Source organism: Verrucomicrobium sp. GAS474, assembly GCF_900105685.1.
Taxonomy (GTDB): Bacteria; Verrucomicrobiota; Verrucomicrobiia; order Methylacidiphilales; family GAS474; genus GAS474.
In genome coordinates this window covers 2917060-2973736 of sequence record NZ_LT629781.1, presented here as the reverse complement: position 1 = coordinate 2973736, position 56677 = coordinate 2917060, and the positions used below count along the sequence as shown (strand labels likewise).

General features: G+C 62.3%; 51 protein-coding genes (2 of these 51 running past the window's edge). 25 read left to right on the top strand and 26 right to left on the bottom strand.

Annotated elements, in window-relative coordinates; genetic code table 11:
• The 3 genes from dnaK to groL all read left to right on the top strand — a co-directional run.
• A protein-coding gene (dnaK, locus tag BLU04_RS12510) for a molecular chaperone DnaK (protein ID WP_093286621.1) crosses the window boundary here: on the top strand, positions 1-85 show its end. 1862 nt of this gene lie to the left of the window's left edge; only the last 85 of its 1947 coding nucleotides appear in the window; the start codon falls outside the window, past its left edge; it ends in the stop codon at positions 83-85.
• Between the two features lie 96 nt (positions 86-181).
• Positions 182-475, top strand: coding sequence for a co-chaperone GroES (groES, locus tag BLU04_RS12505; protein ID WP_093286618.1), 294 nt, complete (start codon positions 182-184; stop codon positions 473-475).
• A gap of 40 nt (positions 476-515) precedes the next feature.
• A complete protein-coding gene (gene groL / locus BLU04_RS12500; protein ID WP_093286616.1) occupies positions 516-2168 on the top strand; it encodes a chaperonin GroEL in 1653 nt (550 codons plus the stop codon).
• 70 nt (positions 2169-2238) lie between these two features.
• Here groL and BLU04_RS12495 read toward each other — a convergent pair whose 3' ends face one another.
• The 3 genes from BLU04_RS12495 to BLU04_RS12485 form a co-directional block, all read right to left on the bottom strand.
• Complete coding sequence (locus BLU04_RS12495) at positions 2239-3228, bottom strand: cyclic nucleotide-binding domain-containing protein (protein WP_093286613.1); 990 nt, start codon at positions 3226-3228, stop codon at positions 2239-2241.
• A 77-nt stretch (positions 3229-3305) separates the two neighbouring features.
• A complete protein-coding gene (locus BLU04_RS12490) occupies positions 3306-3884 on the bottom strand; it encodes a TIGR00645 family protein (protein WP_093286610.1) in 579 nt (192 codons plus the stop codon).
• Between the two features lie 16 nt (positions 3885-3900).
• A complete protein-coding gene (locus BLU04_RS12485) occupies positions 3901-4533 on the bottom strand; it encodes an exopolysaccharide biosynthesis protein (RefSeq protein ID WP_157895336.1) in 633 nt (210 codons plus the stop codon).
• 103 nt (positions 4534-4636) lie between these two features.
• Between BLU04_RS12485 and uvrB the strand changes: the two genes are divergently transcribed.
• Positions 4637-6724: an excinuclease ABC subunit UvrB gene (gene uvrB, locus BLU04_RS12480; RefSeq protein WP_093286605.1), complete on the top strand. Its 2088-nt coding sequence runs from the start codon at positions 4637-4639 to the stop codon at positions 6722-6724.
• Positions 6725-7011: 287 nt separating this feature from the next.
• Here uvrB and BLU04_RS12475 read toward each other — a convergent pair whose 3' ends face one another.
• Positions 7012-10005 (bottom strand): ATP-binding protein, encoded by a 2994-nt coding sequence (locus BLU04_RS12475; protein ID WP_157895335.1) that lies wholly within the window; start codon positions 10003-10005, stop codon positions 7012-7014.
• A gap of 217 nt (positions 10006-10222) precedes the next feature.
• Here BLU04_RS12475 and BLU04_RS12470 point away from each other — a divergent pair, with 217 nt between their 5' ends.
• The 8 genes from BLU04_RS12470 to BLU04_RS12435 all read left to right on the top strand — a co-directional run bounded on the left by BLU04_RS12470 (position 10223) and on the right by BLU04_RS12435 (position 18188).
• Positions 10223-12052 carry a GreA/GreB family elongation factor gene (locus tag BLU04_RS12470; protein WP_093286600.1) on the top strand — a complete coding sequence of 610 codons (1830 nt, stop codon included), beginning with the start codon at positions 10223-10225 and terminating at the stop codon, positions 12050-12052.
• A 143-nt stretch (positions 12053-12195) separates the two neighbouring features.
• On the top strand, positions 12196-13479 hold the full coding sequence (eno, locus tag BLU04_RS12465; RefSeq protein WP_093286597.1) for a phosphopyruvate hydratase: 1284 nt from the start codon (positions 12196-12198) through the stop codon (positions 13477-13479).
• A gap of 78 nt (positions 13480-13557) precedes the next feature.
• The gene (locus BLU04_RS12460; RefSeq protein WP_093286594.1) at positions 13558-14022 is read left to right on the top strand and encodes a septum formation initiator family protein; all 465 of its coding nucleotides are present in this window, start codon (positions 13558-13560) and stop codon (positions 14020-14022) included.
• A gap of 62 nt (positions 14023-14084) precedes the next feature.
• The gene (locus tag BLU04_RS12455) at positions 14085-14924 is read left to right on the top strand and encodes a hypothetical protein (RefSeq protein ID WP_093286591.1); all 840 of its coding nucleotides are present in this window, start codon (positions 14085-14087) and stop codon (positions 14922-14924) included.
• Positions 14921-15541: a hypothetical protein gene (locus BLU04_RS12450; protein ID WP_093286588.1), complete on the top strand. Its 621-nt coding sequence runs from the start codon at positions 14921-14923 to the stop codon at positions 15539-15541. Before BLU04_RS12455 ends, BLU04_RS12450 begins: the two co-directional genes overlap by 4 nt.
• Positions 15542-15571: 30 nt before the next feature.
• On the top strand, positions 15572-16180 hold the full coding sequence (locus BLU04_RS12445; protein WP_093286585.1) for a hypothetical protein: 609 nt from the start codon (positions 15572-15574) through the stop codon (positions 16178-16180).
• Between the two features lies 1 nt (position 16181).
• Positions 16182-17504, top strand: coding sequence for an MFS transporter (locus tag BLU04_RS12440; RefSeq protein ID WP_093286582.1), 1323 nt, complete (start codon positions 16182-16184; stop codon positions 17502-17504).
• A complete protein-coding gene (locus tag BLU04_RS12435; RefSeq protein ID WP_157895334.1) occupies positions 17505-18188 on the top strand; it encodes a YkgJ family cysteine cluster protein in 684 nt (227 codons plus the stop codon).
• Here BLU04_RS12435 and BLU04_RS12430 read toward each other — a convergent pair.
• The 11 genes from BLU04_RS12430 to BLU04_RS12380 form a co-directional block, all read right to left on the bottom strand.
• Positions 18185-19093, bottom strand: coding sequence for a 5'-methylthioadenosine/S-adenosylhomocysteine nucleosidase (locus BLU04_RS12430; protein ID WP_093286579.1), 909 nt, complete (start codon positions 19091-19093; stop codon positions 18185-18187). The genes BLU04_RS12435 and BLU04_RS12430 overlap by 4 nt on opposite strands.
• Positions 19094-19119: 26 nt before the next feature.
• Positions 19120-19638 (bottom strand): pantetheine-phosphate adenylyltransferase, encoded by a 519-nt coding sequence (coaD, locus tag BLU04_RS12425; protein ID WP_093286576.1) that lies wholly within the window; start codon positions 19636-19638, stop codon positions 19120-19122.
• Positions 19639-19653: 15 nt separating this feature from the next.
• Positions 19654-20916, bottom strand: coding sequence for a UDP-N-acetylglucosamine 1-carboxyvinyltransferase (murA, locus tag BLU04_RS12420; RefSeq protein WP_093286574.1), 1263 nt, complete (start codon positions 20914-20916; stop codon positions 19654-19656).
• A 280-nt stretch (positions 20917-21196) separates the two neighbouring features.
• A complete protein-coding gene (prmC, locus tag BLU04_RS12415) occupies positions 21197-22048 on the bottom strand; it encodes a peptide chain release factor N(5)-glutamine methyltransferase (RefSeq protein ID WP_093286571.1) in 852 nt (283 codons plus the stop codon).
• A gap of 25 nt (positions 22049-22073) precedes the next feature.
• Positions 22074-23180 carry a peptide chain release factor 1 gene (gene prfA / locus BLU04_RS12410; protein ID WP_093286568.1) on the bottom strand — a complete coding sequence of 369 codons (1107 nt, stop codon included), beginning with the start codon at positions 23178-23180 and terminating at the stop codon, positions 22074-22076.
• 121 nt (positions 23181-23301) lie between these two features.
• A complete protein-coding gene (gene rpmE, locus BLU04_RS12405; protein ID WP_093286565.1) occupies positions 23302-23514 on the bottom strand; it encodes a 50S ribosomal protein L31 in 213 nt (70 codons plus the stop codon).
• A 51-nt stretch (positions 23515-23565) separates the two neighbouring features.
• Positions 23566-24813: a beta-ketoacyl-ACP synthase II gene (fabF, locus tag BLU04_RS12400; protein ID WP_093286562.1), complete on the bottom strand. Its 1248-nt coding sequence runs from the start codon at positions 24811-24813 to the stop codon at positions 23566-23568.
• Between the two features lie 144 nt (positions 24814-24957).
• Positions 24958-25203: an acyl carrier protein gene (locus tag BLU04_RS12395; RefSeq protein ID WP_093286559.1), complete on the bottom strand. Its 246-nt coding sequence runs from the start codon at positions 25201-25203 to the stop codon at positions 24958-24960.
• A gap of 75 nt (positions 25204-25278) precedes the next feature.
• Entirely contained in the window at positions 25279-26019 is a 741-nt protein-coding gene (fabG, locus tag BLU04_RS12390) for a 3-oxoacyl-[acyl-carrier-protein] reductase (RefSeq protein ID WP_093286556.1), read from the bottom strand.
• A complete protein-coding gene (fabD, locus tag BLU04_RS12385) occupies positions 26003-26932 on the bottom strand; it encodes an ACP S-malonyltransferase (protein WP_093286553.1) in 930 nt (309 codons plus the stop codon). Before fabD ends, fabG begins: the two co-directional genes overlap by 17 nt.
• Positions 26933-26987: 55 nt before the next feature.
• The gene (locus tag BLU04_RS12380; protein ID WP_093286550.1) at positions 26988-28676 is read right to left on the bottom strand and encodes an FAD-dependent monooxygenase; all 1689 of its coding nucleotides are present in this window, start codon (positions 28674-28676) and stop codon (positions 26988-26990) included.
• Between the two features lie 291 nt (positions 28677-28967).
• On the opposite strand from BLU04_RS12380, the gene BLU04_RS12375 reads away from it, so the two are divergent.
• Positions 28968-31445 carry a glycosyl hydrolase gene (locus BLU04_RS12375; protein WP_093286547.1) on the top strand — a complete coding sequence of 826 codons (2478 nt, stop codon included), beginning with the start codon at positions 28968-28970 and terminating at the stop codon, positions 31443-31445.
• Between the two features lie 586 nt (positions 31446-32031).
• Here the strand turns inward: BLU04_RS12375 and BLU04_RS12370 are convergent.
• Positions 32032-32349 (bottom strand): hypothetical protein, encoded by a 318-nt coding sequence (locus BLU04_RS12370; protein ID WP_157895333.1) that lies wholly within the window; start codon positions 32347-32349, stop codon positions 32032-32034.
• A gap of 111 nt (positions 32350-32460) precedes the next feature.
• Between BLU04_RS12370 and BLU04_RS16605 the strand changes: the two genes are divergently transcribed.
• On the top strand, positions 32461-32730 hold the full coding sequence (locus BLU04_RS16605) for a hypothetical protein (RefSeq protein WP_157895332.1): 270 nt from the start codon (positions 32461-32463) through the stop codon (positions 32728-32730).
• A gap of 40 nt (positions 32731-32770) precedes the next feature.
• On the opposite strand, the gene cls is transcribed toward BLU04_RS16605, so the two are convergent.
• Positions 32771-34156, bottom strand: coding sequence for a cardiolipin synthase (gene cls / locus BLU04_RS12360; protein ID WP_197672958.1), 1386 nt, complete (start codon positions 34154-34156; stop codon positions 32771-32773).
• Between the two features lie 341 nt (positions 34157-34497).
• Here cls and BLU04_RS12355 point away from each other — a divergent pair, with 341 nt between their 5' ends.
• The 11 genes from BLU04_RS12355 to BLU04_RS12305 are packed head-to-tail and all read left to right on the top strand — an operon-like array spanning position 34498 to position 44788.
• Positions 34498-35697 (top strand): acetate/propionate family kinase, encoded by a 1200-nt coding sequence (locus BLU04_RS12355; RefSeq protein WP_093286540.1) that lies wholly within the window; start codon positions 34498-34500, stop codon positions 35695-35697.
• Between the two features lie 3 nt (positions 35698-35700).
• Entirely contained in the window at positions 35701-38073 is a 2373-nt protein-coding gene (locus BLU04_RS12350; protein WP_093286537.1) for a phosphoketolase family protein, read from the top strand.
• The gene (gene atpD / locus BLU04_RS12345) at positions 38070-39506 is read left to right on the top strand and encodes a F0F1 ATP synthase subunit beta (RefSeq protein ID WP_093286534.1); all 1437 of its coding nucleotides are present in this window, start codon (positions 38070-38072) and stop codon (positions 39504-39506) included. Before BLU04_RS12350 ends, atpD begins: the two co-directional genes overlap by 4 nt.
• Complete coding sequence (locus BLU04_RS12340; protein WP_093286531.1) at positions 39496-39885, top strand: F0F1 ATP synthase subunit epsilon; 390 nt, start codon at positions 39496-39498, stop codon at positions 39883-39885. The genes atpD and BLU04_RS12340 overlap by 11 nt, the downstream gene beginning before the upstream one ends.
• Entirely contained in the window at positions 39878-40213 is a 336-nt protein-coding gene (locus tag BLU04_RS12335) for an AtpZ/AtpI family protein (protein WP_093286528.1), read from the top strand. The genes BLU04_RS12340 and BLU04_RS12335 overlap by 8 nt, the downstream gene beginning before the upstream one ends.
• Entirely contained in the window at positions 40206-40529 is a 324-nt protein-coding gene (locus BLU04_RS12330) for an ATP synthase subunit I (protein ID WP_093286526.1), read from the top strand. Before BLU04_RS12335 ends, BLU04_RS12330 begins: the two co-directional genes overlap by 8 nt.
• Positions 40519-41226, top strand: a complete 708-nt coding sequence (locus tag BLU04_RS12325) for a F0F1 ATP synthase subunit A (RefSeq protein WP_093286523.1) — start codon at positions 40519-40521, stop codon at positions 41224-41226. Before BLU04_RS12330 ends, BLU04_RS12325 begins: the two co-directional genes overlap by 11 nt.
• Before the next feature lie 23 nt (positions 41227-41249).
• Complete coding sequence (locus BLU04_RS12320) at positions 41250-41531, top strand: F0F1 ATP synthase subunit C (protein ID WP_093286520.1); 282 nt, start codon at positions 41250-41252, stop codon at positions 41529-41531.
• 4 nt (positions 41532-41535) lie between these two features.
• Positions 41536-42324, top strand: coding sequence for a F0F1 ATP synthase subunit delta (locus BLU04_RS12315; protein WP_093286517.1), 789 nt, complete (start codon positions 41536-41538; stop codon positions 42322-42324).
• The gene (locus BLU04_RS12310; RefSeq protein ID WP_093286514.1) at positions 42321-43874 is read left to right on the top strand and encodes an alternate F1F0 ATPase, F1 subunit alpha; all 1554 of its coding nucleotides are present in this window, start codon (positions 42321-42323) and stop codon (positions 43872-43874) included. Before BLU04_RS12315 ends, BLU04_RS12310 begins: the two co-directional genes overlap by 4 nt.
• Complete coding sequence (locus BLU04_RS12305) at positions 43871-44788, top strand: F0F1 ATP synthase subunit gamma (RefSeq protein ID WP_093286511.1); 918 nt, start codon at positions 43871-43873, stop codon at positions 44786-44788. Before BLU04_RS12310 ends, BLU04_RS12305 begins: the two co-directional genes overlap by 4 nt.
• Before the next feature lie 18 nt (positions 44789-44806).
• Here the strand turns inward: BLU04_RS12305 and BLU04_RS12300 are convergent, their stop codons facing one another.
• From BLU04_RS12300 to glgP, 9 genes are all read right to left on the bottom strand, one after another.
• A complete protein-coding gene (locus tag BLU04_RS12300) occupies positions 44807-46927 on the bottom strand; it encodes a copper-translocating P-type ATPase (protein WP_093286509.1) in 2121 nt (706 codons plus the stop codon).
• Positions 46928-46940: 13 nt separating this feature from the next.
• The gene (locus BLU04_RS12295) at positions 46941-47927 is read right to left on the bottom strand and encodes a zinc-dependent alcohol dehydrogenase family protein (protein WP_093286506.1); all 987 of its coding nucleotides are present in this window, start codon (positions 47925-47927) and stop codon (positions 46941-46943) included.
• Positions 47928-47973: 46 nt separating this feature from the next.
• A complete protein-coding gene (locus BLU04_RS12290) occupies positions 47974-48507 on the bottom strand; it encodes an NUDIX hydrolase (protein ID WP_093286504.1) in 534 nt (177 codons plus the stop codon).
• 8 nt (positions 48508-48515) lie between these two features.
• Entirely contained in the window at positions 48516-49295 is a 780-nt protein-coding gene (locus BLU04_RS12285) for a PRC-barrel domain-containing protein (protein WP_093286501.1), read from the bottom strand.
• 161 nt (positions 49296-49456) lie between these two features.
• Positions 49457-50506 carry a class I fructose-bisphosphate aldolase gene (locus BLU04_RS12280; protein ID WP_093286498.1) on the bottom strand — a complete coding sequence of 350 codons (1050 nt, stop codon included), beginning with the start codon at positions 50504-50506 and terminating at the stop codon, positions 49457-49459.
• A gap of 1 nt (position 50507) precedes the next feature.
• Positions 50508-52142: a glucose-6-phosphate isomerase gene (gene pgi / locus BLU04_RS12275; protein WP_093286496.1), complete on the bottom strand. Its 1635-nt coding sequence runs from the start codon at positions 52140-52142 to the stop codon at positions 50508-50510.
• A gap of 110 nt (positions 52143-52252) precedes the next feature.
• Positions 52253-53761, bottom strand: a complete 1509-nt coding sequence (locus tag BLU04_RS12270) for an RNB domain-containing ribonuclease (protein WP_093286493.1) — start codon at positions 53759-53761, stop codon at positions 52253-52255.
• Positions 53758-55944, bottom strand: coding sequence for a glycogen debranching protein GlgX (gene glgX / locus BLU04_RS12265; RefSeq protein ID WP_093288654.1), 2187 nt, complete (start codon positions 55942-55944; stop codon positions 53758-53760). The genes BLU04_RS12270 and glgX overlap by 4 nt, the downstream gene beginning before the upstream one ends.
• 12 nt (positions 55945-55956) lie before the next feature.
• Positions 55957-56677: the end of an alpha-glucan family phosphorylase gene (gene glgP, locus BLU04_RS12260; RefSeq protein WP_093286489.1), read on the bottom strand. It continues 1826 nt past the right edge of the window; 721 of the gene's 2547 nt are visible here — the last part of the coding sequence; the start codon falls outside the window, past its right edge — the gene reads right to left on this strand; it ends in the stop codon at positions 55957-55959.

Genomic DNA, 56677 nt, shown 5'->3' with positions numbered 1-56677 from the left:
GGGCGAAACCCCGAAGGAAAAGCCGGCCGACGTGATCGACGCCGACTTCGAGGTCATCGACAAGGACAAGGAAAAGAAGAAGTAATTCTTCCCTTCCCTCCGCTCCCGACCCCATCCGGGCGGAAGAGGCTCATCCCTCTTCCGCCCTCACTTTAAACTCCACACCAGACAAATCACCACTATGGCCATCAACATCCGTCCCCTCGGCGACCGCGTCGTCGTCCAGCCCTTCGAAGCGAAGGACGTCAGCAAGAGCGGTATCATCATCCCCGACAGCGCCAAGGAAAAGCCCCAGGAAGCGAAGGTCGTCGCCGTCGGCGCGGGCAAGCTCGACGAGAAGGGGAACCGTTTCCCCGTCTCGGTCAAGAAGGGCGACAAGGTCCTCGTCAGCAAGTACGGCGGCACCGAGATCAAGATCGACGGCGAGACCTACCAGATCTTCCGCGAAGACGACATCCTCGCGATCCTCGCCTAATTTCGCTTCATCCATTTAAAACCCACCACTCCACATCCTCATGGCTTCCAAACAACTCCTCTTCGACGAGGCTGCCCGCCACGCGATCCTGCGCGGCGTCGAGCAGCTCAGCCGCGCCGTCAAGGCGACCCTCGGGCCCGCGGGCCGCAACGTCATCCTCGACAAGAAATTCGGCTCCCCCACGATCACCAAAGACGGCGTCAGCGTCGCCAAGGAGATCGAGCTCTCCGACCCCTACGAGAACGTCGGCGCGCAGCTCGTCCGCGAAGTCGCCTCGAAGACCAGCGACATCGCCGGTGACGGCACCACCACGGCGACCGTCCTCGCCGAGGCCATCTACAAGGAAGGCCTGAAGAACGTCACCGCCGGGGCGAACCCGACGAGCCTCAAGCGCGGCATCGACAAGGCCGTCGAGGCCATCGTTGCCGAGCTCGGCCGGATCTCCAAGAAGGTGAAGGACAAGTCGGAGATCCAGCAGGTCGCCACCGTCTCCGCCAACTGGGACACGACGATCGGCCAGATCATCGCCGACGCGCTCGACAAGGTCGGCAAGGACGGCACCGTGACCGTCGAGGAAGCGAAGAGCATCGAGACGACCCTCGAGGTTGTCGAGGGGATGCAGTTCGACAAGGGCTACCTCTCCCCCTACTTCGTCACCGACGTCGAGGCCCTGGAAGCGGTCCTCGAGAACGCCTACGTCCTCCTCTTCGAGAAGAAGATCTCGAGCCTCAAGGACCTCCTCCCCATCCTCGAAAAGGTCGCGAAGAGCAGCAAGCCCTTCGTGATCATCGCCGAGGACGTGGAGGGCGAGGCCCTCTCGGCCCTCGTCGTCAACAAGCTCCGCGGCACGCTCCAGGTCGCGGCGGTGAAGGCGCCCGGCTTCGGCGACCGTCGCAAGGCGATCATGGAAGACATCGCCATCCTCACGGGCGGCAAGCTCATCACCGAAGACCTCGGCATCAAGCTCGAGAGCATCGAGCTCACCGACCTCGGCCGCGCGAAGCGGATCGTCATCGACAAGGAGAACACCACGATCATCGAGGGCGCGGGCAAGTCGTCCGACATCGCCAGCCGCGTCGGCCAGATCCGCCGCCAGATCGAGGAAACCACCAGCGATTACGACAAGGAAAAGCTTCAGGAACGCCTCGCGAAGCTCGCGGGCGGCGTCGCCGTCATCAACATCGGCGCGGCGACCGAGACCGAGCTGAAGGAAAAGAAGGCCCGCGTCGAGGACGCCCTCCACGCCACCCGCGCGGCGGTCGAGGAAGGGATCGTCCCCGGCGGCGGCCTCGCCCTCATCCGCGCCCAGAAGGCCGTCGACAAGCTTGAGCTGCAGGACGACGAGTTCGTCGGCGCCCAGATCATCAAGCGCGCCGTCGAGGAGCCCCTCCGCACGCTCGTCGCGAACGCGGGCGGCGAAGGCAGCGTCATCGTCAACGAAGTGAAGAACCGCAAGGGCAACGAAGGCTACAACGTCGCGACCGGTCAGTATGTCGACCTTATCAAGGCCGGCGTCGTCGATCCGACGAAGGTGACCCGCTCGGCCCTCCAGAACGCGGCCTCGATCGCCGGTCTCCTCCTCACCACCGAGGCGGTCATCGTCGAGCTGCCCGAGAAGGAAGCCTCCGCTCCCGCCCACGGCGGCGGCGGCATGGGTGGAATGGGCGGCATGGGAGGCATGGGCGGTTTCTAACCCCCGGCACCGTTCCGCAAAAAAAGGCCGACCCGAAAGGGTCGGCCTTTTTCTTTGGTCGCGGGAAGGGTCAGACCTCCTCGAGCTCCGGCTCCATCGCGCAAGCCTCCGCCAGGAGCGTGTTGAAATGGACGTATTGGAGAATCCGGGGGCAGTCGAGCCTCACCTGCCCGCCGTCGACGAGGGCGAGGAACCGGTGGGTCGCGAGGGCCGAGAAGGTTTCCATCGGCGTCGCCGTCCGGCGCAGGGGGACGACGAGGGGGAGGAGCTTGTCGAGGGGGAAGACGGGGCCGAAGTCGGGGGAGACCATCAGTTCCTCCAGGAGCTCGATGACGGGGAGGAGATCGGTCTCGGTCGAGCTCAGGGTGATCACCTCCAGGGTTTCGACGTGCTTGGTGAAATCGAGGAACGACTGGAGCTTCGGGATCGAGGGATCGATCAGGCAGGGGCCGTAGCCCGGCACCTCGGCGACGGTGAGGAGCCCCGAGGTCACCAGGAGCCGGAGGAGGGCCGACCCATAGGTTTCGCTGAAGTAAAAGAGATGGTTCTGGGTGGCGGCGAGGCCCTCGGTGGGGACGCAGGTCCGCCCCTCGTGGAGGATGCCTGCCGCGCGGATGCGGAGGATCAGGAAATAGGCGAGCTGCCGGGCGTGCCTCAGGACCGTGTGCCAGACGGGCCGGGTCGAGCCGAGCTCGAGGACGGTGTCGGTGAAGCGAAGGTTGATGTCCTTCAGCCGGGAGACGACGTCTTTCAGGAGGCCGCTGATCGCCGGGTTGTTGAAGCCGAAGTTCTGGTGGACGAACTCCGCATTGAAGAACTGGAGGGAGAGGTCGGTGAGGGCGCGGACGCCCGCAGTCCGGGGTTCCCGCGTGAAGATCGTCACCGTCCCGATGAATTCCCTCGCTCCGAGGGTCGAGAGGCGGATCGTCTGCCCGCTCCGTTCACGAAAGACTTCGGCCGTACCGCTTTTGATCAGATAAAGGCCATCCCACGGATCTCCCTCGCGAAACAGAATTTCGCCCGCCTTCAATACCACCCCATCCCCTTTGCCCACTTCCATAATGTAGAAGAGGGATAATTAAGGGAGTTCTCGTCATACGGCTATCGTATTCCTCTAAGCATTTTTACTTAGCGTTTTTACTTGGCCTCGGTCGGGTCCGTGTGGCCGAGCAGCGAGGTCTGCGTCGTGATGCGGTCGGTCCAGGCGAGGAGGATCGCCGAGGCGACGAAGGTGAGGTGGACCATGATCTGCCAGAAGACCTCGTTCCCGGCGACGCCCCCGGCGGCCATGCCGCCTTCGTGGCTCCCGAGCTTGATGAAGGTCTCGAGGAGGTTGATCGACGAGATGCCGATGAGGGCGGTGGCGAGCTTCACCTTCAGGACCCCCGCGTTGACGTGGGAGAGCCATTCGGGCTGGTCGGGATGGTCTTCCAGATAGAGGCGGGAGACGAAGGTCTCGTAGCCGCCGATGATCACCATGATGAGGAGGTTCGCGATCATCACGACGTCGATCAGGCCGAGGACGATCATCATGACTTCCTTTTCGCCGAGGTGTCCCGCCCCGGTGACGAGGTGGTAGAGCTCCGCGAGGAAGCAGTAGACATAGACGCCCTGCGCCACGATGAGGCCGAGGTAGAGCGGGGCCTGGAGCCAGCGGCTGAGGAAGAGGAAGCGGCCCCAGCGGCGCTGCCGGGTGGAGGGGAGGGGGGGATTCATGAGGAAAGGGGGCGGTTTAGTTGAAGAGCGTGCTGACGCCCTTGATCGCGGTGGAGCCGCTGAAGTAGAGGATGCCGAAGAACGTGAGGGTGAGGAGGAAGAAGGTCACCCCGCCCATCGCCATGAGGCCGTCCCGTTCCAGGAGGGAGGCGGCGAGGAGGACGATGGTGACGGCGGGGAACCAGTTGGTAAAGGGGATCGGCAGGGGGAGGAGCAGGAGGAGCCCCGAGATGCAGATGAGCGCCCCGTAGATCGATCGGAGGAAGCGGGGGACGATCAGCGCGTCGAAGCGGGGCCGCAGAACCTTCTCGGCGAGCCCGACGAGGCGGCTGGCGGCGGCGAGGATCGCCGGGAGGATCTTGTTCGAGATGGGGAGGGCGAGGAGTTTCGGCGGGAGCCACGGCTTCCGTCCCAGGGCGATGCGGAAGCCGATCAGGGCGATCACGATGCCGAAGGGGGTCGAGAGGCCGGGGAGGGGGACCGGTTGGCAGAAGGGGGCGGCGAGGAGGATGACGATGCCGATGTAGGCCCGCTGCCGGAGGACGGCGATGATCTGGCCGAGGGTGACGCTTTCCGTCCCGTGGTTCAGCCGCTCCGCGAGCCCGGCAAGTTCCGCCGATAGGGGAGTCCGGGGAAAACGGCGGCGCATGGATCGACGATGCCGCAATCGGGGATGAAAGGAAAGGGGGAAGGGAAAAACGGCCCCGTCCGCTTTACATTGCCCGGGGAGGAGCCATCTTAGAGTGTCTCCCATGCCGCAAGACGTCTTCGACCTCCAATCCCCCTACGCCGCCTGCGGCGACCAGCCCGAGGCGATCCGCCAGCTGACGGCGCGGATCGGGGGCGGGGCACAGGACACGATCCTCCAGGGCGTCACCGGTTCCGGGAAGACTTTCACGACGGCGAGCGTCATCGCGAACCTGAACCGCCCGACCCTCGTCATCTGCCACAACAAGACGCTGGCGGCCCAGCTCTACAGCGAGTTCCGGCAGTTCTTCCCGAAGAACGCCGTCGAGTACTTCGTCTCCTACTTCGATTACTACCAGCCCGAGGCCTACATCCCGGCGAGCGACACCTACATCGAGAAGGATTCCTCCCTCAACGAGGAGATCGAGCGGATGCGCCTCTCCGCGACGAGCGCCCTCCTGACGCGGCGGGACGTCGTCGTCGTCGCCAGCGTCTCGTGCATCTACGGCCTCGGTTCCCCCGAGGACTACGCGATGATGATCTGCCCCGTCGACGTGGGCATGAAGCTGACCCGGGAGCAGCTCCTCACAAAGCTCGTCGAGATCCATTACGAGCGGGGCGACTTCGAGCTCGCCCGGGGGAAGTTCCGCGTCCGGGGCGACGTCGTCGAGGTCGGCCCCGCCACCGAGGAGTGGGCGCTGCGGATCGAGTTCTTCGGCGACGAGATCGAGCGCCTCACCCGGATCGATCCCCTGACCGGCGAGACGCTGGAGCGGATCGACCGGATCATCCTCTTTCCGGCCCGCCATTACGTCACCCCCTTCGAGAAGCTCCAGCGCGCCACCGTGGCGATCCGGCAGGAGATGCTCGCCCGCATCGACGAGCTGGAGAAGCAGGGGAAGCTCCTCGAATCCCAGCGGATCAAGATGCGGACGACCTACGACCTCGAGCTGATGGAGGAGATGGGTTTCTGCAACGGGATCGAGAACTACTCCCGCCACCTCGCCGGGCGTCCTGCCGGCTCCCGGCCCCACACGCTGATCGACTTCTTCCCGAAGGATTTCCTCACCGTCATCGACGAATCGCACGCCACCGTGCCGCAGATCGGCGGGATGTTCGCCGGGGACAAGGCCCGCAAGAGCGTCCTCGTCGACCACGGATTCCGCCTTCCCTCGGCGCTCGACAACCGGCCGCTGAACTTCCCCGAGTTCGAGGCGATCACCGGCCAGCGGCTCTTCGTCTCGGCGACGCCGGGCGATTACGAGCTGAACCGGACCCGCGGCGACGTCGTCGAGCAGATCATCCGGCCCACCGGCCTCCTCGATCCCGAGATCGAGGTCCGCCCGCTGAAGAGCCAGATCGACGACATGATGGAGGAGGTCCGCAAGCGGGTCGAGAAGGACGAGCGTTCCCTCGTCCTGACGCTGACGAAGCGGACCGCGGAGGACCTCACCCAATACCTCAGCGACCTCGGCATCCGGGTCCGCTACCTCCATTCCGAGGTCGACACGATCGAGCGGGTCGAGATCCTGCGCGGCCTCCGGGCGGGGGAATTCGACGTCCTCGTCGGGATCAACCTGCTGCGGGAGGGCCTCGACCTTCCCGAAGTCTCCCTCGTCGGCATCCTCGACGCCGACAAGGAGGGTTACCTCCGCTCCGAGAAATCGCTGATCCAGATGGCGGGCCGCGCCGCCCGGCACGTGAACGGGAGGGTGATCCTCTATGCCGACTCGACGACCCGCTCGATGCAGGCCCTCCTGAACATCACCTCCTATCGCCGGAAGCGGCAGATCGAATACAACACCGAGCACCACATCACTCCGAAGAGTGTCCGTCGCGCCGTTCAGGAAAGCCTCCGCCTCGTCTCCCAGGAAGGCGGGCGGCAGGGCGGCGGGGTCTCGGCCCGGATGGCGTTGAAGGAGGGGGCGGGGCAGTTCGACGCGGCCGACCTGCTCAAGGAGTTGCAGGGGGAGATGATCGAGGCGTCGTCGAAGCTGGAGTATGAGAAGGCGGCGTTGCTGCGGGATCAGATCTCCGAGCTGAAGAAGCAGTTGGGGATCGACAAGATCGAGCCGAGGAGCCGTGGGGAGAAGGTTTCCCCGGTGGTGTATAAGATTCCGAAGAAGAGCCCTGGGAAAAAGTCGAAGCCCTAGATTCGTTCCAACCGCTTCGGTTCCGTCGTCTTCCCACGGGCCATGGCTCCCCATCGAGGTTGGATTCAGCGGAGTAGAGCGAGCATATGGAAGACAGGCCTTTAGGATAACGCCTTATCTACACCACGGCCCATCAGACAGGAGGGTCCGGAGGGGCGTGCCCCTCCGTTCGTTCAAACGCGCGGGTTACATCCCCTGTACAGGGAGGCGAAGCGATTGTACCCTGCCCGAAGGGCGACCCCGGCCCGCGATCCCTTTCCCCGAGCAGCGGGGTTGGAGAGTGGCTGCTAGACCGGTTTTAGCGCTCCAGCCAATCGGGCTCGCACGTTTTCAATGAGATCGACGCTAGTGAACGGCTTGCGCAGGAAGTCGCGGTTCTCTTCGTCGCGGAAGCCGTATTCCTTCGGAAGGGTCGCGTAGCCGGTGACGTAGAGGACGGGGAGGTCGTCCTGGATGGCGCGGAGTTGCTGGGCCAGGTCGCGCCCGCTGATTCCGCCGGGGAGGACGACGTCGGCGAGGAGGAGGTCGATCCCCTGGGAGGTGGTCTCGTAGGCCTTGATCGCCTCGAGCGCGGTGGGGGCCTCGATCACCTGGTGGCCGACGTGGGTGAGGATCGACTTCATCATGCTCCGCACGGCGGCGTCGTCCTCGACGAGGAGGATCACCGCGCCGCTCTCTTTCTTCACCGATTTCAGCTTCTCCTGCTTCTCCCGGGCGGGGAGGGGGACGGCGGCGGCGACGGGGAGGTAGATGTGGAACGTCGTCCCCCGGTCGGGCTCGCTCGCGACGGTGAGGGTGCCGCCGTGCTGGCGGACGATGTTCCGCACCGTGGCGAGGCCGAGGCCGGTTCCCTTGTCGGGGTCCTTCGTCGTGAAGAAGGGGTCGAAGATCTTCAGGAGATGGGAGGAGGGGATGCCGCAGCCGGTATCGGAGACGGAGAAGCGGACGTAATCGCCCGGGGCGACCTCGCCGTCGATCGAGGCGTGGCTCCGTTCCAGCCGGGTCCGGGCGGTGCCGATGCGGATGACCCCTCCCTTCGGCATCGCGTCGCGGGCGTTCACGACGAGGTTCAGGAGTATCTGCTCGATCATCCCCTCGTCGGCGAAGATGGTGGGGAGGGTGGCGTCGGTCTCGAAGAGGATGTCGATGTCCTCGCCGACGCTCCGGCGGAGCATCTTCCCCATGTCGCCGATGACGGTGTTCAGGTTGAGGTTCTTCGGCTCGATGAATTGCTTCCGGCTGAAGGTGAGGAGCTGCCGCGTCAACCGGGTGGCCCGGTTCGTCGCCTGGAGGATCTCCTCGATCGATTCCCGCGATTCCTCGGAACAGTCGGTCTCCAGCAGGGAGGCATGGCCGTCGATGACGGTGAGGATGTTGTTCAGGTCGTGGGCGACGCCGCCGGTGAGCCGCCCGAGCGACTCGAACTTCTGCGTGTGGCGGAACTGTTCCTCCAGGTGGATCCGCTCCGTGATGTCGCTCCACGAGCCGACGAGCTTCACCGGACGCCCCTCGGCATCGCGGATGGCCCGCTGCTCGTCCCGGATCCAGACGTAGGAGCCGTCGTTGGCCTGGAACCGGAAGTCCCGCGTCACGGTGTTCCGGTCGGGCGGCGGCAGGGAGAGGCTTCCGGGGCGGTCGTGGTCGTCGGGATGGAGATGGGCGGTCCACCAGGAAGGCCGCATCGCCTCGTCGACGCTGTAGCCGAGGATGCCGTTGACGTTCTCGCTGATGTAGTCGGGGACGATCCCGCCGTTTTTCCCGGTGCCGACCTGGAGGGAGTAGAAGAGGGTCGGGTTCTTCGCAAGGGCCTCGCCGAGGCGGCTGGTCGTCTCGTGGAGGCGCTCCTCGGCCTGGCGATGGATCCGGCGTTCGTTCATCAGCGTCAGGGCATGGGAGATGTCCCCGGCGACCTCGTCGAGGAGGCGGCGGTTGTCGGCGTCGAGGACGTCCTTCCGGGCGCAGTGGACGACGAGGAGGGCGTCGACCTGGTCGTGGAGGTAGAGCGGGCAGATGGCGAGGGAGCCGGGCCGCTCCGACGGGACGAGGCGGTCCCACGGGGCGGCGTGGGGCGAGGCCTCGAGGTCGATCCGGCCGTTCTCCGAGATCGCCCGCAGGAGGGGGTGCTCCCGTGGGCCGCCGGGATGGGGGGCGATGGCGGTTTCCTCCCGCAGGGTCTCGGCCCCGAGGCCCCGGGCGGTGAAGACGAGGAAGTGGTCCCGTGCCCCCTGGGCGGGGGCCGTCCGCTCGGCCACCCAGGCGGCCTGGAATTCCCCGGTCTCGACGAGGCTGCGGCAGATGGTCTCGAAGAGGGGGGCCCGGTCGGAGAGGCGGATGATGCTTTGGTTGCATTCGCTGAGAACGGCGTAGAGCCGCTCCCGGCGGCGGAGCTTGCCGTAGGTCTGGTTCAATCCCCGGGCGCAGAACCAGACGGCGAGGCAGAAGAGCGCGGTGGAAGAAAGAGCGGTCAAGCCGAGGGCGACGGAGGGGCCGTAATAATGGGAGTCGAGGTTGTGGAGGTGGACGAGGCCGGTGCCCAACGGCAGGAGGAAGCCGATCGGGAGGAGCCAGCGGGCCATCATTCCGCCCGGGTCCTCGCTGATCACCTCCCGCAGGAGGCCCTGCTGGGGGCGGGCCGCCAGGATGCCGACGGCGGTGAGGCTGTAGAGGACGAGGAAGGGAAGGGAGAGGGAGTTGAAGAAGGGGATGCTCTGGAATTCGGCCATGTTGTACATGTAGCCGGTGAGGGAAAAGTAGGTCAGGGCGAGGCAGAAGAGCGCGAGGGTTTGGGCGGCCAGCTGGCGGCCCCGCCACAGCAGGATCAGGGCGAACGCCTGGCTCAGCAGGATCGTGCAGCCCGTGGAGCTGTTCCGCAGGATCCGGTCCGGAGAGGACGAATAGAGGTAGGGATCGAGGGGGGTGTTCCATCCGAAGAAGCTGTGGGCGGTGGTGTAGAGGGCGGCGGCGGAGAAAACCAGTGCCAGCCCGAAGCCGAACCGGGTCGCCGGGGTCCATCCGGAGCGTTTCCCGAAAAGGAGGAGGGAACACCCGATCAGGATCAGCATGATGGCGCTCAGCGGGCGCATCGCCGCCGTGCCGACGTAGAGGGTCTTGAAGAGGGTGATGTCGTAGGACCAGCCGACCAGGACGAGGATGCCGCAAATGATGGCGAGGGTCGCGACCGTCCTGCGGCATCCGGCGAAGAGGCGCAAATAAAGGAACAGCCGCTTCCGGATTTGGGAGAGAGGAAGGAGGGGGGCGACCGGCTCGGAGGATGTTTCCATAGCGACTTGTCCCCCAATCGTAGGGGTGAAACGGGCCGATCGGTGTAGGGCGATGGCGCATTGTCTTGTCAGAAAAATCCTACACGGGGGCTTTTGCGGAGAGCCCCTCCCGTTCCCGATCTTTTCGGGAAAACGGCGTCGGGGGAGGGGTCCTAAAATTCGCTGCAGCAGGGCCTTGTCTAATTCCGAAACGGGTTCTACCATTCAACCCTCTTCTATGGCCGCCTCCACCGATTCCTCCGCTTCCTCCACCGACAACACGAACGCCTTCGCCGCTCCGAACACCTACACGGCAGGCACTTACTGCTACCATCGTAGCTGGGGTTACGGACGCATCCGCGAGGTGAGCGAGGCGACCGGCCACCTCAGCATCGATTTCAAGGGGAAGCCCGGCCACTCGATGGCCCCCGATTACGCCGTCCAGTCCCTCGTCCTCCTCCCCGACAGCCACATCTACGCCCAGAAGAGCGAGAAGGCCGCCGCGCTGAAGGAAATGGCCGCCAAGGACCCCGCCGCCCTCGTCACCATCGTCATCCACAGCCTCAAGGCCCAGGCCACGGCGGAGAACATCCAGACGGCCCTCTCCCCCGAGGTGATCCCTGCGACCGAATGGAAGAAGTGGTGGGAAGGCGCCAAGCGGGCGATGAAGAAGGACGGCACCTACTACATCCCGACGAAGAAGACCGAGGCCTTCAAGGTCCTTTCCGCCCCGATCCAGGCCGGCAGCGACGCCCTCGCCCAGTTCCGCGCCGCCACCGGCGTCGAAGCCCAGCTCCTCGCCCTCGGCGCCGTCGCGAAGAACTGGACCGAGATCGCCGATCCCGCCGCCGCCGCGGAGATCGCGACGGTCGTCGAGTCGACCATTTCCAAGCTCCCGAAATCGCTCCTCGCGAAGGGCATCGAGCTGGCCCTCCTCCGCGACGAGCTCCTCGTCACCGCCGGCCAGCCCCCCGTCACCGGGCCGACCGCCCTCCTGAACCTCGTTCCGACGACGCCGAAGGGCTTCGCCGAGATCCTCGAGAAGATCACCGGCACCCGCCAGATCCGCTTCCTCACCCTCATCCAGGCGGGCCGTCCCGACGATTGGGCGGCGCTCCTCCTCCAGATCCTTCCCTTCGCCAACGGCCGCATGGGCGATTCGGTCACCACGATCTTCGCCTCCGTCGAGCGCCACCAGGAAGTCGTCGACGCCCTCCGCCGCATCCTCCGGGAGCGGGCGGTCACCAGCGACCTCCTCTTCTGGCTCTGCAAGAACCGGGACATCGTCTTCGCCTCGCTCTTCACCCCCCAGCTCGTCATGGCGATCCTCTCCGTGCTGGAGAAGGACCAGTTCGGCGACCTCAAGAAGGGGACGAAGCTGTACGACCTCGTCCACAGCGACCGCGAGCTGATGGCCACCCTCCTCAAGGGCGCCTCCTCGGAAGACGTCCGCGACATCACCCGCGCCATCATCCTCTCCCCCGTCTTCAAGGAACTCGACAAGCGTTCCCTCCTCGCGATCATCATCAAGCTCTACCCCGACATGCAGGAGCTGGTCGTCGGCGACCGGATGAGCTCCGACGACGCCACGCTGATCGTCAGCTGGGACAGCCTCCAGCGCCGCAAGGCCGAGCTCGAGGAGGTCATCACGAAGAAGATCCCCGAGAACAGCAAGGAAATCGGCATCGCCCGCTCCTACGGCGATCTCCGTGAAAATCACGAGTTCAAGGCGGCGAAGGAAATGCAGACCGTCCTGATGAAGCGGAAGGCCGAGCTCGAGTCGATGATCGTCCGGGCCCAGGGCACCGACTTCTCCGGCGTCGAGACGAACCTCGTCAACATCGGCACCATCGTCGACCTCGTCGACATCGACAAGGGCGACAAGCTGACCTACACCATCCTCGGCGCGTGGGACAGCGATCCCGCCCAGGGCGTCATCTCCTACCTCACCGCGCTGGCGCAGGCCCTGATCAAGCTCCCCGTGGGCGAGATCGTCGAGCTTCAGACCGAGGACGGCGGCAAGCGCAAGGTCCGTATCGAGGCGATCCGGAACTACAAGACGAAGTAGTCCTCCGAGTTTCGTTTTCGGAAACGAGAAAAGCGCGGCCCCGGGCGATCGGGTGCCGCGCTTTTTTTGTTGCGCGGGGAAATGACGCGTGAATGGCGGAATGGAGTTGATGTCCCGCGCGCTTTCATGCACTAATTTCGCCCATGTCATTCACCACGATTCGTACCGTCAAGGCCCGGCAGGTCCTCGATTCCCGCGGCAACCCCACTCTCGAAGCCGAAGTCATCCTCGCGGGTGGCTCGCGCGGTCGGGCCATCGTCCCCTCGGGCGCCAGCACGGGCGAGTTCGAGGCGGTCGAGCTCCGCGACGGTGACAAGTCGAAGTACGGCGGCAAGGGCGTCCTGAAGGCCGTCAAGAACGTCCAGAGCCTCATCGCTCCCGCCGTCGAGGGCCTCGACGCGGTCGAGCAGGTCGCCGTCGACAAGACGATGATCGCCCTCGACGGGACGAAGAACAAGGGGAAGCTCGGAGCGAACGCCATCCTCGCCGTCTCCATGGCCACGGCCCATGCCGCCGCCGATGCCGTCGGCCTCCCGCTCTACCGCTACCTCGGCGGCACCAACGCCCGCACGCTCCCCGTCCCCCTCGCGAACATCATCAACGGCGGCGCCCACTCCGACGCCCCGATCGATTTCCAGGAATTCATGATCGTCCCGAAGGGCGCGCCGACCTTCTCCGAGGCGATCCGCTACGGCACCGAGATCTTCCACGCCCTCAAGGGCATCCTGCATGACCGCCACCTCAGCACCGCCGTCGGCGACGAGGGCGGCTTCGCCCCCGCGCTGAAGTCGACCGAGGACGCCATCGAGGTCATCGCCGCCGCCGTCAAGAAGGCCGGCTACAAGTTCGGCAAGGACATCTTCATCGCCCTCGACGTCGCCAGCAGCGAGTTCTACGACCGCGCGAAGAAGCAGTACGTCTTCAAGAAATCGAGCGGCAAGAAGATGTCGGCCGACGACATCGTCGCCTACTACAAGGAACTCTCCAGCAAGTATCCGATCATCTCGATCGAGGACGGCACCGCCGAGAGCGACTGGGCCGGATGGAAGAAGCTGACCGACGCCATCGGCGACAAGGTCCAGCTCGTCGGCGACGATCTCTTCGTCACCAACGTCGACTTCCTCAAGAAGGGCATCGACCAGGGCGTCGGCAACTCGATCCTCGTGAAGGTGAACCAGATCGGCACCCTCACGGAGACCTTCGACGCCGTCGAGATGGCGAAGCGCGCCGGCTACACCTCGATCCTCAGCCACCGCTCCGGCGAGAGCGAGGACGCGACGATCGCCGACATCGCCGTCGCCCTCAACGTGGGCCAGATCAAGACCGGCTCGTTCTCCCGTTCCGACCGTCTCGCGAAGTACAACCAGCTCCTCCGCATTGAGGAAGAGCTCGGTTCCGGCGCCGTCTACGGCGGCACCCTCCGCTAGTCCCCTCCGGACCCCCGACCAGGCCCCGTCGCAATCCCATTGCGGCGGGGCCTTCTTGCGGGTATAAGCAGGATACGCATGGGTTCCCGACTCCTCGATCTCGACAGTGTTCCGCTGAAGCGCAAGGCGGGCGGCAACATCTGGGCGAAGCTCATCCAGATCACCCAGATCCTCCTGATCGCCGCCGTCCTCGGCGGGATCTTCGCCTGTTTCCTCCCGATCATCCGGCAGGTCCAGCGCCTGAAGGAAAAGAAGAACGCCAACAACGCCGCCATCGCCGCGGAGCAGGCGACCAACCGGCAGATGAGCCGCGAATTCGAGCTCCTGAAGTCGAACCCCGAATATGTCGAACGGGTCTCCCGGGACCGACTCAACGTCGGCAAGCCGGGCGAGATGATCTTCCGCTTCGATCCCTATGCGGACCCCAACGCGGCCAACGGGACCAATGGCGCCGGCGCTAATGGAACCCCGGCGGCCCCGAACGTCGCCCCGGGCAAAACCGCCCCTCCGGCCTCCTCGGCGTCGGCCTCTTCCGGTCGCTAATGGATCACCGATTTTTACAGCTTGCCACCCCTCCCGATACCCGCTTTCTTTCCTCTCTCCCCGTGAACGTGCCGCACCTCCTCCCACGCCCGTTTTTTGCGGTTTTATCCGTCGCCCTGCTCCTCCTCGCCGTAGGGCAGGGGAGCGTCGCCGCCCAGGAGATGACGCCTCCCGCCGCCGCGCCTGCCGACGTTCCCGCGACTCCCGCTCCCGCCGCGGCCCCGGTCGCCGAGGTTCCCCCTGTCCCAGCTCCGCCCCGGCCCAATACGCCGCCCAAGGAATACATCATTGTCAGCGGCGGCCCGGCCCTCCGTTTCTTCGAGAAGGGGAAGGAGGGCTCCCATGACAAGTTCTGGGGCAATTTCATCGTCAGCGCGAGCCTCCGCATCCTCGAGATCCAGCAGGAGCGCGGCGCCAACGACCTCGTCTCCTGGCTCGTCTACCGGCCCACCTACGAGCGGCGCGGCATGGAATCGGGGCAGGACTTCGTCGCCGCCGTCCAGAAGAAGGCCGACTCGGTCGGGGCCTCCCTTTACTGGTTCAGCGATCCGGGTGAGCTGATCAACTACGTCAACAAGGGGCGCGACCGGAAGACCGTCCCCGTCGGCGACTTCGAGTACTTCGGCCACTCGAACCGGGCCTGCTTCATGTTCGACTACAGCAACGAATACGACGCCATGTCCCGCTCCTTCCTCCACGAGCGGATGCTCTCCCAGATCGATCCCACCGTCTTCTCCCCGAAGGCCACGGCGAAGAGCTGGGGCTGCCATACGGGAGAGGAATTCAGCGACGAATGGAAGAAGAAGCTCGGCTTCGCCATGATCGGGGCGATCGGCAAGACCGATTACTCCAACGGGAAGATTCCCGTCCTCTCGAACGCGGATGGAAAGTGGTCCGAATGAAGTCGCCCCGCCTGTTGCTCCCTCCGCCTTCGCTCGCCGCCTTTGCCCTTGTCCTGGCCTTTTCGGCTTCCGCCCTCGCGCAGACTCCGGCCGACTCCGCGTCCGCCCCGGGCCCGACCCCTGTCACCGATTCCTCCGTGCCGCAGGTTCCCGGCGATCCGGCCCCCGCCGCCGTGCCCGTCCCGCCTCCGGCCCCGCCGTTGCCGAAGTTCGGCCTTCCGGCCAAGCCCGCGTCGGTGGTCGAGCAGGATTTCATCGGCCACCGTTATAACGAGCCCGAGGACACCGGCGGCTGGGGCTGGGTGAAGCTCCCCGAGGAATCGTGGAAGAAGGCCCATTGGGTCACCCTCCGGGAGACCCCCGGCATTGCCGTCGCCCCGTGGCGGACCGGCGGCAAGCGCGATAGCGACCAGGATTACGAGTATCGCCTCCACGGCTACTTCGCCCCCTACCGGGTCTATGATCCCCATACGGACGAGATGCTCGAGGTCCTCATCATCGATTCGGTCACGCCCATCGAGGGGGCTTCCCCCGCGAAGCCGCTCGACCGGACCCCCGGTCCCGACGAACGGAAGCCCCATTCCGTCCGCAGTTCCTTCCGCAGCCGGGAATTCTAAAGCGTCCCAGATCGGCAAAGAGGGGAACCCATGATTCGCACCGCACTCCTTCGTTTCGGCTGGCTCGTGGCCCTTCTGGCCCTTTTCTCCTTCTTCCTTCCCTGGGTCGTCTTCCGCCATCCGCTCGGCCTCGACCGCCATCACCCCGGCTCGACCCTCGCCCTCAGCTCGGAACTCGCCGCCGAGGCCGACCGGCCCTGGTACCAGGCCTTCCTCCTGCCCGAGCCCCAGGAGTTCCATGCCGCCCTCGCCCGCCCCCTGGAAGGGGAGAGCGCCTTCGTCATCGCGAAGGAGGCGCAGAGCGCCGCCCCCGCCGATCGCCACCGGACGGCGGCTCTCTCCAAGATCTTCTCCCTCCCCGATCCCCGGGTCGCCGGGCTCATCGTCTACGCGATCCCCGCGGCGGCGATCCTCGGTATCGTCCTCCTCTCCTTCGGCCTCGGCCGGATTCCGCTCCTGCTCCTCGGCCTTCTCTCCGGCGGAGCCTACGTCCTCATCCGGCTCCGGGTGAACGAGACCTTCCTCGACCGCGCCACCTCGGGGGTCGCCACCGGGATCGGCCTCTGGATCGCCTTGTGGGCGCTCTTCCTTTCGGCGGCGATCGTCCTCCTCTCATCCTTAGCCACGGGGAAGAAGTAACGTGGCCGGCCTCCGCCATGTCCTCCGGCAGCCCGATTTCTTCCGGCTCTGGATCGGCCAGATCATCAGTTCCATCGGGGACCGGTTCTATCAGTTCGCCCTCCTGAGCCTCGTCCTCGGCCTCAACCAGGGAACCCAGATCGGCAAGGAAGGGGCCCGGGTCATCTTCATCGGGATGTTGCCCGGCCTCCTCTTCGCCCCGTGGATCGGCCTCGCCGTCGACCGCTTTGACCGGCGGAAGATCCTCATCGCCGCCGACCTGGCCCGCGTCCTCCTCGTCCTCTCCCTCCTCTATCTCTGGTTCGTCCTGGGGAACCTCGCCCTCGTCTACGCCGTCGTCTTCCTCATGGGGGGAATGAACTCCCTCTTCATTCCCGCGCGCCAGGCGGCCCTTCCCCAGTTGGTGAGCCGGAACGACCTCATCACGGCCAATGCCCTGATCGCCCTCGTCGGCGTCATCGCCAGCCTCATCGGCACCCTCTGCGCTGGGTTGGTCGCCTCGATCTTCGGGGCCCGCTTCAGCTTCTGGATCACGGCGGCGGGCTTCACCGTCTCCGCCCTCTTCATCTCCCGCATCGGCGTCTGCCTCCGCCCCGCCCCCGGGGAGGTCCACGAATCGAAGTGGAAGGAAGTCTCCGCCGGATGGCGCGCGATCCGGGAAGCCCCGGCGATCGCCCGGATCGTGATCCTCACCATCCTCTTTGCCTTCATCAGCGGCTTCTTCATGATCTCGGTCCTCGAGTTCACGCTGGACAACCTCTCCCTCGGCATCCTTCAGGGCTGGCTCGCCTCGGTCAGCGCCTTGCTCGCCCACTTCGCCCCGAAGCCTCCCGTCTTCCAGATCAGCCTCGTCGCCATCGGCCTCCTCCTCGGCTCCCTCGGGGTCGGGATGGGCCTGGGCGTCCTCATCAGCGGTAAATCCCGGCGCTGGACCCGTCACGGGATCGTCCCCTACGCCGCCTTCTTCCTCACCGGCCTCCTCATCGCCCTCTTCTCCGAGGTGCATCGGTATGAAATCGCCCTCGGATTCTGCTTCGCCCTCGGCATCAGCAGCGCCCTCTTCACCATCCCGATCGAGGCCCGCCTCCAGACCGAGGTCGCCGATTCCCTTCGGGGCCGTGTCTTCGCCCTGCGGAACTTCGGGACGACGGTGGCCTTCCTCGTCGCCCTCGGCTGCCACCTGAGCGGGGGACTCCTGAAGAACCTCGGTCCGATTCTCCTGATCAAGCTCATGGGAGGCTTCATGATCGCGACCGTGCTCCCGCTCGCCTTCTGGAACCGGAAGGACGCCTTCCACCGCTGGGATCGGGAGAAGAAGGCCTAGGTGAGTTCTTCTGCCAGCGATCCGGCGCTCGATTTCATCCCGGCTCCGACCCCCCTGTTGGTGGCGGCGGTCGGCCGCCTCCGGGCGAGCATGTCTCCCGCCGCATTCGACGAATTGATCGGGGAGGCGGCCCGCTTATACCGGCAATATCTCGATCTGCTGCAGAGCGTCGCCCCGGGAGCCCCGAGGGGCCGCCTCCTGCACCGGCTGATGGACCAGGAAGTCGCCGAAGCCGCCCATGTGCCTGTCAGCTGTCGCAAGGGATGCGCGGGGTGCTGCCATTACGAGGTCGAAGTCACCAGCGATGAGGGCGCGTTGCTGGGAGAGATCGTCCAGAGGGGATATCCAATCGACAGGGAGCGGCTGGCCCGATTGGCCGCCCGGGAACGGAGAGACCCCGAATGGCTGAAGCTGGCGATCTCCGAAAACCGGTGCGTCTTCCTCGGCGAGGACCGGGCCTGCGGCATCTACGAAAACCGTCCCGCGAGTTGCCGCAAGCATCTCGTCACCAGTCCCGCCGCCCTCTGCACCCTCGTCGGCGAATCGGTCATCCCGGTCCCGTTGCTCTCGGCCGAAATCCTCATGACCGCCGCCCTGAACATCGAAGGCACCGGCTGCGCCTCGCTGCCGAAGATGGTGCAGGCGGCGATGCGGGACGATGAGGGAAAAGTCGAAGACCGCTAGAAGGCCTTGAGGATGCGGGCCGTGACGATGGCGGCGTTCTTGGCGGCGAGGGTGACGTAGGTCTTGATCTCGTTCGGGCCGGCCTGGCCTCCGGCGAGGTCGCTGAGGCCCCGGACGATGAGGACGGGGGTCTTGTTGACCCAGCAGACTTGGGCGACGGCGGTCGATTCCATGTCGTGGGCGTCGACTTTCCATTTCTCGTAGGCGAAGGCGCGGAACCGGGCGTTGTCGAGAAAGACGGGGCCGCTCATCGCCCGGTCCCCGAGGACGATTTTCCCGAGGCGCTGCGGCTTGCCGCCCGCGAGGGGGAGGCCCTGGATCGTCCCGGCGGCGATCTTCAGGAGGGCGGGGTCGGCGGGGAAGGCGTGCATGGGGGCCGGCTGGCTCTCCCCTTCGCGGACGACTTTCACGTCGCGGAAGAAGATCATCTCCCAATGGCCCGCGACGGTGCCGCGCGTCTCCTCGGAAACATATTTTCCGGGACGCTGGGGATCGGGGTTGAGCCAGATCGATTCGGTCTGGTGGAGCCATTCGGCGGGGATGATCACGTCGCCGGGGAGGAGGTCGGGGTTGACGCCCCCGGCAATGCCTGTGAAGAAGACGGCGTCGACGTGGAAGCGGTCGAGGACGAGCTGGGTGTTCATCGCCGCGTTGACCATGCTGACGCCGGAAAGGAGGAAGACGTAGTGTTTCCCGCCGAGGTCGGCCTCGTCGAAGCGGGTGCCGTTGATCGAGGTGGTGACGAGGGGCGTTCCGGCGGGGAGAAGCTCTTTCTTGATGGCGTCGATCTCTTCCTGGAACGCGCCGATGACGGCGATCCGCTTGAGGGAGGCCGATTCGGCCGCTTCCAGGGGGAGGGTCAGAGCCAGGCTGAGGAGGAGGGAAAGGAAGGAAAGATGACGCATGGGAAGGCCCGGCGCGTGGGGACCGCCTATTTCCGGGCAGACCGGTCGCGGTCCTGGAACTTCTCCCGCAGCGCCTTCTCGACGCCGGGGGGGACGTAGGCGCTGACGGGGCCGCCGAGGGAGCAGACTTCGCGGACGAGGGAGGAACTGAGGTAGGAGTAGGTTTCCTTCGGCATGAGGAAGAGGGTCTCGATCTCGGGGGCGAGGCTCCGGTTCATGAGGGCGAGCTGGAATTCGTACTCGAAGTCGGAGATGGCGCGGAGGCCCCGGATGAGGGCGCAGGCGCCTTCCTGCTTCGCGAACTCGACGAGGAGCCCGGTGAAGGTGACGACGCGGATCGGCTTCTCCAGCGTGGCGGCGACGTCGCGGATCTGCTGGCACCGCTCCTCGATGGAGAAGAGGGCGTTCTTCGACGGATTGGCGGCGACGGCGACGATCAATTCGTCGAAGAGGCCCTGGGCCCGCCGGATGACGTCGATATGCCCATGGGTGATGGGATCGAAGCTGCCCGGATAGATCGCCCGGCGGGGGTGGCCGTCGCTCATAAAGGGAAGGGGAGATTACGAGCCGGGGCGGCGCTGGATGTCGGCACCGACGGCGCGGAGTTTCTCGTCGATCTTCTCGTAGCCGCGGTCGATGTGGTAGACGCGGTTGACCTCGGTGCTCCCCTTCGCGGCGAGGCCGGCGATGACGAGGGCGGCGGAGGCGCGGAGGTCGGAGGCCATGACGGGGGCGGCGCTGAGGTGGGAGACGCCGCGCAGGATGGCGGTGCTTCCCTCGAGGTCGATGTTCGCGCCCATCCGCTTCAACTCGGGAAGGTGCATGTAGCGGTTGGGGAAGATCTTCTCGGTGATGACGCTGTTCCCGGGGACAACGCTGAGAAGGGCGCAGAACTGGGCCTGCATGTCGGTGGGGAAGCCGGGATAGACCTCGGTGACGAGGTCGAGCGGCCGGAGAGGGCCGTTGGTCCGGACGCGGAGGGAGTTCTCCCCCTTGTCGAGGACGGCCCCGGCGTGCTTCAGGTGGAAGAGGACGTTGGCGAGGTGGGTGTTGTTGGTCCCTTCGAGGGTGACGTCGCCGCCGGTGATGAGGCCGGCGATGGCGAAGGTGCCCGCCTCGATGCGGTCGGGGATGACGGTGTATTCGGTGCCGTGGAGGGGGGTGCCGCCGGTGATCTCGATCCGGGTGGAGCCGACGCCGCTGATCTTCGCGCCCATGGAGATGAGGAACTCGGCCAGGTCGGTGACCTCGGGCTCGCAGGCGGCGCTCTCGATGACGGTGGTCCCTTCGGCGGCCGTGGCGGCCATCATGACGTTGTCGGTGCCGAGGACGGTGGAGCCGAACTTGCCGCCCAGGGGGATCTCGGTGCCGACGAGCTTCTTCGACGTGACGATGACGTTCCCTTCCTCGGTCTCGACGTGGCCGCCGAGGGCCTCGATGCCGCGGAGGTGAATGTCGATGGGGCGGTCCCCGATGACGCAGCCGCCGGGGAGGGAGATCTTCGCCTGGCCGAAGCGGGCGACGAGGGGGCCGAGGACGCAGATGGAGGCGCGCATCTTCCGGACGAGATCGTAGGGGGTCTGGGCGTGGATCTTCTCGGCGCGGACCGTGACGGTCCCGTTCTTGAATTCAACCTCGGCGCCGAGATGCTTGAGGATCTCCAGCATGTAGCGGATGTCGCTCAGGTCGGGGACGCGGTGGATGATGCAGGTCTCGGGGGTGAGGAGGGTGGCTGCGAGGATGGGGAGGGCCGAGTTCTTCGAGCCGCTGATCTGAATCTTTCCCTGAAGGGGCGTGCCGCCCTTGACGATGAACTTATCCATATAAAGAGACTGTGAAATAAATAGGAGTGGGCCGCGTTAAGTCGATTTTGGCTGAGTAGCGCGACGACGATCCGGAGGCAATACCTTAATGGTCTGCCGAGGATCGTCAACAAAGCTAATCGGCCAAAATCGGCTTAACCCGGAGGGCCGGAGGGATTGGGTTCTCCCCCGTTGTTGCTCGCGGACTGATGTGTCAGCACACACGGCGCCGCTCGCGCCTAGGCGGAGAACCCAATCCCTCGCGGCGCGGCCCGCTCCTATTTGTTTCACAGTCTCTAAGCTATTTACCTATGAGGATGCGAGGGACCCCGCGCAAGTCTTTTATCTGTTCGACCCCGGGATAACCGGCCTCGCCGAGGAGACGGGCGGTTTCCTCGGCTTGGCCCTCGCAGATTTCGAGGCCGACCATCGCGATCCGGGTCTCGGGGGCGGCGTTCCGCTCCTTCACGGCGGCGAGGAGGGCCCGGACGAGGTCGAGGCCGTCGGCACCCCCGTCGAGGGCGAGGTGAGGCTCCTGGCGCACTTCCCGGGTCAGCGTCGGGATGACGGCGCTGGGGATGTAGGGGAGATTCGCGACGAGGGCGCGGTAGGGAAGGGAAGGGAGGGGGGCGAGGAGGCTTCCCTCGTGGAAGGCGAGGTTCGGGAGGCCTTCGCCGTTCTTCCGTGCGACGGCGAGGGCGGCCGGACTGATGTCGACGGCGTGGACGGGACGGGCGGGGAAGCGGCGGGCGAGGGAGACCGAGAGGATGCCGCTGCCGGTGCCGATATCGGCGAGGGGGGCGGCTGCGTCGGATTCGGCGTCGGCCTGCAGGGCCTTCGTGACGGCCTCCAGGAGGATCTCGGTCTCGGGCCGGGGGATGAGGACGTCGGGGGTGACGGCGAAGCGGGCTCCGGCGAACTCGGCGAAGCCCTGGACGTATTGGAGCGGTTCCCCCTGGGCGCGGCGGCGGGCGAGGGGGCGGAGGGTGGCGAGGGCCTCCTCGGGGACGACCTTCTCGAACTCCATGTAGAGCTGGAGCCGCTTTTTCTTCAACACCTCGGCGAGCATCAGCTCGGCGGTCAGGCGGGGGGACTCGACGCCGTTCTTGGCGAAGTACCCCGTCGTGGCGTCGATGAACTCGAGGGTCGTCATGAAAGCCGGGGGCCGGAGCGGGGGCTCAAGCCTTGGCGACGTTGTCGTTCAGGGCCTGGAGGCGTTCCTGGATGTCGACGCGGATCAGTTCCTTGATGAACGGCTCGAGGCCGCCCTCGAGGAAGCCGGGAATGTCGAACATGCTCTCGTTGATCCGGTGGTCGGTGATCCGGTTCTGGGGGAAGTTGTAGGTGCGGATCTTGTCGCTCCGCTCGCCCCCGCCGATCTGGCTGCGGCGGTTCTCGGCGTATTTCTCGGCTTCCTCGTCCTGCTTCTTCTTGAGGAGGCGGGAACGGAGGACGGAGAGGGCCTTCTCCCGGTTCTTGATCTGGGAGCGCCCGTCCTGGCAGCGGACGATGAGCCCGGTGGGGATGTGGAGGATTTGGACGGCGGAATCGGTCGTGTTGACGCCCTGGCCGCCGGGGCCGCCGGAGCGGCAGACCTCGATGCGGAGGTCGTCGGCCTTGATCTGGATGTCGACTTCCTCGGCCTCGGGGAGGACGGCGACGGTCGCCGCCGAGGTGTGGATGCGGCCCTGGGTCTCGGTAGCGGGGACGCGCTGGACGCGATGGACGCCGCTCTCGAAGCGCATCTCACGGTAGGCCCCCTCGCCGGTGAGGAGGAAGATGACTTCCTTGACCCCGCCCATTTCGCCGGGGCTGATTTCGTGGACTTCCTGCTTCCACCCCTTTTTCTCGGCGTAGCGGGTGTACATCCGGTAGAGGTCGGCGGCGAAGAGGGCCGCCTCGTCCCCGCCGGTGCCGGCGCGGATTTCGACGATGGTGTTGCGGTCGTCGTTGTCGTCCGGCGGGAGGAGGGCGACGCGGACGGCCTCTTCCTGGCCCGGGAGCTCGGCGCGGAGGCGGTTCACCTCCTCGGTCGCCATGGCGATCATGTCGGCGTCGGGATTGGCCCCCTTGGAGCTTTCGGCGAGGAGCTCCTCGGCCTCGGCCAGTTCCTTCACGGTCCGCTCCCAGCCCTCGCAGATGGCGAGGACGTTCTTCAGGCGGGAGTGCTCGCGGGTGATGCCCTTGGCCTTGGCGGGATCGGAATAGAGATCGGGGCTGGAGAGGTCGTTCTCCAGCGTCGCGTAACGGGTCCGGATCGAGGCGATGTGGGGGCGGAAGTCCATGAGGAAGGGGAGAGGCGGGCGAACTGGCGGCAGGAAGGCGAGGCTCCAGAGAGCCTATCGACAAAAAGAAAATGGGCGAGGAAACACTTCCTCGCCCATTCCAAAAACGGAGAGAACCGGACTACTTGCCGGCCTTCGTCTTGCCGTAGCGGCGCGCGAACTTCTCGATGCGGCCCGCGGTGTCGACGAACTTCTGCTGGCCCGTGTAGAACGGGTGGCAGGCGGCGCAGATGCCGATACGAAGGTTGTCGCCGGTGGAACGGGTGTTGTAGACGGTCCCGCAGGCGCAGACGATGGTCGTGGCCGTGTATTCGGGATGGATGGCAGTTTTCATAGTGAAAGGGGGTTGAAGTTAAGGGCTTTGGGGGAGGGACGCAAGTGATTTTTAGACGAATTTTTCGACGATCAGAGTGGCGTTGTGGCCGCCGAAGCCGAAGGAGTTGCTCATCGCCCGGGTCAGCTTCGCCTCGCGGGCCGTGTGGGGGACGTAGTCGAGGTCGCATTCCTCGCCGGGGTTGTCGAGGTTGATCGTCGGGGGAATGAGGCCGTGCTCGATCGCCTTCACGCAGGCGATGAGCTCGACGGCCCCGGCCGCGCCGAGGAGGTGGCCCGTCATCGACTTCGTCGAGCTGACGGGGACGTTCTTCGCCTGGTCGCCGAAGACGGCCTTCACGGCCTTGGTCTCGGAGACATCGCCGAGGCCGGTCGAGGTGCCGTGGGCGTTGATGTAGTCGATCTGGTCGAGATTGAGGCCGGCCTTCTTCAGCGCCAGCTTCATCGCCCGGGCGGCCCCGGCCGAGTCGGGGGAGGTCATGTGGTAGGCGTCGCAGGTGGTGCCGTAGCCGGTCACCTCGCCGTAGATCACCGCGCCGCGCTTCTTCGCGTGCTCGAGTTCCTCGAGGACGACGATGCCCGCGCCCTCGCCGAGGACGAAGCCGTCCCGGTCCTTGTCCCAGGGACGGGAGGCGCGGGTGGGGTCGTCGTTGCGGGTGCTCATCGCCTTCATCGAGGCGAAGCCGCCGAGGCCGAGGGGGAGGACCGCCGCCTCGCTGCCGCCGGCGATGATGACGTCGGCGTCATCGTCCTTGATCAGCCGCCAGCCCTCGCCGACCGACTGGGCCGAGGTGGCGCAGGCGGTGACGACGGCGAAATTCGGCCCCTGGTAGCCGAATTCGATCGCAATGAGGCCGGAGGCCATATTGCTGATCATCATCGGGATCATGAAGGGGGAGATGCGGCCCGGGCCCTTGGCGATGAGGTTCGAGTGCTGGTCCTCGATGCTCTTCAGGCCGCCGATGCCGGAGCCGACGATGACGCCGATCCGCTCGCGGTCGAGGGGGAGGCCCTCGTTGTTGAGGCCGGAGTGGGCGATCGCCTCCTTCGCCGCCGCCATGGCGAGCTGGGCGTAGCGGTCGGCCCGGCGGGCGTCCTTCGGGTTCTTGAAATGGGAGGCGGGCTCGAAGTTCTTCACCTCGCCCGCGATGCGGCAGTCATAGGCCGAGGCGTCGAACGCCGTGACGGTCCCGATGCCGCTCTGACCCTTGGAGATGCTCTCCCAGAAGGAGGCGACGGAGCTTCCGTTGGGGGTGAGGGCGCCCATTCCGGTGATGACGACGCGGCGATTCGGGTTCATGGCAGGGGGGAGGGGGGGAAATGACTCGGTTAAGTGAAATAGGGAGGATTCAAACTAAAGAACAAAAAGGGCACCCGTCAAGGGTGCCCTTTTGATTAAAACGGTATGGAAAGTGGCTTCCTTCCGTTTCGGGGAAAACGGCGCTTATTCGTCGCCCTTGTCCTCGATGTAACGGATGACGTCGCCGACGGTCTGGAGCTTCTCGGCCTCCTCGTCGGGGACTTCGACGTTGAACTCTTCTTCGAACGCCATGACGAGCTCGACCGTGTCGAGGGAGTCGGCGCCGAGGTCTTCAATGAACTTGGCCGCCGGGGTGACCTGTTCAGGGTTAACGCCGAGCTGCTCGACGATGATTTCTTTAACGCGCTCTTCGATCGATTTTTCTGCCATAAAGTACTCCTTAAAAGGTTGAATGGGTAGTTAGAAAGCTGTGGGGGGGTTGGCAACTCTTATTTTTCGGTTTTTTTACATCACCATGCCGCCATCGACCACAAGCGCCTGTCCCGTAATGTAATCGGCCTGGGGACCGGCGAGGAAGGCGACGGCCGCCGCGATCTCTTCCGGGCGCCCCATGCGGCCCAGCGGGACCTGCTGGAGGGCCTTCTCCTTGATCTCCTGCGGGAGGCCCTGGGTCATGTCGGTCTCGATGAATCCGGGGCAGACGGCGTTCGCCGTGACGCCGCGGGAGGCGAACTCCCGGGCGATCGACTTCGTGAAGCCGATGAGGCCGGCTTTCGAGGCGGCGTAGTTCGCCTGCCCCGCGTTGCCGACGAGGCCGATGACGGAGGAGATGTTGATGATCCGGCCGGAACGCTGGCGGAGCATCTGCCGGGTCACGGCCTTGGTCCAGTTGAAGGCCCCCTTGAGGTTCGTCTGGAGGACGATGTCCCAGTCGTCGGGCGACATCCGCATGAGGAGGGTGTCCCGCGTCAGCCCGGCGTTGTTCACGAGGATGTCGAAGGTGTCGAAGAAGTCCTCGATCTCCTTGCCCGCGGCCTCGACCGACTTGTAGTCGGCGACGTCGACGGCGAAGCCCTTCGCCTTCCGGCCCAGCGCCTCGACGGCGGCGACGGTCTCCTGGACCGATTCGAGGGAACGGGCGACACAGGCGACGTTCGCGCCCTGCTCGGCGAGTTTCAGCGCAATGGCCTTGCCGATCCCTCGGCTGGCCCCGGTGACGATGGCGTTCTTATTGGTTAAGGGCATGGGAGTGGGTCTTGAAGTCGTTCAGGTTGGAAATCGAGATGCAATGGTTCGCGGCTTCGGGGTCGATCCGCTTGAGGAACCCGGCGAGGACGCCGCCGGGGCCGAACTCGACGAACTGGGTGATGCCCGAGGCGAGGAGATGGCGGATGCTCTCCTCCCAGCGGACGCTCCCCGTCACCTGCTTCGCCAGCAGGGTGCGGATCTCGGCGACGTCGGAGGCCGGAGTGCCGCTGAAGTTCGCGGGGACGGGGACCCGGGGCATCGAGATCGCGGCCTTCTCCAGGTCGGGGACCAGCGCCGCCTCGGCCGAGGCCATGAGGCGGGAGTGGTAGGCCCCCGCCACGTTCAGCGGGAGGGCGCGGCGGACGCCCTTGGCCTTCGCCACCTCCTGCGCCTGCGGGATCTGGGACTTCGCGCCCGAAAGGACGATCTGGCCGGGGCAGTTGTAATTCGCGACGTCGATCCCCGATTCGGCCGCGATCGCCTGGGCCGTGGGGGCGTCGGCGCCGAGGAGGGCCAGCATGCCGCCCTCGGTCGCCTTGCAGGCCTCCTGCATCAGCGCGCCGCGCCGGTGGACGAGGCGGAGGCCGGTCTCGAAGTCGAACGTCCCCGCCGCCGCGTGGGCGGTGTATTCACCGAGGGAGAGGCCCGCCGCCGCGTCGAAGCGGAAGCCGGGGATCTCCTTGAGGGCGAGGGTGAGGAGGGCATAGCCGTGGACGTAGAGCGCGGGCTGGCAGACGTCGGTATCGGTCAGCCGCGTTTCGGGCCCCTCGAAGGAGATCTGCGAAAAGGGAAAGCCGAGGATCGCGTCGGCTTTCTTGTAGAGTTCGGCAATCTCGGGGACTTCGGTCAAATCGCGCCCCATGCCGACGTGCTGGGCGCCCTGACCACTGAAAAGGAGGGCTCGTTTCATTTGAAAAGTAGCCCCCGTTCATCGTCGCCAACCGTCCAAAAGGCAAGCCCCGATTTTAGAGGGTCCCTTTGAGGTATGACCGGAGCGAGGCAAAATCGAAGTGATCGGCCCGAAAGGCGATGTGGCCGTCGGGCCGGATCAGGTAGAGCGCGTGGGGCTGGTCCGGGGTGATCCCGTAGGCCTGGAAGACCTGGCTCGATTCCACCCGGATCAGACGGGGATCGCGGCCCAGCAGGGAGTGGGCGATCAGATGGGTCCGCAGCGGCAGGCCGATCTCCAGGGGGAGGGCGGCCAGCTCCCGGGCGACCGACTCGATCTCGACCCGGTCGAGCGATTTTTCCGACAACACCAGCAGATCGAAGGCATACCCCTGCGTGAGGCCGAAGATATCCTTGTCCCGCGTCACCAGGGCATTCGGGGCCCGATGGCCCGGCGTCAGCCCCTTGCGCCACGCCTTCGAGGCCGCCGGGGAGGCCGCGTCGCGGAGGAGGGGACCTCCCTCGTAGCGGATCCCCAGCTGGGAGAGGAAGTGGAACGCCTTGCCCCGCATCGTCCCGCTCTTCGAGAGCGTCCCCGCCAGGAGCGGCACCAGGTGATTGCGGAGCGTCGCCTTCCAGCCGCTCTGCGTCGTCATCGTCGAGAACAGCCGGTCCGTATGCTCCAGCACCCGCTGCCCCACCGGCCACCGCTCCTCATGGTAGGAATCGAGCAGCGCCGCGCCTCCGCGCCCCTTCAACGCCAAGGCGATCTTCCACGCCAGATTCGCCGCGTCCTGCAGCCCCGTATTCATTCCCTGGCCCCCCGCCGGGCTGTGGATATGGGCCGCATCGCCCGCCACGAAGGCCCGCCCCTTCCGGTACCGGTCGACCCCCCGATGATGGATGCGATAGCGGGAAAGCCACCCCGGATCGCTCAACCGGAGACGCTCATCGAGGCCGGTCGCCTTCCGAAAAGCCGCCTCCACCTCGGCCAACGTCAGCGGTTCCGAGGTATTCCCCTCCGCCGAGGCCTCCGTCCCCGGATCGGCAAGCGGACGGACGCAAATGATCCGGCACCGATCCCGCCCCTTCAGCGGCAGATAGACCGCGAACTCCCGTTCGTGGAGGAAGAGCTTGAAATGGTCGTAATCGAGCGGCCAGTCGACCTTGCAATCGGCCAGGAAAAAGCCCTGAGGGTAGGGGGCTCCCTCGAACGTCAGGCCCAGTTGCTTCCTCACCAGGCTATGCGCGCCGTCGGCACCGATCAGATAGGCGCTTTCGATCGTCGTCACCTCCCCCGACGGCTGCCTCACCCGCGTCGTCACCCGGCCCTCCGCCTCCTCGAAACCGATCACCTCCCGGCCAAACTCGACCTCCACCCACCGGGCGCGGAGATCCTCTCCCAGAATTTCCTCGATCTCCCACTGCGGAACTATCAACACAAAAGAAAAAGGGGTATCGGCCCGCCCGATATCGTCAAAATTGAGCTCCGCCGCTTCCTCCCCATCGACGAAAATCTGGGCTCCCGTCGCAATCAGCCCCCGATCGAGAAACCGTTCCGCCAGCCCCATCTTCAGAAACAGCTCCATCGAGCGCGCCTGAATCGCAAACGCCCTCGACTCCCTGGCCGCCCCGTCATTCTTCTCCAAAATCCGCACCCGAACCCCGCACCGCAAAAGCAACCCCGCCGCCATCAACCCCGTCGGCCCCGCCCCGACGATCACCACGTCAGTCGGCTCTGTCAGGGCAGGGGAGGAAGGGGACATACCCTAAAATACGTCATCCTCCCGACCCTTCAAAATTAACCTGGACCGGGCTCGCCTCCGGCATTGCTGGGGACCGGAGGCATGACCGAAATTCGGCATCATTTGCCTGAAATCAGAAAGCGTACGGAATGGCGTGGATTTGCTTAATGAGTAAATTAACGCAATGGAAACCTCCTTCATCTATCCCGGGTGACTCCAGCCCCCTGCGACGCCCTGCCGGGATGCCGCTCCGCCGTCTCCTCGATCTTCAGGAGGCCCTGCCTTCGCCTCGAACCCCCAAAAAATCGACCCATGAACTATTCCGTCCAAGCCCGACTCTCCGTCTCGGCCTTCGTCCTCGCCTGCGCCGCCCTGGCGTCCGATGTCCGCGCCACGCCAGTCCCGCCCTCCGACAACGAGGCCGCCCCGTTTATGGGTGTCTACGAGTGGGGCTTCGCTTCGATGGCGAACGTCCAACGAATCGATGTCGCCTCGACTTGGCTGGGCCGCTCCGAGCTATGGGGAGAAGAGTTCACGACAACCGACAATTGGATCGATATCGAAGGGCCAGACTGGATGCTTCAGCCCGCCGGAAAGTGGGTGGCGCAGAACGCCGACCGTCATTACATCCTCTCCGTCGGCATGCTGCCCGGCCCTGTGAGCGGCAGCGGGCCGACGACCGGCCCCGGCGCCGGGAGCCCGGTCTCCCTGGCCCAAGGCGCGACGGGAGCCTACAACGCCTACTTCCAGGCCCTCGCGCAAAACCTCGTCCGCAACGGCCTGGCGAACAACACGATCATCCGCCTTGGCTGGGAATTCAACGGCGGCTGGTACGCCTGGCACGCCGACACCGCGGTCCTCGCCACCTCCTACGCCGCGTATTGGCAGCAAATCGTGACGACGATGAAGGCGGTGCCCGGTGCTGCAAACCTCAAGTTCGCCTGGAACGGCGCTACCGGTTGGAGTTCCTACGCGCTGACCGCCGCCTATCCCGGCGATGCCTACGTCGACTTCGTCGGCGTCGACGCCTACGACCAGTCGTGGGTGGCGAACTCCTACCCCTATCCTTCGGGGGCGACCGCGGCCCAGATCCAGGTCTGTCGGCAAAACGCCTGGAACGATCTCTCCGGCACGACCAACAACGGCATTGCCTGGTGGAAGAACGTTGCCGTGGCCCACGGCAAGCCGTTCGTCATTCCGGAATGGGGGCTCTGCGTCCGGACCGACACCCACGGCGGTCTCGATAATCCCTTCTTCATCCAGCAGATGTATAACCTGATCCAGGACCCCGCGAATAATGTCTACTTCCACTGCTACTTCGACGTTCAGGCGGGCGACGGCCACCATCAGGTCAGCCCGCAGCCCGGCTTCACGACCGAGTTCCCGATCGCAGCCGCGCTCCTGCGAAACCTCTTTAGCTCCCCCGGATACACTGATGTCAACATCGGCACCACCGGCGCGGCCGGAGGCGTCGCGGCGACGTCGCCGAACCAGGTGATCGTTTCCGGCTCGGGTACCGGCTACGCCGCATGGGGGACCTCGGACAACTTCAACTACGATTCCCATCCGCTTTCCGGCGACGGGGTGCTCCAGGTTCGCCTGGCGTCGATGACCGCCGGCGGTGCCGCCCAGGCGGGCGTGATGCTCCGGGAGAGCGCGGCGGCGAACGCCCGCTACGCGGCGATCTATCTCTCCAACGGCGGCCTGACGTTCCAGGTGCGTCCCGAGACCGGCGACCAGGCGGTACCGGTGAACGTCGTCGCCTTGGTTTCGGCACCGCGCTGGCTGATGCTGCGGCGAACGGGAGCCCTCGTCACCGCGGCCTACTCGTCGGACGGAACCTCGTGGACCTTCGCCGGCTCCTACGACCTTGCATTCGATGCGGACGGGTTTCTCGGCCTCGCGGTGGGCAGCGGCACATCCGGAACGGTGAACGCGGCCTCCTTCGACAACCTCGACGTCCCCGCTTCGGTCACCCTCGACGACGCGGCGTCCTCCGGGGTGACGAAGACCGGAACCTGGACTTCCAGCAGCACCTCCTTCGGTTACTACGGCACCGGGTATCTCTCCGACGGAAACACGGGGAAGGGAACGAAGAGCGTCACCTTCGCTCCGACCTTGCCCACCGCCGGAACTTACCAGGTCCTCCTCAACTGGCCCCCCGACACGAACCGCGCCACCAACGTCCCCGTGACCATCACGACCGCGAGCGGTCCGGTGACGCTCACCCTCAACCAACAGCAACCGGGCGACTGGACTTCCCTGGGGACCTACACCTTCAGCGCGGGTACGACCGGCTCAGTCACCATCGGCACCACCGGGACGAACGGCTACGTCATCGTCGACGCGGTTCAATTCATCGCCCTCGATCCGGCCCAGATCGTGGTCGACGACTCCAATGCGACACAGGTCTCCCTGACCGGCCTTTGGCTCCCCAGCTCCACGATCTCCGGCTACGTCGATTCCGGGTACCTCACCGACAACAACGCGAACAAGGGGGCGATGTCGGCCGTCTTTACGCCGCCGATCCCCGCATCGGGCCGCTACCGGCTCTACATGAATTGGACCGCGAACGCGAACCGCGCCACCAACGTCCCCGTGAAGGTGACCTACGCGGGCGGCGTCCAGACGGTAATCGTCAACGAGCAGTCCTCCGGAAAATGGGCCCTCTTAGGCACATGGGCCTTCGACGCCGGAACCGGCGGATCGGTCGAAGTCGACAACGCCGGGACGAATGGCTACGTCGTGATCGACGGATTTCGCTGGGAAGCGGTCTCGGAAGCGCCATGAGCATGGCAAATCGCCGGAAGACACCCGTGGGCGCATGACAGACGCGAAATGATCGTCGAGGGGAGGGGACGACTACCTCCTTTTCGAGTCCGAAAACGAATCGAGAAGCGCAGAGGAAAAACGAAGTTGCTCGGTTTAGAAAAAGTCGTTGGTCGGTTACTGTCCGCGGAGCGAAGTTTAGTACCCTTTCATAATTTCATCGGATCTTGATAAACATCTTATCATAAACTAATTCTGCATTTCGAGCGGAAGAAAATTCTTCAAAAGGAAGCATTTTCACTCGCAATCGGGCTGTGGGTGAAAATGCTTCCATCCCGAGCAAGTACGGGTGAAATTCATTCCTTTCCTACGCATAAGATAGGAATCGGTCGTTTTAAGCCATTGTTTGCCTCTCAGGCCGCATTTGCCGGATTGCATCAGCGATCCAATCCTTAGAAAGGTCCTCTCGCTTCAAGGGCTGCGTGATGAAGATGAATGGGGTCGAGTATGGTAACGTAGGAGGCTCATTCTAGAGGTAAATCTATGCTGAAGCTCTGATATCCGCAGTGCCAGACGCTTCAGAGAAGGTGCGGGAGAAAGGCCAGTATCAGGGATTCAGCTTCCTGTGATGGAGGTTCTCCAAGGTGGCCTGCTGCGCGGGCGTCAGCACTCTGGCGAGCTGTTCCCTGGTCTTGTGATGGAGGACGATCTCGCGGTCGATCTCCTTCTGGATGATCACCTTGATCTTGGCCTGCTGGTCGGTGGTCAGGGAGAGCTTGTCGGTGAGGTAGGTCAGGCGGTAATCGAGGGCTTTTTGCTGCCAGGTTGCTTCTTCCGGCGTGGCGGCGGGGGAGTCAGCTAGACCGCTTCCGACGGCTAGGGCGGAAAAGAGGGCGACCAATGCAAGGATGGGGAGATTTTTCATAAAGGATGATTTGGAATGGATGAGGTTTAGATTCGTTGACTTAAACTTAATGGTGGCAGGCGATTGAGCAACCGGGGCTCACGTTCAATGGTGCCCGTGGCCTCCACTGCCATGTCCTACATGACCGCCTCGGTGCCCGCCTCCATGGCCATGGCCGTGATAATGCCCACCGTCGAAGTAAAAGGTCCCATAGTAGGGATAATAAGCGGGCTCGTCATAATATCCGTAGTCGCCAACGCCCACATAGGTTCCTGCGCAACCGGAAAACAGGGAGAGGAGGAGTGCCGCTCCGCCGACCAAAGTCAGTCGTTTCATGGCTGTAGCCTCGTCCACATCACGCAAAGCGCAAGGGGGGTGAAACCCGCATCGCCTCCGCGCTAGTCACTGCATTTTCGTTGATTAAGGAAGATCCGGTGTGGTTTCAGAGATAGGGGGAAAATAATTGAGCCACCGCGTTGCGCAGGCGGACGGGCAGCGGACACGCTTCAAGTTCGGACTGGGTGACTTGATCGGCGCCAGACATTTTCTTCGCAACGACTTGCGCCATCTTCTGAGCGAATGCGTGGCCGTAGGCTTCGACGTTCAATTCGAAATTCAGGCGTAGGCTGCGCGGATCCCAGTTTGCCGAGCCAAGTAGCACCCAGTGGCGATCGACGATCATCAATTTGGAGTGGTCGAACGGGGGAGGGGTAAGCCAGATCCGGCAGCCTCGTGCGAGAACCTGGCCCCACATGGCTCGCGAGGCCCACTGGACGTAGGGGAGGTTGCTTTTCTGCGGAAGGACGATATCGACGTCGACTCCGCGCAGCGCGGCCAGATTGAGGGCGGAAATCAACGTGGCGTCGGGCAGAAAGTAGGGGGTTACGATTTGAACCGAGGAATGCGCTTCGGCGAGCGCCGCAAGCAGGGTCAAACGCAAGTTGTCGAAATCGCCGTCCGGCCCGTCCGTAATAACGCGGGCCACGGTCGTGCCGCTTTCTTGGAGCGAGGGAAACCAGGGCTCCCCGTCGAGGAATTCATGGGCGGCGAAGGCCCAGTCATTTACGAATGACGCCTGCAACTGGGCGACAACTGGGCCGGTGATTTGGAAGTGGAGGTCTTGAACAGGACTTTGGGGCTTTTCCAAAAGCATGTTGCCGTGGCGGATGTTCATGCCGCCGGTGAAGGCGATTCGTCCGTCGATGGTGAGCAGTTTTCTATGGTTGCGCAGATTGAGGGTGGTAACGCGCCAAGGGGTGAGGAGGGAGGCGGGGAGGAAGCGGGCATGGGGTATGTTCGCCTGCCGCAAGCGACGGGTAATCGGTGGCCATGAATAGCGGAGGCCCGCAGAGTCGATGAGGACGCGGACCTGCACGCCGCGCTGCACGGCGCGCTCGAGGGCGGTGACGAATTTCCTTCCGCTTTCGTCATTGTCGAAAATGTAGGTGGAGAGGGAAATGGACCGCTCTGCCATCTCGATGGCGGCAAGCATGGCGGGAAAGGCCTCATCTCCGTTGGTCAACGGTTCGACCTTATTGCCCGAGGTGAGAGGTTTGGCGACGACGCGATTCACCACATAGGCTAGGTGCCGGAGGTGTTTTTCTTCGGTAATGTCAGGCTCGCCGAAGCCGTTGAAGACTGGGCGTTGAAAGGTTTCCTGTACCCCTAGCGAAAGGGCACGACGGCGGATGCGATTGATTCCGAACGTCAGGTAAAGAAGTGGACCGATCAGGGGCAAAAACCAAATGAATCCAAGCCATAGAGCGGTCCCACGGGGATCTCGCTTGTGCAGCAGGACGTGAATGGAGGCGAAGAGATCGGCCCCCATCGCCAAAACCGGCCAGAGACGGCTAGCATGCTCAAGCCAATGCATTGGGTTGTAAGCCTAAAGGGGAAAAGGTTTCCGGGCAAGTGGGGCTCGAGGAGACTGATTTTTCGATCGATGGGTCTTCATTCGTAAGGGTTGCCCTTCCCTAACACGGGAGGGCGAGCACCCATCGGAACCCGAGAACGATGGCGAATCCGACTGCGGCTTGAGTTGGTAGAAACGAGGGCGGCGATCCCTACTTGCGGACCGCCATGGGGTGAAGACCCCATAGTCTCGTTGGGAGGGGATTCTATGCTGCTCAACGGAACAATCAGGGGATTGGTTCTATTCCCCCCTCTCCCATGAAGCTAAAAGAGCCATGCATCCTTACCCTCAACGGAGGTTCCTCGAGCATCCGCTTTTCGGTGTATGAGGCCGATGGAACCCTGAGGCGACGCATCGAGGGAAAAATCGACCGCATCGGGGTGAGCGGCACGATCCTGACGGTTGCCACGGATGGGAAAAAACCGACTTCGCTTCGGCTGGCCAAAGGCGATTATGAGGCCGCGACCGATTTCCTCATCGATTGGCTTGAGGCGCAGCCCGGCTTCCCCTTGCTTCACGCTGTGGGGCATCGGGTGGTTCATGGCATGCAGCACGCCGAACCGGAACGGATCACGGCCGGGTTGCTGAAGGAATTGCGGGCCATCATACCTTATGATCCCGACCATCTTCCGTGCGAGATCGGACTGATCGAGGCGTTTCGACGAAGGTATCCCAAACTGCCGCAGGTGGCGTGCTTCGACACCGCGTTTCATCGCACTTTGCCTCGCGTTGCAAAGATGCTGTCGATTCCCCGGCGTTTTGCCGCCCAGGGCGTTGAGCGTTATGGGTTCCACGGCCTTTCTTATTCCTACCTGATGGAGGAACTTCACCGCCTCGATCCCAAGGTTGCGAAAGGAAGGGTGATTCTCGCCCACCTCGGCAGCGGGGCGAGTTTGGCTGCCGTGCGTGGCGGCAAGAGCATCGATACCAGCATGGGCTTCACCCCGACGGCGGGATTGGTCATGGGTACCCGCTCCGGGGATCTTGATCCCGGGATCGTCGGATATTTAGCGCGTGCCGATCGGATGACTTCGTCTCGCTTTCAACGGATGGTGAACCACGAATCGGGGCTGCTCGGCGTCTCGGAGATTAGTTCCGACCTGCGCGACTTATTGGCCAAAGAGGCTTCCGACGTGCGTGCAGCGGAGGCGATCGCCCTGTTTTGCTACCAGGCCAAAAAGTGGATCGGCTCCTTTGCTGCCGCGCTGGGTGGCGTCGATGCCCTCGTCTTCACAGGGGGGATCGGAGAGAACGCGCCGGTGATCCGGGAGCGGATCTGCGATGGCCTAGACTTTCTTGGTATTGAACTCAAACCTCGGCGCAATGCGACGAACGCACCGCTGATTTCCAAGAACAAGAGTTGCGTCCAGGTGCGCGTCATCCCGACCGATGAACAGATCATGATCGCGCGGTCGGTCGCCTGTCTTCTGGGGCTTGGCTCATCGCGAAAAGATTGAATTATGAATCCCCCCACACTCTCCCCCGACTTGCTTCGGAAAATCGACGCCTACTGGCGCGCGGCCAACTACCTCTCGGTCGGCCAGATCTACCTTTACGATAATCCGCTCCTGAAGCGTCCCCTGATCTTGCCGGACGTGAAGCGGATGCTTCTAGGACATTGGGGGACGACTCCCGGGCAGAACTTCATCTATGCCCATCTAAACCGAGTCATCAAAAAATATGACCTCAACATGATCTACGTCTCGGGCCCCGGACACGGAGGTCCGGCTGTCGTGGGGAACACCTATCTGGAGGGGACCTACAGCGAGGTCTATCCCGACATCAGTCAGGACGAGGAGGGCTTGCGTAGGCTTTTCCGCCAATTCTCGTTCCCCGGGGGCATTCCGAGCCATGCCTCGCCCGAGTGCCCGGGTTCGATCCACGAGGGGGGAGAGCTGGGTTATTCGCTCAGCCACTCGTTCGGAGCGGTCTTCGACAATCCCGATCTGGTCGTCGCCTGTGTCGTCGGCGACGGCGAGGCGGAGACCGGGCCTCTGGCCACGGCCTGGCACTCAAACAAGTTTCTGGATCCGATCACTGACGGGGCCGTGCTGCCGATCCTCCATCTCAACGGCTACAAGATTTCCAATCCGACGCTACTGGCCCGGATCACCCGGGAGGAGCTGGAGCAGTTGTTCCGCGGCTACGGGTGGACGCCCTATTTCGTCGAGGGGTCGGAACCGGGGCCGATGCACGAAGCGATGGCGGCGACTCTCGATCTAGCCATGGAGGAGATACAACGCATTCAGAAGGACGCCCGGCTTTCCAAAAGCTTCGCCCGGCCCCGCTGGCCGATGATCATTCTCAATTCGCCCAAGGGTTGGACGGGACCGAAAAAAGTCGACGGTCTGCAAGTCGAGGGAACCTTCCGTGCTCACCAAGTACCGCTTTCCGATCCGGCGACCCATCCCGAGCACCTGAAGCTTCTTGAAGAATGGCTGCGGAGTTACCGGCCGGAGGAACTCTTCGATCTCCAAGGCCGCCTGAAGCCGGAGCTGGAGGAGCTGGCACCTCAGGGCGAACGTCGGATGGGATCGAATCCCCATGCCAACGGGGGCATGCTGCTCAGGGACCTGAGGATGCCCGATTTCCGGGACTATGCAGTCGCCGTTCCCCATCCCGGAATCCCGGGCATCGGTGACACCCACGTCCTCGGCCCCTTTCTGCGCGACGTGGCGAACCTGAACGTCGAGCAACGGAATTTCCGGGTCTTCGGGCCCGATGAGACGCTTTCAAACGGCTTGGAGGCGCTCTTTGAAACCGGCAAGCGGCAGTGGGACGCGGCTGTGGTTCCGGGCGACGAATTTCTCGCACCCGAGGGGCGGGTGATGGAGATGCTCAGCGAGCATCAATGCGAGGGTTGGCTCGAGGGTTACCTCCTTACCGGACGACACGGCCTCTTCAACTGCTACGAGGCATTTATCCACATCATCGACTCGATGTTCAACCAGCATGCCAAGTGGCTGAAGATCACCTCGCACCTGCCGTGGCGGCGGAAGATCGCTTCCCTGAATTACCTGCTGGCTTCTCATGTATGGAGGCAGGATCACAACGGATTCACCCATCAGGATCCGGGGTTCATCGATCACGTCATCAACAAGAAAGCCGAGATCGTCCGGGTCTACTTGCCGCCCGACGCCAATTGCCTGCTCTCGGTGATCGACCATTGCCTGCGTAGCCGTCATTACGTCAACGTCGTGATCGCGGGAAAGCATCCGGCGCCGCAATGGCTCACGATGGAGGCGGCCGTCAACCATTGCACCTCGGGCATCGGTATCTGGCAGTGGGCCAGCAACGACCAGGGCCTGGAGCCCGACGTGGTCATGGCCTGTTGCGGCGATGTGCCGACGCTGGAAACCCTCGCGGCGGTCTCGATCCTGCGGGAACATCTGCCCGAGCTGAAGATCCGTGTGATCAACGTGGTCGACCTCATGCGGTTGCAGCCGCAATCGGAGCATCCCCACGGGCTCGGCGAGATCGATTTCGACGAACTCTTCACCAAGGACAAGCCGATCATCTTCGCCTTCCACGCCTATCCCTGGCTCATCCATCGGCTGACCTATCGGCGTGCCAATCACCGGAACCTCCACGTGAGGGGTTACAAGGAGGAGGGGACGATCACGACGCCGTTCGACATGACGGTGCTCAACGACCTCGACCGCTTCCACCTCGCCATGGATGCCATCGACCGCCTGCCCCAAACGGGAGAGAATGGCCTCTGCCTGAAACGGCACCTCAAGGAAAAGCTGGCGGAGCACAAGCAGTACATCGACAAGCACGGGCAGGACATGCCGGAGATCCGGAATTGGAAGTGGGAGAAGAGTTTGTCATGAAAAGCCAGGGCGTTCGGGCGAACTTCGGCGTTGTTGTCTCGGTGAGAGGCAGCGTCGTCGACGTCCGGTTCGAGAGGCGCCTTCCTCCCATCCATTCGGTGTTGCGTGCCGGGGACGCTGGGGGGATCGTCATCGAGGTGCTTTCCCAGCGGGATGCCCATTGTGTGCGCGGTATCGCGCTGACGCCGACGCAGGGCCTCGCCCGGGGGATGGAGGTGGAGGATACGGGCGGCCCGCTGAAGGCACCCGTGGGGAAGGGGATTCGTTCCCGTATGTTCGATGTGTTCGGCAATACCATCGATCGCGAGGCGGCCTTGACCGATGTGGAGTGGAGGTCTGTCCACCGGACGCCCCCGCCCTTGACCCAGCGCTCCACGAAATCGGAAATCTTCGAGACGGGGATCAAGGTCATCGATGTCCTCGTGCCGCTGGAACGCGGAGGCAAGTCGGGGTTGTTCGGCGGGGCGGGCGTCGGCAAGACGGTGTTGCTTACCGAGATGATCCACAACATGGTCGGGCATCACGATGGCATCAGTATCTTTTGCGGCATCGGGGAGCGATCGCGCGAGGGCGAGGAACTTTATCGGGACATGAAGGAGGCGGGCGTTCTTCCGAACATGGTGATGGTCTTCGGGCAGATGAACGAGCCTCCGGGAAGCCGCTTCCGCGTGGGGCATGCCGCGCTGACCATGGCCGAGTACTTTCGTGACGACGAACACCGGGACGTCCTCCTTCTCATCGACAATATCTTTCGCTTCATTCAGGCAGGGTCGGAAATCTCCGGTCTGATGGGGCAAATGCCTTCCCGTCTGGGTTATCAGCCGACGATGGGGACCGAGTTGGCCGGTTTGGAGGAGCGGATCGCCAACACCGATACGGGGGCCATCACCTCGATCCAGGCCGTCTATGTGCCGGCCGATGATTTTACTGATCCGGCGGCGGTTCATGCTTTCTCCCATCTTTCCGCCTCCATCGTCCTTTCGCGAAAGCGGGCGGGAGAGGGGCTGTTTCCCGCCATCGACCCGCTGCAATCGAGTTCCCGGATGGCAACCCCGGGCATCGTCGGTCAACGGCATTACGGTCTCGCGCAGGAGATCCGGCGGACCCTGGCGCTCTACGCCGATCTCAAGGACATCATTGCGATGTTAGGTCTCGAACAGCTTTCTCCTGAGGATCGGAACGTGGTTGCACGGGCCCGCCGTCTGGAGCGGTTTCTCACCCAGCCCTTTTTCACGACCAAGCAGTTCACCGGCCTTGAGGGGAAGCTGGTCAGCCTCAAGGATGCGCTCGACGGGTGCGAGCGGATTCTGCACGACGAATTCAAGGAGTGCCCGGAGAGCGCGCTCTACATGATCGGGACGATCGATGAGGCGAAGTGGAAATCAAAAGCCCAACCGAAGGGGGACTCTGTCCCTGTTCCCCATGAATCTTAAGGTCCTTCTCCCGTTTCAGATCTTTGCGGAGAAAAGCGACGTCTCCCGCATCGTGGCGGAGACGAAGGAAGGATCGTTCGGAATACTGCCCCGTCGTCTCGATTGTGTCGCGGCGTTGGTGCCGGGAATTCTGACCTATGAGACGGAGGCCGACGGGGAGGTCTTCGTGGCCGTCGATGAGGGAGTGCTGGTGAAGACCGGCCCCGATGTCTTCGTCTCTGTCCGTCGGGCGATGACCGGGGTTGATCTCGGTCAACTGCGCGATGCGGTGGAGAAGGAGTTTTTGACCCTCGACGCCCAGGAGGAAAGCGTCCGTTCGGCCTCGGCGAAGTTGGAGGCGGGATTTCTGCGTCGTTTTGCGACTCTGCGTCATGAATAAGCCCGACGGTATTCCTCCGCATGGCGATCCTCTCCTGGTGCGGCAGGTCGAGGCGAAGGCGCGGCGCAAGGCCAAGGGGCGCCGTAACCCTGCACCGGGTGTTTGGTTCGGCCTGGGAATGATGGGGCTGATCGGCTGGTCGGTCGTCGTTCCCACGCTGCTCGGCGCGCTGCTTGGTCTCTGGCTGGACGGGCATCATCCGGCGAGCCGGTCGTGGACATTGGCGCTACTGGTGGCGGGCCTGGTGATCGGGTGCGCCAACGCCTGGCATTGGGTGTCCAAGGAGGAGAAGGCGATGCGGGAGGAAGAGGAGGGGAAGGATGAATGAGGCTCTGATACGGGTGCTGGCGTGGGTGGTTGGCGTGGGATTGGGGGTGCTTTTCTTCGGCGGTCTTTGGTGGACTGTCAGGAAGGGACTTTCATCCTCGCAGCCCGCCTTCTGGTTCTTTGGCAGCCTGTTCGTTCGCTTCGGGATTACCTTGGCCGGATTTTACTTTGTCGCGCGAGACCATTGGGATCGGCTGCTGCTCTGTCTTCTCGGATTCATCCTGGCCCGGCTCTTGGTGATGTGGTTTGCGCTTCCGACCAAGAAAAGCCAGCGCCAGAGCCAACCCTCCATTCTGGAGCCACCTCATGCGCCTTAGCCCCGACGAGATGATCTTCTGGCAAGGCGGGTTTCTGAAGCTCAACGCCACCATCGTCTTCACTTGGGCATTGATGCTGGCGCTCACCGTCGGTTCCTGGGTGGTCACTCGAAGACTCTCAACGGGCATGGATCGCTCTCGTTGGCAGAACTTCCTCGAAATCATTGTCACAGGCATCGAAAAGCAGATCGAAGACGTCGGCCTGCGCCATCCGAGAGCCTATATCGGTTTCCTCGGCACTCTTTTCCTGTTCGTCGCTTCGGCCAGCCTCTGTACGGTCCTTCCTGGTTTCGAGCCTCCGACGGCTTCCCTTTCGACGACGGCGGCTCTTGCGTTGTGTGTCTTTGCGGCCGTGCCGCTTTTCGGCATCGAGGAGCAGGGGCTGAGAGGATACCTACGATCTTATGTGGATCCGACCGTGATCATGCTGCCGTTCAACCTCATCAGCGAATTGTCTCGGACGCTGGCGCTAGCCGTCCGCCTGTTCGGCAACATGATGAGCGGGGCGATGATCCTCGGTATTCTACTGACCATCACTCCGTTCCTTTTTCCGATTGTCATGACGGCGCTGGGACTGCTTACCGGCATGGTGCAGGCCTACATCTTTACTATTTTGGCCGCCGTTTACATTGCGGCGGCAGTCCGCATCGGGCCTCAAAAGATTCAGCCGGATCCCCTGACGGCACCCAAAACCTAACCCTCCCCCACCTAGGACATTCCATGGACAACATTACCATCATAGCCGCCGCTTCCATCGTCACCTCCGGCCTCACGACCAGCATCGGCTGCATGGCACCCGCCTTAGGCGAGGGACGGGCGGTCGCCACTGCTCTCACGGCGCTGGCGCAGCAGCCGGACGCTTCCGCCACGATCACCCGCACGCTGTTCGTCGGCCTGGCGATGATCGAGTCGACGGCGATCTATTGCTTTGTCGTTTCGATGATCCTCATTTTCGCCAATCCGTTCTGGAACCATGTCATCGCCACGGTGACGGGAAAGTGAGCCCATGCTGATCGATTGGTTCACCCTCGGAGCGCAGGCGCTCAACTTCCTCGTCTTGGTGTGGCTGCTGAAGCGCTTTCTTTATCGACCGATTCTCGACGCCATTGATATCCGGGAAAAGCGCATCGCCTCGGAGATCGCGGACGCCAATGCAAAAAGGGATGAGGCCCAAAAAGAGAAAGAGGAGTTCCAGCGCAAGAATGAGGAATTCGATCGTCAACGGGCTGAACTCCTTGGCAAGGCAGCGGAGGAAGCCAAAAGAGAGAGGCAGGGCCTTCTCGATGCTGCGCGGAAGGAGGCGGAGGACTTGACCGCTAAGCGGCGGGAGGCGCTGACGCATGAGGCTAAGGACCTGAATCGGGCGCTCCGGCTTCGAACCCAGCAGGAGGTCTTCTCCATCTCGCGAAAGACGTTGGCCGATCTGGCCGACACCACCCTGGAAGAGCGACTGGTCGAAGTGTTTATCTCTCGGCTGCGGACGATGGACGGTAAAGAGAAGGAAGATATAGCCAAATCGCTGGGAGCGACGTCGGCGAACGCTCTTCTTCGGAGTGCGTTCGATCTTTCCACGGAACAGCACGCGACGTTACAAAATGCGCTCAACGAAGCGTTTTCAACCGCGACTTCGATCCGTTTCGAGACCTTTCCCGAGCTGATCGGGGGAATCGAATTCTCCGTAAGCGGAAAAAAGATGGCTTGGAGCATTCCCGATTATCTGGCGTCGATGGAGGAGGGGGTCGGAGAGCTTCTCGAAGATAAGGCTGAAAGTCAGCCGCCCTCCAAGAGCCGATGAATGCGGCCCCTGAAAGCTTGCAGAGCGTCGTCGACCTTGTGTTCGCTGGAATAAGCCAGGTAAGGGAAGCCTTCACGCCCCAGTTGAAATCCCGGGAGACGGGAAAGATCCTGAGCGTATCGACAGGTATTGCCCGGGTATCCGGGCTTCCGGGGGTCGGGTTTGAGGAGTTGGTGAGGTTCCCTGGCGATGTGTTTGGCATCGCCTTCAATATCGATGAAGACGATGTTGGCGTCGTTTTGCTTGGCGAATACACTCATCTGAACGCGGGCGATGAGGTCCAGCGCACAGGCCGGGTCATGGATGTGCCCGTGGGCGATGAGGTGCTGGGCCGGGTCATCGATCCCCTCGGACAACCGCTCGACGGCGGTAGGGCGCTGTCCGCCACGGAGCGGCTCCCGATCGAGCGTGCCGCTGTCCCCATCATGGATCGGGCTCCCGTCACGGTCCCGCTCCAGACCGGCCTCAAGGTCGTCGATGCGCTTATCCCCATCGGGCGGGGTCAGCGTGAATTGATCCTGGGTGACCGGCAGACCGGTAAAACGGCCATCGCCATCGACACGATCCTCAATCAACGGGGGCGGAACGTCCTGTGCGTGTATTGCGCCATCGGGCAGCGGGCTTCCGCCCTGGCAAAAACGGTGGCTGTTTTGCGGGAAAAGGGGGCGATGGACTACACCGTTGTCGTGGTGACGGAGGGGAACGCTCCCCCCGGCCTTTCTTACATCGCCCCCTATGCGGCGACGAGCATCGCCGAGCACTTCATGGAGTCCGGACGGGACGTGCTCATCGTCTATGACGATCTCACCCAGCATGCCCGTGCTTACCGGGAGATTTCCCTTCTGCTCCGCCGTCCGCCGGGGCGCGAGGCGTTTCCGGGGGATATTTTCTATATTCATTCGCGGTTGCTGGAACGGGCGACTCATCTGTGTGCCGAGCGGGGAGGCGGTTCGCTTACCGCGATACCGGTCATCGAGACCGAGGCGCAAAATATTTCGGCCTATATTCCGACGAACCTGATTTCGATCACCGACGGGCAGATCTATCTATCCCCCGCGTTGTTCGAGCTGGGGGTCCTTCCGGCGGTCGATGTCGCCAAATCGGTATCCCGTGTCGGGGGCAAGGCGCAACGGGGGGCCTACCGCGCCGTGGCGGGCGATTTGAAGCTCGCCTATGCCCAGTTCGAGGAACTGGAGTCTTTTGCCAGGTTTGGTGCCCGTCTGGATGACGGGACGCGCAAGGTGGTCGAGCATGGAAGACGAATCAGGGCCTGTCTCAAGCAGCAGGAGTCAGAGCCCGTATCGACCCCGTCGCAAATCGCCGTTTTGTTGGCTTTGGGTGAAAAGCTTTTCGATTCCGTGCCGCTGGACCGTATGGCGGAGGCCGAACGCACTGTGAGGGAGGCGGCGAAGGAAATTCCCAAGGAGATGTGTCTCCGCTTTGAAACCGAAAAGACCTTGGGAGGTGAAGATCGCAAAGCGATTGTCGAGCTTGTCCGGGCCGCGCTTTCTCCGTTTCAGCCGAAACCCGAACCGGACGCCAAGCCGTGAGCGATACCACTGCCAGCCTGACCCGCCAACTCGGGAGCGCCGGAGACCTTCAGTCCGTGGTGCGTGCGATGAAAGCCTTGGCAGCTTCAAAGGTGGGGGAATACGAGAGGTCGGTGCGGGCTTTGGAAGATTATTACCGGACGGTCGAGCTGGGATTGGGCTTATGCCTTAGGGAGGGAGAGGCGGCTGTCCCGAAGGTAGCGCCAAGAGGGAGGAGCGAAAAGGAAACCCTCGGTGTCATCGTATTCGGCTCCGATCAGGGACTGGTGGGCCAGTTCAATGAGGTCGTGGTCGATTATGTCATCAAGATCCTTGCCACGTTGTCCGGAAAGCCAAAAATCTGGGCAGTGGGCGAGCGAGTTCAAGCCCGCCTGATCGATGCGGGGCTGCCGGTGAGAGGACTCTTCACGGTGCCGAATTCGGTCAAAGCCATCACCCCTCTGGTCGGGCGGATTCAAATCGAAAGCGAGGAGCATCGGACCCAGGGCGAGTACGCTTCCGTCTATGTCTTTCATAATCGGCCCCGGTTCGGAGCACTCTATGAGCCGGTCTGTCAGCGGTTGCTGCCATTGGACGATCAATGGCAAAAGGAGCTGGCGGGAGTGCCGTGGCCGACGGGAAGCCTGCCCCAGGCCGTGGGGGGCAGGATGGCAATCCTTCCCGCGCTCATTCGAGAATATCTTTTCATCTCGCTCTTTCGGGCGTGCGCCGAGTCATTGGCAAGCGAGAACGCCAGCCGCCTGGCGGCCATGGAAAGGGCCAACAGAAACATCGAGGAATTGCTCGAAAGTCTGCACGGCACCTTCCATCGCCTGCGGCAGAGCACAATCGATGAAGAGCTGTTCGACGTGGTCTCGGGCTTCGAGGCGCTGGTTCAACAGCAGACCTCTGAAAGAGCGTCTCCCAATCCATAGAAGACGCCTACGCCTCAACTATCGATCCAGATCGAGGTTTCGCAGTCGAAGGGCGTTGCCAATCACCGAGACGGAACTAAGGCTCATGGCAGCGCTGGCGATCATGGGACTGAGTAGCAATCCGAATGTAGGGTAAAGCGCCCCGGCCGCGATGGGGATGCCAAGGCCGTTGTAGAGGAAGGCAAAGAGAAGGTTTTGCCGAATGTTCCGCATCGTCGCACGGCTCAGTGCAATGGCCTGTGCGATGCCCCGAAGGTCTCCCTTAATCAGCGTGATTCCGGCGCTGTGCATGGCAACGTCGGTGCCGGTCCCCATGGCAATCCCGACATCGGCCGCCGCCAGGGCGGGGGCGTCGTTGATGCCATCGCCAGCCATGACCACGGTTTTGCCTGTTTTCTTCAATTCCACGATTCGGTCGTATTTGCCTTGGGGGAGGACTCCGCCGATCACCTCGTCGATTCCGAGCGTTTTGCCGATCCGATCGGCGGTTTGTGAGTTGTCTCCCGTCATCATGACGAGCCGCAGGCCGAGTCGGTTGAGTGTCTGGACCGCCTCGGGCGTAGTCTGTTTGATCGGGTCGTTTAAGGCGATGAGTCCGGCCACCTTTCCGTCGATGCCGACGGCGATAACGGTATTACCCGATTCGGCGAGTCGTTTTGCCTCGTCGGCTGTTTCCGATAGGTTCATGCCCTTCTCTGCGAGGAGAGACGGCTTTCCCACCACGATTTCCTTCCCCTCCCAGCGCCCTCGCACACCGCCTCCGGTAATCGAGTCGAAGTTCTCCGGCTCGCTCCAGGACAGGGAGCGTTCCTTCGCTGCCTTCACGATGGCGGAAGCCAGGGGGTGTTCGCTGCGGCTTTCCAAGGCGGCTGCGCTGCGGAGCAAGGTTTCCTCGTCGAAACCGGAGGCAGGATGCAACGCTGTCACGGTCGGCTTTCCTTCCGTAAGGGTTCCCGTCTTGTCGATCACCAGGGTGTCGACCTTCTCCAGTGCCTCGAGGCTTTCGGCGTTCTTGACGAGGATGCCGGCATGGGCTCCCCGCCCTACGGCCACCATGATCGACATGGGGGTGGCCAGACCGAGCGCGCAGGGGCAGGCAATGATCAGGACGGCGACGGCATTGACCAAAGCATAGCCGAGCGACGGAATGGGCCCCCAGATCATCCAAACTGCAAAGGTCGACACCGCCAGCAAGATCACGGCGGGCACGAACCATCCGGATACCTTGTCGGCGAGTCGCTGAATCGGCGCCCGGCTCCGTTGCGCCTCGGAGACCATCTGCACGATTCTGGCAAGGAGCGTTTCTCCTCCCACTTTCTCCGCACGCATGACGATGCTGCCGTTGCCGTTGATCGTGCCTGCGACAACCGACTCTCCGGTCTCTTTGGCGACAGGTATCGGTTCTCCTGTGATCATCGATTCATCCACGAAGGTCTTTCCTTCGGTGACCCGCCCGTCGACTGGAATCTTTTCGCCCGGTCTGACGCGGAGCAGATCGCCGACCAGGATCTGATCAATGGGGGCGTCTTGCTCTACCCCGGTCTGGATGCGATGGGCGATATTGGGGGTTAACCTCAAGAGCGCCTGGATCGCCTTTCCGGTGCCTGAGCGGGCTCTCAATTCGAGAACCTGTCCAAGGAGAACGAGCGTGGTAATAACCGCCGCTGCCTCGAAGTAGACGGGAGGAATGCCGGCATGTCTCAGGGAATCAGGTAGGAGATGAGGGAAGAGCGTCGTAAAAAGGCTGAATCCGTAGGCCGTCCCGGTTCCGAGCGCTACCAGCGTGAACATATTCATGTTGCGATGGATCAAGGAGCGCCATGCCCGAGAAAAGAAGGGAGCCCCCGCCCAGAGAACGACGGGAGTGCTTAGTCCCCCTTGAATGACGATGGAAAGTTGAGCTGGAACGTTACGGATGAGCGGCAATTCCCGTCCCATCGATAGGATGAGAACCGGGACGCTGAAGGCGACGCCGATCCAAAACCGGCGGGTCATGTCATCCAGTTCAGATTTCCCTTCCTCTTTGTCGTTGGAATGGACGTTGATCGGCTCCAATGTCATGCCGCAAATCGGGCATTCCCCGGAATGATCTTGCCGCACCTGGGGATGCATGGGGCAGGTGTAAGTGGCTTCCGACATGGGTGAGACGGCTTCAGGATACCATTAGAACAGCCGCACCTTGCAGCTTTCCGGTCCGCAAATGAGTCAGTGCCTCGTTGGCTTCCGAAAGGGAAAAGGCTTGGACCGAAGTCTTCAGAGGGAGCCGTGATGCCAATGCCATGAACTCTTCTCCATCACGCCGCGTCAGATTGGCGACGGAACAGATCGAACGCTCCCGCCACAGGATGTCGTAAGAAAACGATGGGATATCGCTCATGTGGATGCCCCCACAGACGACGATGCCGCCCGGAGCAACCGCTTTGAGTGCTTGAGGAACCAATTCCCCGCTTGAAGCAAAAATGATCGCGGCATCGAGAAGTTTAGGCGGTCGTGTCTTGGAATCACCCGACCAGATAGCTCCTAAAGAGAGGGCGAACTGTTGTGCTTCATCGTCTCCTGGCCGGGTGAATGCGTAAACTTGACGCCCCTGCTGTTGCGCAATTTGAGAAACAATGTGGCCTGCCGCTCCGAAGCCGTAAATCCCGAGCCGTTCCGCCTTGCCTGATTTGCACAGGCATCGATATCCAATGAGGCCGGCGCAGAGCAGGGGGGCTGCATGGATATCGGAATAACTTTCGGGAATGGCGAAGCAAAACCGTTCATCTGCCGTCATGTATTCGGCATAGCCACCGTCCAAGGTATAGCCGGTAAACTGGGCCATTTCACAGAGGTTCTCCTGCTCGGATCGACAGTAGCGGCATTCGCCGCATGACCAGCCTAGCCAGGGAATTCCCACTCGGGTGCCAATCTTGAAGCGTTCCGCTCCGCTGCCTGTTTCCACTACCTGCCCGACAACCTCGTGTCCCAACACCAAGGGCAGCTTGGAATGAGTCAACTCTCCGTCCGCGATCTGAAGATCGGTGCGACAGACGGCGCAGGCGGAGACACGAACAAGAACCTGTCCGGTGCCGGGTGTCGGCCTTGGCAGGCGCATTTCACGAAGGGGGGTTCGCGGTGATTCAAGAACCATTGCGCGCATCGTCGTTGCATTGTCTTGGCGCGAATTCATCCAATTTATGAAGGTTTTACGTGCCGAGGTAGAGCGCGGCGTAGATCCTGTAATCGATGAGTTTACCTTCAGCGTGCTTTTCATTGAGCCACGCGGTGAGGTTTTTTCGGTCGACTTCATGGACCACGATTTTCTCCGAAATAGGAGCCGCGCCGTCCGCGGATTTCGTCAATCCGTGAGCCCGAAAAAAGGTGACGATTTCAGTCGATAAGCCTGCGGAAACAGGCCCCTCGGTCAGATATTCTATCGTTTCGGCCAGATAGCCGGTTTCTTCGAGCAATTCTCGGTTTGCCGCTTCGGACAGCGTCTCTCTTTCGTTCCCATGGAGATCTCCCGCCACGCCTGACGGAATTTCGATGGTGTGAGCCCGGAGTGGAGTTCGGTATTGCTCCACCAGGAGGATTTTGCCCGTGTCGGTGGTGGCGAGAATCGCGACGATGCCCATGGCCTTGATCCGCTCGACGTATTCCCAATCGTTGTCCTGAAGAAAGCGCAGGTACCGGCCTTGGTACAAGACGGAATCAGTGCTCTTTGATGGATCTGCTTTCATCTTTTTTTTCAATGCGACTGGCCGACACTCGCCTCCTCATCGATCCAGTATCCCTGGCGGCCGTAATGGCGATGCAACCCGTTCTCGTAATCCCGGGTAAGTAGCGCTTCCTCGGTGTATTCGGGGGCTTGCTTGATGGTTTCCCGGGGCACGTTGATGAAGACCTTGGAATCATTCCAACTCACGCGCTCGATCCATTTGGGCGAGATGAGAACCTTTTTGCCGGGCCACCAGTTCTGCGTGTCGACGATGAGATATCGAATCGCCCACGTTTCGTCATCAATGACAAAATCCTCGACGTGACCGATCTCGCCGTCCGAGGCCTGAATGCGATAACCGGTTACGGCTTCCGTGCTCCGCAAATGGGGATCCCAGGCGTTCTGGTCCTGGACGTATTGGCCCCACTTGCCGGAATCCCGTATGATATAGGGAAAGTACGGGTAAGCCCCCCACATGTACGGTCCTCCCCAGTAAACGGGCCACCCATAGTAACCGTAATAGTCTCCCTCGAATTGGCGGGAGACGGGCTTGTCGTAGCTTAAGGAGGGGCTCTCCTCGATTTGCTTTTTGGTCAGGCTGATGGCGATATCTTTCTCCTCTCTCATCACGGATGTGAGCGCATAGGGAGCAATCAAGACCTGTCTGCCCGTAAGCCAGTTATTGGTGTTGGCGACGAGATAGCGAATCGTCCAGTGAAGGTCGTCGAAGTAGAACTCTTCGACTTTCCCTATTTCTCCGTCGAGGCTATCCAACTTGAAATCCTTCAGGGTTTTGACTTTGATGAGCATAATCGGTTTTGTTCCGTCGTTTGGCGCCGTTGTCTTAAGCGAGAGCGTGATTGAGAAAGCATTCGCACGGAGATGGGCCTGAGTGCGAACACTTCAAGTTGTCCCAATGGATACGATTCTGCCATGGGGCATAACCCTACCCGGCGTTGGTGGGGCGGCTTTCAGCCTGCAACCGACTTGCTGGCCGTATCCGCTTTCTCCATCGTGGCATCGTATTCGCCGCGGCGGGCGGCCCGATTGCAGAGGGCACGATGAGCTAGGGCGTGCTGTGCTGCCGTCACATGGGATTCCTTGCCCTGCCAAAGTTCGAGAGCCGGTTGCTGAATCGCCCGGGCGAACGAGAAGGATAGCGCCCACGGTAGGCTCGATTTGAACCTGACGTTCATGGCGTTCAAGCGGCTCGAGGCCAATTCGGCCGATTGGCCGCCCGACAAGAAGACGATTCCTGGAACGGCAGCGGGGACCGCCCGCAAGAGGCATCTCACCGTGGCGTCTGCTACTTCGTCGATTCCTGCTTGTACGGGGCAAGCCAATCCGGGGAGGATCATGTTGGGCTTGAGGATCAGCCCTTCCGGCATCACGCGTTGGGTGTAAAGATGATCAAAAACCGTCGTCAAGACTTCCTCCGTGACCTCGCAGCACAGCTTCAGAGTATGAGTGCCTTCCATGAGAACCTCGGGCTCGACGATGGGGACGAGTCCGGCCTCTTGGCATAGTGAGGCATAGCGCGCCAAGGCATGGGCATTCGCCTCAATGCATCCCCGACTGGGGATGCCATTGCCAAGGGTGATTACGGCCCGCCATTTGGCAAACCGGGCCCCCATTTGAAAATATTCCTGGAGACGATCGCGTAAGCCGTCGAGGCCCTCGGTTACTTTCTCTCCAGAATGGCCCGCGAGATCTTTTGCTCCCGTGTCGACCTTGATGCCAGGAATGATTCCCGCATCGGCAATGGCGTCGATCAAGGGGGTGGCATCCCCCCTTTTTTGACGGGTTGTTTCGTCATAAAGGATGACGCCACTGATGGAATCAGCCAGGCCGGGTGTCGTTACGATCCATTCCCGATAGGAACGTCGGGCTTCTTCGGTCTGGGGAATTCCCAGTTTGGCGAAGCGCTTGTTACAAGTCGGGTTGCTTTCATCCATCGCCAGCAAGCCTTTATCGTCGGCGACCAGCTTCCCTGCGATTGCGGCAAGAGTGGGAACATTCATTTTATTTATCTTTCTTCATTCTTCGATAGCGACGAATCAGGGTATTCGTTGAGCTGTCATGGGTGAGTTTGGGTGGAGCTGCGCTCTCGAGTTCCGGGACGATTTTCTGGGCAAGAACCTTGCCTAATTCGACGCCCCATTGATCGAACGAATCGATGTTCCAAATCACGCCCTGTGTGAAGACGCTGTGTTCGTAAAGTGCGACGAGTTTTCCCAGGACCTCGGGGGTGAGACGATCGGCCATGATTACGTTCGAAGGACGGTTGCCTTCAAAGACGCAATGCGGAACGAGTGTCTTCGGCGTTCCTTCGGCCTCGACTTCCTTCGGGGTTTTCCCAAAGGCCAACGCCTCGGCCTGGGCGAAGACGTTGGCTAAGAGAATGTCATGGTGACGGCCAAGGGGAGTCAGGGAATGGGCGAAGGCGATGAAGTCGCACGGGATCAACCGGGTTCCCTGATGGATCAATTGATAGAAGGAGTGTTGGCCGTTGGTTCCCGGTTCGCCCCAATAAACCGGCCCTGTCTGATAGTCGACTTCCCTCCCATCAAACGTCACGTGCTTGCCGTTGCTCTCCATCGTCAACTGTTGAAGGTAGGCCGGGAAGCGCTTCAGGTATTGTTCATAGGGCAAAACCGCCACGGTTTGGGCACCCAGAAAGTCATTGTTCCAAACTGCAAGCAATCCCATCAGCACCGGCATGTTGATCTCGAAGGGGGCGTGCAGGAAGTGCTCGTCCATCTCTCGGAAACCTTTGAGCATCGCATGAAAGTGATCGGGACCGATCGCCAGCATCGTCGAAAGGCCGATGGCCGAGTCCATCGAGTAGCGCCCCCCGACCCAGTCCCAGAAGCCGAACATATTCGCCGGATCGATGCCGAATGCGGTAACCCTCTCTGTATTTGTCGAAACCGCCACAAAATGGCTGGCAATCGCCTTCCGGTCGCCTCCGAGCCGCTTGACCAGCCAGTCGCGAGCGCTCTGGGCGTTGGTCATGGTCTCCAACGTCGTGAAAGTCTTCGAGGAAACGATGAACAGGGTTTCCGCAGGGTCGAGATCGTGAGTCGCCTCGGCGAAATCAATGCCATCGACGTTTGAGACAAAGAGGAAGGTGATTTCCCGATCGCTGTAATGCTTGAGTGCCTCGTAAGCCATCACGGGACCGAGGTCGGAGCCGCCAATTCCGATATTGATGACGGTCCTGATCCGCTTGCCCGTATAGCCCTTCCATTTACCGTCTCGGACCTGATTGGAAAAGACAGCCATCTTTTCCAGCACGGCATGGACGCGGGGAACGACATTTTCCCCGTCGACAATGATGGTTTCAGTTTTTGGAGCGCGCAGGGCAACATGAAGGACGGCACGGTTTTCCGTGAGGTTGATCTTCTCACCCCGGAACATGGCTGCGATCCGCACTCCCAAATTGGATTCCCTTGCCAGTTGAGCCAACAGTTCGAGAGTATGGTCGGTGATTCGGTTCTTGGAGTAATCGAGGTAGATGCCCGATGCCTCGACCGTCAAGCGCTCGCCGCGTTTGGGATCATCGGCAAACAGTTTCCGAAGCGGCAGCTTCTGCATCTGCTTGTGGTTCGCTGCGAGAGCCTTCCAGGCGGGAAGCTGCGTGAGAGGCTTGGTCATGGACTAGGGAGTGTGTTTCGGAAGTCCATCCGATGACAATGGGGTCTTACCCGACCTTGCCTTTAGGTATGGAGACAAGATGACTGCGTCCGTCCCAAAATGGGGCGACGTCACTTTTTGGCAGGTAGATCGCGCACGAAATCGATGAAGCCGCGCTGGACATCGGTGTGGACCAGTTGGACGTGAACGTGGTCGCCGACTTTGAGGCCCTGGAAACCCTTTTCAAGCCGTCCTTCTATGGGAGGCCAGAAAAGCCGAACCCATGTTCCTTTGGCTGCGGCCCCGGTAACGATGGCATCAAATTTCCATCCGATTCTATCGGACAGCAGGAGGGCCGCCGCCGACTTCTGGACCCGCCGCTCCACCTTGGTGGCATCGTCCTCCCGTTCCGAGCAGTGCCTCGCCAGTTCCTCAAGTTCCGGAATTGAGTAGGGAGAGGGTAGTCCCGCCATCGCCGCCTTAAGGAGCCGCTGCATGATCAGATCGGGAAAGCGCCGGTTTGGCGCTGTGGAGTGGGTATAGTCCTTCACGGCCAGCCCGAAGTGTCCGGGTGGTTGTCCGCCGGGCAGGTCTAGCGCGTATTCTCCTCGTCCTATCAGTTTGACGATAGCCAGGGAAAGATCGGGGAATTTTTCGGAATCGGCTTCACGACGCCGGAGGAGAAAGGATTCGAGCGCTGCGGCATCGGGCTCGTCGGGGAGGGTATCTCCAAATCCGGATGCGAGTTCTACAATTCGGTTCCATCGTTCAGGAGACCGAAGGACTCGTCGGAGGGAGGGGAAGTTCTTGGATGCAAGGTAGATGGCGGTCACTCCGTTTGCCGCAATCATGAAGTCTTCAATCAACTGTTTTGCTCGGTTCTTTCGATCCAACTGAAGATCGGAAAGGGAGTCGCGGTCGAAGATCGCCTTCGCCTGTATGGTATCGAGACTGAGGGCACCGGAGCGGTGACGTCGTTCCATGAGCCGTTGCGCGACACTGTCTTGGAGGCGAAGATTTTCATCGAGGCCCGGAGTCTCAAGAACTTTCGAGGGCGCGGCCTCTTCTCCGGCCAGCCATGCCGCGACACTTCGATAGGCCAGTTTGCCATAATTCTTTACGTTAGCCCTGTAGATAGTCCATGTGGCGAGTGAGGCGTCTTCCGTGAAGGACATGTCCACCACGACGGCCAGTCTATCCTCATTCTCCTTCAACGATGTGAGATCGGTGGACAATGCTTCGGGCAGCATCGGGAATAGTGCGGCAGGGGTGTAGACGGAGGTCGTGTTGTGGCGTGCGTGATCGTCAATCGCCGAGCCCTTGCGCACGAGGGCGTCGACATCCGAAATCGCCACGAGGATTCTGACTTGTCCGTTCGGGAGGGATTCGGCAACGGTGAGCTGGTCCAGATCGCGGGAATCGTCGTTGTCGATCGACGACCAAGGCAGATGACGCAAATCCTGAATATCGTTGGCATGTTGGGCGGGCCCGCTCATGGCTGCCAGTTCCTTTCGAGTTTCCATCGGGAAGTCCGGCTCTAGGCCGCGTTCGATCATTGCCTGGCGAGCGATAGTGAAAAGAAGGGATCGATCGGTTGTTTTCCGTTCCTTCGAGTCGGGAGTTAGAAGTTTTCTTTTCATAGGGGTTCTTTCGATGCCGTCGGCAGGGTTTGATCGTTCGTTGAGCGTGCCAGAAGGATGACGGACGATTGTGGGCCGAGGAGGTAGGTCTGGCTGTCTTCCAAAAGCGGCTCTTCGCCTACGGCAAATAGATCGTACGGTGTTTCTCGTTCAGTATTGGCGGTCAGATGCCACTGAGTCCCAAACGGTGCCGGGGGCAATGCGAAGCCGACCGCGTCGATGTCTGCGTTGAACAGCAGGAAAATAGCACTCTGTTTCTCCTCCAGGATCAGGCAGGCGAGTTGTTTTGCTTTGGGATCGTCCCAGTTGGGTGATCCGCCTTGCGGGCCAAACCAACGGATTTCGGAATCCGAGTAGAACTGTTCTCTGCTCAGAACGGGGTGAGCTTGGCGAAAGGCAATAAGGCCGCGGGTGAATCGGAAGACACCCTGATGCTCTTTGAGAAAGCTCCAGTCATACCAGCTTGTCTCGTTGTCTTGGGAATAGGCGTTGTTGTTGCCGCATTGCGTTCGACGAAACTCGTCACCGCCGAGCAGCATGGGTACCCCTCGCGAGATCAGCAGGGTGAGGAGGAAGTTCTTAATTTGACGCTGCCGTACGATCCCGATTCCAACATCCGTTGTGTTTCCTTCAATACCGTAGTTTTCGCTGAAGTTGTGGTTTGTTCCGTCGAGATTGTTCTCTCCGTTCGACGTATTGTCCTTGGCGAGATAGCTGACCAGATCGTTCAGCGTGAATCCGTCATGGCAGGTTATGAAGTTGATGCTGCTTTCCGGTCCCTTTCCCGACTTCGCATAGATATCGGAGCTGCCGCAGAGGCGGCTGGCAAACAGACCGAGCAACCCGGTATCGCCACGCCAGAAGCGTCGCACGTCGTCCCGGTATTCACCGTTCCATTCCGCCCAACGTGGTTCGGAAAAGCGACCCACCTCGTAGGCTCCCCCGGTATCCCAGGCTTCGGCGATGATTTTCACGTCTCGCAAGACCGGATCCTCGGCGATCCGTTCCAGAAGCGGTGCCTTTTCGAGCAGATTGCCGGTGCCGTCCCGTCCAAGAACCGATGCCAGATCAAACCGGAAGCCATCCACGTGCATCTCGCCCGCCCAATAAAAAAGGGCGGCCAAGATTTGGGCCCGAACAACGGGATGGTTGGCGTTGATGGTGTTGCCCGTGCCCGTGTAGTCCTTGTAGTAACGCCTGTCTCCAGCCAGTGTGTAGAAGATCCGGTTGTCGATGCCCCGAAAACAGAGCGTCGGTCCCAGTTCGTCCCCTTCGGCCGTGTGGTTGAAAACCACATCGAGGATCACTTCGATGTCAGCCTGATGCAAGGCCCGGACCATCTCCTTGAATTCCGATATCTGCTGGCCCATGCCTCCTGAACTGCTGTAGGAAGCCTTGGCGGCAAAGAAAACCACCGGATCATAGCCCCAGTAGTTTCGAAGAGGTTGGCCTGTGTGGGGCTGGCTTCCTTTGACTTGGTATTCATTGAACTCCTGCACAGGCATGAGTTCCACGGCAGTCACGCCTAGTTCCTTGAGATACGGGATCTTCTCGATCAGGCCACGGTACGTTCCAGGATGGGTCGCGCCGGAACTCGGGTGGATGGTGAACCCTCTGACGTGGGTTTCATAAATGATCGTCTTTGACCAGGGGTGCTTGAGGGGGCGATCACCTCTCCAATCAAAGGATTCTTGGGTGAAGATGCATTTCGGCATGGCTCCTGCGTTATCGACTTCGGAAAAGGAGAGATCGCGCTCTGCTGCCGATGGATCGTAGCCGTAGGCAGGCTCGAAGCTCCAAGCGGGTGCCGGGGAAATGGCTTTCGTGAAGGGATCCAGGAGAAGCTTGTTGAAGTTGAACCGATGCCCTGCCCAGGGCTGCTGGGGGCCGTCGACGCGGTAGGCATAGAGTTGGCCATGGCGGATGCCGAAGATCCAGACGTGCCAGATGTCCCCGGTTCGGTTATGCGCGGGGTCGAGGTCAATGACCTTGGAGGGCTTGGCATCTTCCGGCAGGTCGAAGAGTTCCAGTCGCACGCGGCTGGCGTGGCGGCTGAATAGGGCAAAGTTGACCCCGCCCTCGTGGGCATGGGTTCCCATGGGCAGGGGAACGCCAACCCGGACCTGGGCGAATCCCGGGATATCCGCTTCAAAATTATGGGGAGGGCTTTCAGGCATATTCATCTTCGCATGCAATCACCGCTGCCAAAGAACTCGGCCCTCTTCGAGTGGGATTGCCACACCATCGAAGTGCGGTATCACCCTTGCCGTAAAGTCGGAAAGCGGACGCTCGGCAGGGACGGCCCCGCTATAGACGTAGGTGCCGGCGACGTCGGCTAACTGATGCATGCGCTTCATCTCCTGCCGAATGGGAGCGGCACCGGAGATTTCGTTGGCACAAAGCTCAACCCGAACCGCCTTGGGGTCGAGATCGTTAAGAAAAACCTGCACCTCGAAGAGATGCTGTTCGCCCAAGGTTTCCATTTTAAGGTCTCCAAAGCGGAGCGAGGCCCATTTTTGCTCCAAACTACGGCGCCAATCGATTATTTGACTGCCAATGGCGCCCTTGTTTGAGGTCCGTGCGCGGTACGCCTGGGCGGCGGGAAGATAGTGCCTTTCGGTGTATTCTCGCACGGTGCGGCTGGCTGAGAATTGGGGGGTCAACCGTGCCATGCTCTCCCGCATGCGGGCGACCCACGCGGTGGGAATGCCCTGAGTATCGCGGGCGTAAAATTCGGGGACCACCTCGTGTTCCAGCATGTCGTAGAGCATTTCGGCTTCGGCATCGTCCCATCCAGGATCGGTGCCGTGTTCCAGGCCGTCCCCGAGTGCCCAGCCGAGGTCGGGGACATAGGCTTCGGACCACCAGCCATCCAATTCCGAAAAATTGATGCCGCCGTTGACGAGGACTTTCATG

Excerpts from the sequence above, each read along its gene's own strand:
- groES (WP_093286618.1), top strand. The coding sequence starts at position 182 with ATGGCCATCAACATCCGTCCCCTCGGCGACCGCGTCGTCGTCCAGCCC.
- groL (WP_093286616.1), top strand. The coding sequence starts at position 516 with ATGGCTTCCAAACAACTCCTCTTCGACGAGGCTGCCCGCCACGCGATC.
- BLU04_RS12495 (WP_093286613.1), bottom strand. The coding sequence starts at position 3,228 with ATGGAAGTGGGCAAAGGGGATGGGGTGGTATTGAAGGCGGGCGAAATT.
- BLU04_RS12490 (WP_093286610.1), bottom strand. The coding sequence starts at position 3,884 with ATGAATCCCCCCCTCCCCTCCACCCGGCAGCGCCGCTGGGGCCGCTTC.
- BLU04_RS12485 (WP_157895336.1), bottom strand. The coding sequence starts at position 4,533 with ATGCGCCGCCGTTTTCCCCGGACTCCCCTATCGGCGGAACTTGCCGGG.
- uvrB (WP_093286605.1), top strand. The coding sequence starts at position 4,637 with ATGCCGCAAGACGTCTTCGACCTCCAATCCCCCTACGCCGCCTGCGGC.
- BLU04_RS12475 (WP_157895335.1), bottom strand. The coding sequence starts at position 10,005 with ATGGAAACATCCTCCGAGCCGGTCGCCCCCCTCCTTCCTCTCTCCCAA.
- BLU04_RS12470 (WP_093286600.1), top strand. The coding sequence starts at position 10,223 with ATGGCCGCCTCCACCGATTCCTCCGCTTCCTCCACCGACAACACGAAC.
- eno (WP_093286597.1), top strand. The coding sequence starts at position 12,196 with ATGTCATTCACCACGATTCGTACCGTCAAGGCCCGGCAGGTCCTCGAT.
- BLU04_RS12460 (WP_093286594.1), top strand. The coding sequence starts at position 13,558 with ATGGGTTCCCGACTCCTCGATCTCGACAGTGTTCCGCTGAAGCGCAAG.
- BLU04_RS12450 (WP_093286588.1), top strand. The coding sequence starts at position 14,921 with ATGAAGTCGCCCCGCCTGTTGCTCCCTCCGCCTTCGCTCGCCGCCTTT.
- BLU04_RS12445 (WP_093286585.1), top strand. The coding sequence starts at position 15,572 with ATGATTCGCACCGCACTCCTTCGTTTCGGCTGGCTCGTGGCCCTTCTG.
- BLU04_RS12430 (WP_093286579.1), bottom strand. The coding sequence starts at position 19,093 with ATGCGTCATCTTTCCTTCCTTTCCCTCCTCCTCAGCCTGGCTCTGACC.
- coaD (WP_093286576.1), bottom strand. The coding sequence starts at position 19,638 with ATGAGCGACGGCCACCCCCGCCGGGCGATCTATCCGGGCAGCTTCGAT.
- murA (WP_093286574.1), bottom strand. The coding sequence starts at position 20,916 with ATGGATAAGTTCATCGTCAAGGGCGGCACGCCCCTTCAGGGAAAGATT.
- prmC (WP_093286571.1), bottom strand. The coding sequence starts at position 22,048 with ATGACGACCCTCGAGTTCATCGACGCCACGACGGGGTACTTCGCCAAG.
- prfA (WP_093286568.1), bottom strand. The coding sequence starts at position 23,180 with ATGGACTTCCGCCCCCACATCGCCTCGATCCGGACCCGTTACGCGACG.
- rpmE (WP_093286565.1), bottom strand. The coding sequence starts at position 23,514 with ATGAAAACTGCCATCCATCCCGAATACACGGCCACGACCATCGTCTGC.
- fabF (WP_093286562.1), bottom strand. The coding sequence starts at position 24,813 with ATGAACCCGAATCGCCGCGTCGTCATCACCGGAATGGGCGCCCTCACC.
- BLU04_RS12395 (WP_093286559.1), bottom strand. The coding sequence starts at position 25,203 with ATGGCAGAAAAATCGATCGAAGAGCGCGTTAAAGAAATCATCGTCGAG.
- fabG (WP_093286556.1), bottom strand. The coding sequence starts at position 26,019 with ATGCCCTTAACCAATAAGAACGCCATCGTCACCGGGGCCAGCCGAGGG.
- fabD (WP_093286553.1), bottom strand. The coding sequence starts at position 26,932 with ATGAAACGAGCCCTCCTTTTCAGTGGTCAGGGCGCCCAGCACGTCGGC.
- BLU04_RS12380 (WP_093286550.1), bottom strand. The coding sequence starts at position 28,676 with ATGTCCCCTTCCTCCCCTGCCCTGACAGAGCCGACTGACGTGGTGATC.
- BLU04_RS12375 (WP_093286547.1), top strand. The coding sequence starts at position 28,968 with ATGAACTATTCCGTCCAAGCCCGACTCTCCGTCTCGGCCTTCGTCCTC.
- BLU04_RS12370 (WP_157895333.1), bottom strand. The coding sequence starts at position 32,349 with ATGAAAAATCTCCCCATCCTTGCATTGGTCGCCCTCTTTTCCGCCCTA.
- BLU04_RS16605 (WP_157895332.1), top strand. The coding sequence starts at position 32,461 with ATGTCCTACATGACCGCCTCGGTGCCCGCCTCCATGGCCATGGCCGTG.
- cls (WP_197672958.1), bottom strand. The coding sequence starts at position 34,156 with ATGGGGGCCGATCTCTTCGCCTCCATTCACGTCCTGCTGCACAAGCGA.
- BLU04_RS12355 (WP_093286540.1), top strand. The coding sequence starts at position 34,498 with ATGAAGCTAAAAGAGCCATGCATCCTTACCCTCAACGGAGGTTCCTCG.
- BLU04_RS12350 (WP_093286537.1), top strand. The coding sequence starts at position 35,701 with ATGAATCCCCCCACACTCTCCCCCGACTTGCTTCGGAAAATCGACGCC.
- atpD (WP_093286534.1), top strand. The coding sequence starts at position 38,070 with ATGAAAAGCCAGGGCGTTCGGGCGAACTTCGGCGTTGTTGTCTCGGTG.
- BLU04_RS12340 (WP_093286531.1), top strand. The coding sequence starts at position 39,496 with ATGAATCTTAAGGTCCTTCTCCCGTTTCAGATCTTTGCGGAGAAAAGC.
- BLU04_RS12335 (WP_093286528.1), top strand. The coding sequence starts at position 39,878 with ATGAATAAGCCCGACGGTATTCCTCCGCATGGCGATCCTCTCCTGGTG.
- BLU04_RS12330 (WP_093286526.1), top strand. The coding sequence starts at position 40,206 with ATGAATGAGGCTCTGATACGGGTGCTGGCGTGGGTGGTTGGCGTGGGA.
- BLU04_RS12325 (WP_093286523.1), top strand. The coding sequence starts at position 40,519 with ATGCGCCTTAGCCCCGACGAGATGATCTTCTGGCAAGGCGGGTTTCTG.
- BLU04_RS12320 (WP_093286520.1), top strand. The coding sequence starts at position 41,250 with ATGGACAACATTACCATCATAGCCGCCGCTTCCATCGTCACCTCCGGC.
- BLU04_RS12315 (WP_093286517.1), top strand. The coding sequence starts at position 41,536 with ATGCTGATCGATTGGTTCACCCTCGGAGCGCAGGCGCTCAACTTCCTC.
- BLU04_RS12310 (WP_093286514.1), top strand. The coding sequence starts at position 42,321 with ATGAATGCGGCCCCTGAAAGCTTGCAGAGCGTCGTCGACCTTGTGTTC.
- BLU04_RS12300 (WP_093286509.1), bottom strand. The coding sequence starts at position 46,927 with ATGTCGGAAGCCACTTACACCTGCCCCATGCATCCCCAGGTGCGGCAA.
- BLU04_RS12295 (WP_093286506.1), bottom strand. The coding sequence starts at position 47,927 with ATGCGCGCAATGGTTCTTGAATCACCGCGAACCCCCCTTCGTGAAATG.
- BLU04_RS12290 (WP_093286504.1), bottom strand. The coding sequence starts at position 48,507 with ATGAAAGCAGATCCATCAAAGAGCACTGATTCCGTCTTGTACCAAGGC.
- BLU04_RS12285 (WP_093286501.1), bottom strand. The coding sequence starts at position 49,295 with ATGCTCATCAAAGTCAAAACCCTGAAGGATTTCAAGTTGGATAGCCTC.
- BLU04_RS12280 (WP_093286498.1), bottom strand. The coding sequence starts at position 50,506 with ATGAATGTTCCCACTCTTGCCGCAATCGCAGGGAAGCTGGTCGCCGAC.
- pgi (WP_093286496.1), bottom strand. The coding sequence starts at position 52,142 with ATGACCAAGCCTCTCACGCAGCTTCCCGCCTGGAAGGCTCTCGCAGCG.
- BLU04_RS12270 (WP_093286493.1), bottom strand. The coding sequence starts at position 53,761 with ATGAAAAGAAAACTTCTAACTCCCGACTCGAAGGAACGGAAAACAACC.
- glgX (WP_093288654.1), bottom strand. The coding sequence starts at position 55,944 with ATGAATATGCCTGAAAGCCCTCCCCATAATTTTGAAGCGGATATCCCG.